General features: G+C 69.7%; 53 protein-coding genes, 1 other RNA gene and 1 pseudogene (2 of these 55 cut by a window edge). 30 read left to right on the top strand and 25 right to left on the bottom strand.

Annotation, left to right across the window (positions count from 1 at the left end):
• On the bottom strand, positions 1-756 hold the 5' portion of the coding sequence (locus tag ACWEH3_RS09760) for an SURF1 family cytochrome oxidase biogenesis protein (RefSeq protein ID WP_450015159.1). 147 nt of this gene lie to the left of the window's left edge; 756 of the gene's 903 nt are visible here — the first part of the coding sequence; its start codon is at positions 754-756; the stop codon falls past the left edge of the window.
• A complete protein-coding gene (locus ACWEH3_RS09755) occupies positions 756-1,277 on the bottom strand; it encodes a low molecular weight protein-tyrosine-phosphatase (protein ID WP_450015158.1) in 522 nt (173 codons plus the stop codon). Before ACWEH3_RS09755 ends, ACWEH3_RS09760 begins: the two co-directional genes overlap by 1 nt.
• Before the next feature lie 44 nt (positions 1,278-1,321).
• On the opposite strand from ACWEH3_RS09755, the gene cobC reads away from it, so the two are divergent.
• The 7 genes from cobC to ACWEH3_RS09720 all read left to right on the top strand — a co-directional run bounded on the left by cobC (position 1,322) and on the right by ACWEH3_RS09720 (position 16,862).
• A complete protein-coding gene (gene cobC / locus ACWEH3_RS09750) occupies positions 1,322-2,362 on the top strand; it encodes an Rv2231c family pyridoxal phosphate-dependent protein CobC (protein WP_450015157.1) in 1,041 nt (346 codons plus the stop codon).
• A gap of 373 nt (positions 2,363-2,735) precedes the next feature.
• Positions 2,736-3,848: a Nif3-like dinuclear metal center hexameric protein gene (locus ACWEH3_RS09745; RefSeq protein ID WP_450015156.1), complete on the top strand. Its 1,113-nt coding sequence runs from the start codon at positions 2,736-2,738 to the stop codon at positions 3,846-3,848.
• A gap of 135 nt (positions 3,849-3,983) precedes the next feature.
• Positions 3,984-4,628, top strand: a complete 645-nt coding sequence (locus ACWEH3_RS09740) for a hypothetical protein (protein WP_450015269.1) — start codon at positions 3,984-3,986, stop codon at positions 4,626-4,628.
• Positions 4,629-4,700: 72 nt separating this feature from the next.
• Positions 4,701-5,438, top strand: a complete 738-nt coding sequence (locus ACWEH3_RS09735) for a zinc ribbon domain-containing protein (protein ID WP_450015155.1) — start codon at positions 4,701-4,703, stop codon at positions 5,436-5,438.
• A gap of 31 nt (positions 5,439-5,469) precedes the next feature.
• Entirely contained in the window at positions 5,470-6,663 is a 1,194-nt protein-coding gene (locus tag ACWEH3_RS09730) for a bifunctional RNase H/acid phosphatase (protein ID WP_450015154.1), read from the top strand.
• A gap of 313 nt (positions 6,664-6,976) precedes the next feature.
• The gene (locus ACWEH3_RS09725; protein WP_450015153.1) at positions 6,977-9,448 is read left to right on the top strand and encodes an FAD-dependent monooxygenase; all 2,472 of its coding nucleotides are present in this window, start codon (positions 6,977-6,979) and stop codon (positions 9,446-9,448) included.
• Positions 9,449-9,698: 250 nt separating this feature from the next.
• Complete coding sequence (locus ACWEH3_RS09720; protein WP_452358296.1) at positions 9,699-16,862, top strand: amino acid adenylation domain-containing protein; 7,164 nt, start codon at positions 9,699-9,701, stop codon at positions 16,860-16,862.
• 7 nt (positions 16,863-16,869) lie between these two features.
• Here ACWEH3_RS09720 and ACWEH3_RS09715 read toward each other — a convergent pair whose 3' ends face one another.
• The gene (locus ACWEH3_RS09715) at positions 16,870-17,685 is read right to left on the bottom strand and encodes a helix-turn-helix domain-containing protein (RefSeq protein ID WP_450015151.1); all 816 of its coding nucleotides are present in this window, start codon (positions 17,683-17,685) and stop codon (positions 16,870-16,872) included.
• Between the two features lie 129 nt (positions 17,686-17,814).
• Here ACWEH3_RS09715 and ACWEH3_RS09710 point away from each other — a divergent pair, with 129 nt between their 5' ends.
• The 3 genes from ACWEH3_RS09710 (at position 17,815) to ACWEH3_RS09700 (ending at position 19,840) form a co-directional block, all read left to right on the top strand.
• Positions 17,815-18,237, top strand: coding sequence for a hypothetical protein (locus ACWEH3_RS09710; protein WP_450015150.1), 423 nt, complete (start codon positions 17,815-17,817; stop codon positions 18,235-18,237).
• Between the two features lie 170 nt (positions 18,238-18,407).
• A complete protein-coding gene (locus ACWEH3_RS09705; RefSeq protein ID WP_450015149.1) occupies positions 18,408-18,989 on the top strand; it encodes an N-acetyltransferase family protein in 582 nt (193 codons plus the stop codon).
• On the top strand, positions 18,986-19,840 hold the full coding sequence (locus ACWEH3_RS09700) for a hypothetical protein (RefSeq protein WP_450015148.1): 855 nt from the start codon (positions 18,986-18,988) through the stop codon (positions 19,838-19,840). Before ACWEH3_RS09705 ends, ACWEH3_RS09700 begins: the two co-directional genes overlap by 4 nt.
• Positions 19,841-19,844: 4 nt before the next feature.
• On the opposite strand, the gene ACWEH3_RS09695 is transcribed toward ACWEH3_RS09700, so the two are convergent.
• The 4 genes from ACWEH3_RS09695 to ACWEH3_RS09680 all read right to left on the bottom strand — a co-directional run bounded on the left by ACWEH3_RS09695 (position 19,845) and on the right by ACWEH3_RS09680 (position 22,228).
• Positions 19,845-20,306 carry a GNAT family N-acetyltransferase gene (locus ACWEH3_RS09695; protein WP_450015147.1) on the bottom strand — a complete coding sequence of 154 codons (462 nt, stop codon included), beginning with the start codon at positions 20,304-20,306 and terminating at the stop codon, positions 19,845-19,847.
• Between the two features lie 48 nt (positions 20,307-20,354).
• Positions 20,355-20,927, bottom strand: coding sequence for an NUDIX hydrolase (locus ACWEH3_RS09690; protein WP_450015146.1), 573 nt, complete (start codon positions 20,925-20,927; stop codon positions 20,355-20,357).
• 32 nt (positions 20,928-20,959) lie between these two features.
• The gene (locus ACWEH3_RS09685) at positions 20,960-21,247 is read right to left on the bottom strand and encodes a hypothetical protein (RefSeq protein ID WP_355072797.1); all 288 of its coding nucleotides are present in this window, start codon (positions 21,245-21,247) and stop codon (positions 20,960-20,962) included.
• 93 nt (positions 21,248-21,340) lie between these two features.
• On the bottom strand, positions 21,341-22,228 hold the full coding sequence (locus ACWEH3_RS09680; RefSeq protein WP_450015145.1) for an alpha/beta hydrolase: 888 nt from the start codon (positions 22,226-22,228) through the stop codon (positions 21,341-21,343).
• 36 nt (positions 22,229-22,264) lie between these two features.
• Between ACWEH3_RS09680 and rnpB the strand changes: the two genes are divergently transcribed.
• Positions 22,265-22,678, top strand: an RNA gene (rnpB, locus tag ACWEH3_RS09675) — RNase P RNA component class A.
• A 97-nt stretch (positions 22,679-22,775) separates the two neighbouring features.
• Here the strand turns inward: rnpB and ACWEH3_RS09670 are convergent.
• Positions 22,776-23,144 (bottom strand): hypothetical protein, encoded by a 369-nt coding sequence (locus tag ACWEH3_RS09670; RefSeq protein ID WP_379252995.1) that lies wholly within the window; start codon positions 23,142-23,144, stop codon positions 22,776-22,778.
• Positions 23,145-23,596: 452 nt separating this feature from the next.
• Between ACWEH3_RS09670 and ACWEH3_RS09665 the strand changes: the two genes are divergently transcribed.
• The 3 genes from ACWEH3_RS09665 to ACWEH3_RS09655 all read left to right on the top strand — a co-directional run bounded on the left by ACWEH3_RS09665 (position 23,597) and on the right by ACWEH3_RS09655 (position 25,749).
• Positions 23,597-23,911 (top strand): hypothetical protein, encoded by a 315-nt coding sequence (locus ACWEH3_RS09665; RefSeq protein ID WP_228827325.1) that lies wholly within the window; start codon positions 23,597-23,599, stop codon positions 23,909-23,911.
• Between the two features lie 16 nt (positions 23,912-23,927).
• Positions 23,928-25,379: an RNB domain-containing ribonuclease gene (locus ACWEH3_RS09660; protein WP_450015144.1), complete on the top strand. Its 1,452-nt coding sequence runs from the start codon at positions 23,928-23,930 to the stop codon at positions 25,377-25,379.
• A gap of 121 nt (positions 25,380-25,500) precedes the next feature.
• A complete protein-coding gene (locus ACWEH3_RS09655; protein WP_452358295.1) occupies positions 25,501-25,749 on the top strand; it encodes a hypothetical protein in 249 nt (82 codons plus the stop codon).
• Here ACWEH3_RS09655 and ACWEH3_RS09650 read toward each other — a convergent pair.
• The 6 genes and pseudogenes from ACWEH3_RS09650 to panB all read right to left on the bottom strand — a co-directional run bounded on the left by ACWEH3_RS09650 (position 25,739) and on the right by panB (position 29,851).
• Complete coding sequence (locus ACWEH3_RS09650; protein ID WP_450015268.1) at positions 25,739-26,602, bottom strand: CHAD domain-containing protein; 864 nt, start codon at positions 26,600-26,602, stop codon at positions 25,739-25,741. The genes ACWEH3_RS09655 and ACWEH3_RS09650 overlap by 11 nt on opposite strands.
• A 45-nt stretch (positions 26,603-26,647) precedes the next feature.
• Positions 26,648-27,595: pseudogene (gene pip / locus ACWEH3_RS09645) on the bottom strand (prolyl aminopeptidase); the annotation flags it as partial.
• A 13-nt stretch (positions 27,596-27,608) separates the two neighbouring features.
• On the bottom strand, positions 27,609-28,058 hold the full coding sequence (locus ACWEH3_RS09640; protein ID WP_450015142.1) for a hypothetical protein: 450 nt from the start codon (positions 28,056-28,058) through the stop codon (positions 27,609-27,611).
• Between the two features lie 263 nt (positions 28,059-28,321).
• Positions 28,322-28,723 carry a PIN domain-containing protein gene (locus tag ACWEH3_RS09635; RefSeq protein WP_450015141.1) on the bottom strand — a complete coding sequence of 134 codons (402 nt, stop codon included), beginning with the start codon at positions 28,721-28,723 and terminating at the stop codon, positions 28,322-28,324.
• Positions 28,720-28,938 (bottom strand): type II toxin-antitoxin system VapB family antitoxin, encoded by a 219-nt coding sequence (locus ACWEH3_RS09630; RefSeq protein WP_450015140.1) that lies wholly within the window; start codon positions 28,936-28,938, stop codon positions 28,720-28,722. The genes ACWEH3_RS09635 and ACWEH3_RS09630 overlap by 4 nt, the downstream gene beginning before the upstream one ends.
• Positions 28,939-28,996: 58 nt before the next feature.
• The gene (panB, locus tag ACWEH3_RS09625) at positions 28,997-29,851 is read right to left on the bottom strand and encodes a 3-methyl-2-oxobutanoate hydroxymethyltransferase (protein WP_450015139.1); all 855 of its coding nucleotides are present in this window, start codon (positions 29,849-29,851) and stop codon (positions 28,997-28,999) included.
• A 187-nt stretch (positions 29,852-30,038) separates the two neighbouring features.
• Here panB and ACWEH3_RS09620 point away from each other — a divergent pair, with 187 nt between their 5' ends.
• The 3 genes from ACWEH3_RS09620 (at position 30,039) to ACWEH3_RS09610 (ending at position 36,148) form a co-directional block, all read left to right on the top strand.
• The gene (locus ACWEH3_RS09620; protein WP_450015267.1) at positions 30,039-31,577 is read left to right on the top strand and encodes an alpha/beta hydrolase; all 1,539 of its coding nucleotides are present in this window, start codon (positions 30,039-30,041) and stop codon (positions 31,575-31,577) included.
• 164 nt (positions 31,578-31,741) lie between these two features.
• Positions 31,742-33,079, top strand: a complete 1,338-nt coding sequence (glnA, locus tag ACWEH3_RS09615; protein WP_379253000.1) for a type I glutamate--ammonia ligase — start codon at positions 31,742-31,744, stop codon at positions 33,077-33,079.
• 57 nt (positions 33,080-33,136) lie between these two features.
• Entirely contained in the window at positions 33,137-36,148 is a 3,012-nt protein-coding gene (locus ACWEH3_RS09610; protein WP_450015138.1) for a bifunctional [glutamine synthetase] adenylyltransferase/[glutamine synthetase]-adenylyl-L-tyrosine phosphorylase, read from the top strand.
• Between the two features lie 3 nt (positions 36,149-36,151).
• On the opposite strand, the gene ACWEH3_RS09605 is transcribed toward ACWEH3_RS09610, so the two are convergent.
• Entirely contained in the window at positions 36,152-36,508 is a 357-nt protein-coding gene (locus ACWEH3_RS09605; RefSeq protein ID WP_450015137.1) for a winged helix-turn-helix transcriptional regulator, read from the bottom strand.
• A 106-nt stretch (positions 36,509-36,614) separates the two neighbouring features.
• On the opposite strand from ACWEH3_RS09605, the gene ACWEH3_RS09600 reads away from it, so the two are divergent.
• Positions 36,615-36,941, top strand: coding sequence for a YciI family protein (locus ACWEH3_RS09600; protein ID WP_040865768.1), 327 nt, complete (start codon positions 36,615-36,617; stop codon positions 36,939-36,941).
• 2 nt (positions 36,942-36,943) lie between these two features.
• The gene (locus ACWEH3_RS09595; protein ID WP_450015266.1) at positions 36,944-37,591 is read left to right on the top strand and encodes a cysteine hydrolase family protein; all 648 of its coding nucleotides are present in this window, start codon (positions 36,944-36,946) and stop codon (positions 37,589-37,591) included.
• Between the two features lie 29 nt (positions 37,592-37,620).
• Here the strand turns inward: ACWEH3_RS09595 and ACWEH3_RS09590 are convergent, their stop codons facing one another.
• Complete coding sequence (locus tag ACWEH3_RS09590) at positions 37,621-37,902, bottom strand: hypothetical protein (RefSeq protein ID WP_450015136.1); 282 nt, start codon at positions 37,900-37,902, stop codon at positions 37,621-37,623.
• Between the two features lie 141 nt (positions 37,903-38,043).
• Between ACWEH3_RS09590 and ACWEH3_RS09585 the strand changes: the two genes are divergently transcribed.
• From ACWEH3_RS09585 to ACWEH3_RS09575, 3 genes are all read left to right on the top strand, one after another.
• A complete protein-coding gene (locus tag ACWEH3_RS09585) occupies positions 38,044-38,736 on the top strand; it encodes a class I SAM-dependent methyltransferase (protein WP_450015135.1) in 693 nt (230 codons plus the stop codon).
• A 138-nt stretch (positions 38,737-38,874) separates the two neighbouring features.
• Positions 38,875-39,819: an endonuclease/exonuclease/phosphatase family protein gene (locus ACWEH3_RS09580; RefSeq protein ID WP_450015134.1), complete on the top strand. Its 945-nt coding sequence runs from the start codon at positions 38,875-38,877 to the stop codon at positions 39,817-39,819.
• A 296-nt stretch (positions 39,820-40,115) separates the two neighbouring features.
• Positions 40,116-41,552 (top strand): metallopeptidase, encoded by a 1,437-nt coding sequence (locus tag ACWEH3_RS09575; protein WP_450015133.1) that lies wholly within the window; start codon positions 40,116-40,118, stop codon positions 41,550-41,552.
• 3 nt (positions 41,553-41,555) lie between these two features.
• On the opposite strand, the gene ACWEH3_RS09570 is transcribed toward ACWEH3_RS09575, so the two are convergent.
• From ACWEH3_RS09570 to ACWEH3_RS09555, 4 genes are read right to left on the bottom strand one after another with little or no spacing between them, the layout of a single operon-like run.
• A complete protein-coding gene (locus ACWEH3_RS09570) occupies positions 41,556-42,008 on the bottom strand; it encodes a 6,7-dimethyl-8-ribityllumazine synthase (RefSeq protein ID WP_450015132.1) in 453 nt (150 codons plus the stop codon).
• Positions 42,009-42,017: 9 nt separating this feature from the next.
• Positions 42,018-42,905 carry an alpha/beta hydrolase gene (locus ACWEH3_RS09565; protein ID WP_450015131.1) on the bottom strand — a complete coding sequence of 296 codons (888 nt, stop codon included), beginning with the start codon at positions 42,903-42,905 and terminating at the stop codon, positions 42,018-42,020.
• Positions 42,902-44,272: a M20/M25/M40 family metallo-hydrolase gene (locus ACWEH3_RS09560; protein ID WP_450015130.1), complete on the bottom strand. Its 1,371-nt coding sequence runs from the start codon at positions 44,270-44,272 to the stop codon at positions 42,902-42,904. The genes ACWEH3_RS09565 and ACWEH3_RS09560 overlap by 4 nt, the downstream gene beginning before the upstream one ends.
• On the bottom strand, positions 44,269-45,936 hold the full coding sequence (locus tag ACWEH3_RS09555; protein WP_450015129.1) for a CocE/NonD family hydrolase: 1,668 nt from the start codon (positions 45,934-45,936) through the stop codon (positions 44,269-44,271). The genes ACWEH3_RS09560 and ACWEH3_RS09555 overlap by 4 nt, the downstream gene beginning before the upstream one ends.
• Positions 45,937-46,047: 111 nt before the next feature.
• On the opposite strand from ACWEH3_RS09555, the gene ACWEH3_RS09550 reads away from it, so the two are divergent.
• Positions 46,048-46,959 (top strand): DMT family transporter, encoded by a 912-nt coding sequence (locus ACWEH3_RS09550; protein ID WP_450015128.1) that lies wholly within the window; start codon positions 46,048-46,050, stop codon positions 46,957-46,959.
• A 316-nt stretch (positions 46,960-47,275) separates the two neighbouring features.
• On the opposite strand, the gene ACWEH3_RS09545 is transcribed toward ACWEH3_RS09550, so the two are convergent.
• Complete coding sequence (locus tag ACWEH3_RS09545; protein ID WP_450015127.1) at positions 47,276-48,385, bottom strand: glycosyltransferase; 1,110 nt, start codon at positions 48,383-48,385, stop codon at positions 47,276-47,278.
• A gap of 8 nt (positions 48,386-48,393) precedes the next feature.
• Positions 48,394-49,134, bottom strand: coding sequence for a DUF2334 domain-containing protein (locus ACWEH3_RS09540; protein ID WP_452358294.1), 741 nt, complete (start codon positions 49,132-49,134; stop codon positions 48,394-48,396).
• A 471-nt stretch (positions 49,135-49,605) separates the two neighbouring features.
• On the opposite strand from ACWEH3_RS09540, the gene ACWEH3_RS09535 reads away from it, so the two are divergent.
• The gene (locus tag ACWEH3_RS09535) at positions 49,606-50,049 is read left to right on the top strand and encodes a TY-Chap domain-containing protein (RefSeq protein ID WP_355072834.1); all 444 of its coding nucleotides are present in this window, start codon (positions 49,606-49,608) and stop codon (positions 50,047-50,049) included.
• A 62-nt stretch (positions 50,050-50,111) separates the two neighbouring features.
• Entirely contained in the window at positions 50,112-50,846 is a 735-nt protein-coding gene (locus ACWEH3_RS09530) for a DUF4191 domain-containing protein (protein ID WP_450021600.1), read from the top strand.
• 74 nt (positions 50,847-50,920) lie between these two features.
• Here ACWEH3_RS09530 and ACWEH3_RS09525 read toward each other — a convergent pair whose 3' ends face one another.
• Positions 50,921-51,376, bottom strand: coding sequence for an RDD family protein (locus ACWEH3_RS09525; protein ID WP_364427805.1), 456 nt, complete (start codon positions 51,374-51,376; stop codon positions 50,921-50,923).
• Positions 51,377-51,628: 252 nt separating this feature from the next.
• Between ACWEH3_RS09525 and glnA (ACWEH3_RS09520) the strand changes: the two genes are divergently transcribed.
• Positions 51,629-53,065, top strand: coding sequence for a type I glutamate--ammonia ligase (gene glnA, locus ACWEH3_RS09520; protein ID WP_355072839.1), 1,437 nt, complete (start codon positions 51,629-51,631; stop codon positions 53,063-53,065).
• 27 nt (positions 53,066-53,092) lie between these two features.
• Here glnA (ACWEH3_RS09520) and ACWEH3_RS09515 read toward each other — a convergent pair whose 3' ends face one another.
• On the bottom strand, positions 53,093-54,280 hold the full coding sequence (locus ACWEH3_RS09515) for a tyrosine-type recombinase/integrase (RefSeq protein WP_450021597.1): 1,188 nt from the start codon (positions 54,278-54,280) through the stop codon (positions 53,093-53,095).
• Between the two features lie 2 nt (positions 54,281-54,282).
• Complete coding sequence (locus tag ACWEH3_RS09510; protein WP_450021595.1) at positions 54,283-55,008, bottom strand: helix-turn-helix domain-containing protein; 726 nt, start codon at positions 55,006-55,008, stop codon at positions 54,283-54,285.
• Positions 55,009-55,142: 134 nt separating this feature from the next.
• On the opposite strand from ACWEH3_RS09510, the gene ACWEH3_RS09505 reads away from it, so the two are divergent.
• The 4 genes from ACWEH3_RS09505 to ACWEH3_RS09490 all read left to right on the top strand — a co-directional run.
• On the top strand, positions 55,143-55,331 hold the full coding sequence (locus ACWEH3_RS09505; protein WP_450021606.1) for a helix-turn-helix domain-containing protein: 189 nt from the start codon (positions 55,143-55,145) through the stop codon (positions 55,329-55,331).
• 100 nt (positions 55,332-55,431) lie between these two features.
• Entirely contained in the window at positions 55,432-55,689 is a 258-nt protein-coding gene (locus tag ACWEH3_RS09500; protein WP_450021593.1) for a hypothetical protein, read from the top strand.
• Complete coding sequence (locus ACWEH3_RS09495; RefSeq protein ID WP_450021591.1) at positions 55,686-55,988, top strand: hypothetical protein; 303 nt, start codon at positions 55,686-55,688, stop codon at positions 55,986-55,988. Before ACWEH3_RS09500 ends, ACWEH3_RS09495 begins: the two co-directional genes overlap by 4 nt.
• Positions 55,981-56,312: the 5' portion of a hypothetical protein gene (locus tag ACWEH3_RS09490; protein ID WP_450021589.1), read on the top strand. It continues 148 nt past the right edge of the window; only the first 332 of its 480 coding nucleotides appear in the window; the start codon lies at positions 55,981-55,983; its stop codon lies off the right edge, out of view. The genes ACWEH3_RS09495 and ACWEH3_RS09490 overlap by 8 nt, the downstream gene beginning before the upstream one ends.

Here is a 56,312-nt window from a genome sequence, read left to right as displayed (position 1 = left end):
TTCTTTCCTTCGTTCCCGGATCTCGGCGTAAATGAAATAGCCGAGGCCGAGGGGAGCCATGATGCCGAAGGCCAGCCATTGCAGGCCATAGGACAAATAGGGGCCCGCATCGAGCTGGGGGAGCGGCGTCGGAGTGAACGCGCCCGGTTGGTTTGCACTCAGTTGCAGGTAGCCGCCGCGCTCGCCGCCGGTCGGTACGGCGGTCAGGGACTGTTGCAGGACCGCCGTCTCCTGGGTGGTGTCGATGGAGTACACCTGGCGATAGCCGTCCTGGACGCTCGGGTCCTTGCCGGGCGTGACCCCTTCGGACATCCGGACCCTGGCCTCGATGCGCTGCGGCCCGGCGGGAGGATCGGGGATCTGCGGCGGGCGCGTGCCGTCGACCGCCGACACCAGCCCGCGGTCTACGAGCAGTACGCGCCCGTCGTCCAACCGGAACGTCGTGAGCACCGCGTACCCCGGAGCGCCGTCGAGATGGCGCAGCCGCACCAGCGCCGTCGAGTCCGGCACATAGCTGCCGGAGGCGGTGACACGCCGCCACTCGGTGTGCTCGCTCCCCGCACCGGAGAGCACGGCGATGACGTCGACGGGCTCGGCCTTCACCGAGTCGGCGATCAACTGGTTGCGGTGCGAGGTGGCGGTGTTCTTGCCGAGTTGCCACGGCGCGAGCACGGTGAAGCACAGGTAGGCGAACGCGGCGACCATCACCGCCAGGATCAGCCAGCTGGGGCGAAGCAGGAAGGTCAGTCTGCGCATCAGGATCGCTCGTCGGAGACGAGGCGCGGGTCGGGCGGTTCGGCGGCGGCCAGTTCGGCGCGCACCCAGTCGAGCAGGCCGGGGACGGCGGCCTCGATCTGCGTGCGCACGAGTTCGAAGTCCGCCGTGTCGCCGTAGTAGGGATCGGCCACGTCCTGACCGTCGGCGTCCGGGTCGAAGGCGCGCAGCAACCGCAGCCGCTCGGCCGGGATGCCCAGGCGGGCGAGGTCGCGCTGGTGCGAGCTGTCCAGCGCGATCACCAGGTCCGCGTCACTGTGCTCGGCGCCGAACGCCGCGGCGACGTGACCGGTCGGGTACCCGTATTTGCGCAGGGTCGCGCTGGTGCGCGGGTCGGCGTCGTCGCCCACGTGCCACGAACCGGTGCCCGCGCTGCTCACCCGCACCCGATTGGCCAGGCCGGCCCGGTACAGGTGCGAGGCGAATATCTTTTCCGCCATCGGAGAGCGGCAGATATTGCCGGTACAGACGAACGAGACGTGCAGCTGGCCCACGCCTGCCATTCTGGCCGGTCCCGCTCCGGGGCCGCCACGTAGGGTGTGGTCTCGTGGCCGAGGACACCGTCGATCGAGCGAAACTGCGCCACCACGGCGACGTGGACGCACGTCCGGGCATGCTCGATTTCGCGGTGAACGTGCAGGGAGCCGCACCGCCGGAATGGCTGCGGCGGCGCTTGGCCGCGCGCCTGTCCGATCTGGGGCGTTATCCGAGCGCCGAGGACGCCGAAGCCGCCCGCAGCGCGATCGGGGCCCGGCACGGCCGCGATCCCGGGGAGGTGCTGCTGCTGGCCGGCGCGGCGGAAGGCTTCGCCATGCTGCCCCGCCTCGCGCCGCGGTCGGCCGCGGTGTTGCATCCGTCGTTCACCGAGCCCGAACTCGCGCTCCGGGAAGCGGGCGTTCCCGTCACCAGGGTGATTCTGGAACCGCCCTACCGGCTCGATTCCGCCGTGGTGCCCGCCGGAGCCGATCTGGTGGTGCTCGGGAACCCCACCAACCCGACCTCGGTACTGCACCCGGCCGCCGCAATCCGCGCCCTGCGCAGGCCCGGGCGCGTCATCGTGGTCGACGAGGCCTTCGCCGACGCGGTGGCCGGTGAGCCGGAATCCCTCGCCGCCGACCCCGCGCCCGACCTGCTCGTCCTGCGCAGCCTCACCAAGACGTGGGCGCTGGCGGGGCTGCGCTGCGGTTACTTCCTCGGCGCGCCCGAGGTGCTGGCGCGCCTCGGCCACGGGCGACCGCACTGGCCGCTGGGCACCCTGCAACTGGAGGCGATCACCGCGACCGCGAGCCCGGCCGCCGTGGCCGAGTCGCAGCGCCGCGCCGAAACGCTCGCCGTGCACCGTGCCGCGATGATCGAGCGCCTGAGCGGCCTCGGCGTGGCGGTCCACACTCCGGCGGAAGGCCCGTTCCTGCTGCTGCGCGTGCCGGACGGTGAATTGCTGCGCAAACACCTGGCCGCGGAGGAGATCGCGGTCCGGCGCGCGGACACCTTCCCAGGCCTGGGCCCGGATCACCTGCGCGTGGCGGTCCGCGGCCCCGCGGAGGTCGATCGGCTGGTCGCGGCGATCCGATCGGCGGATGTCCGGTGAGCACGAGGCTCCGGCCGTGCCACGCCGATCATCGATCCGATCCCGCGCGCAGGCGCACTGGCCGGACGGAGAATTCGCGTGTCGGACGTCTCGCGGCCGGTGGCCGATCTCCACGACTCGGCGAGGACCTGCTGTCGAGTCGGCCGGAATTCCGCCGCATGGTGGTCGCCGCACCGGGCATCCGGGCGAACAAAGGGTCCGGCCCCGCTCACCACGACGGACGCGGTGTCCGTGGCGCTGGACTGTGCCCTTCGTACCGTCCGACCACGCGAATCACCGGCACGAGGCGGGCGAGCGCACGCAGCCACGCAGGCACGTCCGGCGGTGAATCGACTGCCGCACAGTGCAGAACCGAAGCGAAGGAAGGTGGACGATGACCACGCTCGCGGATCTCATCGGGGCACTCGACGCGGCCTACCCGCCCGCGCTGGCCGAGCCGTGGGACTCGGTCGGCCTGGTCTGCGGTGACCCGGCCGAGGAGCTGACCCGGGTGCTGTTCGCGGTGGACGCGACCGCCGCGGTCGTCGACGAGGCGATCGACTGGCGTGCGCAGGCGCTGGTGGTACACCACCCGTTGCTGCTGCGCGGCGTCGACACCGTCGCCGCGAGCACGCCGAAAGGCGCGCTGCTGCACCGGCTGATCCGTTCGGGCTGCGCGCTGTTCACCGCGCACACGAACGCCGACTCCGCCGATCCCGGCGTCTCCGACGCGCTCGCCGCGGCCATCGGCCTGACCGTGACCGGCCCGCTGGACTCCAAACCCGAAGCAGCCGTGGACAACTGGGTGATCCAGGTGCCGCGCACGCACACCGACGCGGTGCTCGCCGCGCTCTTCGCCGCCGGTGCTGGCGCGAGCGGGCATTGTTGCGACCGTGCGGTGCGTGTGCCCGCGACCGGCCAGTTCCGTCCCGAAGCCGCGGAACAAGGCTCCCTGACCGAACTCCAGTACGTCGAGGAGGAGCGGATCGAGGTGGCCGCCCCGCCCGCCGCGCGCTCGGCCGTGCTCGCCGCGCTGCGGGCCGCGCATCCCGGTGACGACCCGGTGTATCACATCGGGGAACGCGCCCAGCTGCCGTCGTCGCTCGGCATCGGCCGGATCGGCACCCTGCCGCAACCGGAATCCTTGCGCGACTTCACCGATCGCGTGGCCCGCGCCCTCCCGCCCACCGCGTGGGGCGTACGCGCCGCGGGCGACCCGGACCGCACCGTCTACACGGTCGCGGTGTGTGGCGGCGCCGGTGACTCCTATCTGAACAGGGCCGGCGGGCTGGGTGTCGATGTGTATCTCACCTCCGACCTGCGCCACCACCCGGTCGACGAGCACCTGCGCAAAGGCGGCCCCGCCTTGGTGGACGCCGCGCACTGGGCGACCGAATTCCCGTGGTGCGCGCAGGCGGAAGCGATCGTGCGAACCGCCCTGCCCGGCCTGGAGACCAGGGTGTCCACGCTGCGCACCGACCCGTGGACGGTGCGCGCGCCCGGCTGATGCCGCACGTCCGCGTCCGAACCCGTTGTCTCGGCGACGAACTGGCAACGGCGTGTCGGGGCGTGTCCGTGCCGGGCCGGGAAAGGTTGGGCGGTTCGGGTGAATCGAGTAGTTCGCGCGGGGTACAACTACCGCATGAACTTCCCGGTTGATTTCGGGCTCGTGCAGATCGGGCTGATCCTGCTGCTGGTCGTCGGTGTAGCGCTGATCGTCTCCGGTCTGATCGCGGCGCGCCGGGTGGGCATGCGGCCGCTGCTCGCGCGGGGGACGGGCGGGCTCGCGCTGCTGCTGGTCGCCGCGGTGCTGCTGTGGATCGCGACGCTGCTGCAGACATATCTGGGATTGACCGGCGAGATCAAGGCTGCGCACGTGGTGGCCAAGCCGGTGGCGGGGCAGGAACACCTGCTCGACGTCGACCTCACCCTGTACGGCGACGACGACCACTCCGAACAGCGCCTCACCCACCGGGTCGAAGGCGACATGTGGGTACTGCAAGCGGGCATCGTCGAGTTGGAGCCGTGGGTGAACGCTCTGGGCTTTCACTCCGGCTACCGGATCAGCCGCCTGTACGGTCAGCGTCTGGACGGCGTCGCGACCAAACAGAACCAGATCTTTCTCAACGACGGCGACCGCGACTTCTTCGCCGACATGCGTGCCGGCCGCTGGTGGACCCAGCCGTTCGTGCGCTCCGCCTACGGCAACGCGGTGATCGCGGTGCCCGGCGAATACGACGTCTACATCTCCCGCGACGCCATCAAAACTCGCACGGTCGGCGGCTGACGCCGGTCCGCCGATCCGGCGGGGTACGGTTGAACACCAGTCCCGTCCACCCCGTCCAGGAGTTTGTCCGCGTTGAATGTCGAACCCCCGATCCAGGCCGAGCTGCTGCGGCTCGCCGCCGTCGACGCCGAGCTGACCCGGATCGCGCACCGCCGCACCGTGCTGCCCGAGCAGCAGGAGGTGGCGCGGCTGGAGGCCGAGCGCAACGCGCACTCCGACGCCGCGGTGGCCGTGGAGATCGTGCTGGACGATCTCGACCGCGACATCCGCAAGCTGGAGGGCGAGGTCGAGGCGGTGCGCAAGCGCGAGGAGCGGGACAAGAGTCTGCTCACCGCGGGAACCGTGAACGCCAAACAGCTTTCGGAGATCCAGCACGAGCTGGGGAGTCTGGAGCGCCGCCGCTCCGTGCTGGAGGACGAGCTGCTCGAGGTGATGGAGCGGCGCGAGGCCTCGGCCGCCGATCACGAGCACGCGGGCGCGCGGTTGAGCAAGACCGACGAGGAACTCGCCGATGCCAGGCGGCAGCGGGACGAGGCGCTCGCGGACCTGGACGTGGCGCAGACGCGCTGCGAGACCGATCGCTCCGGTGTGGTGGCGAAGCTGCCCGGCGAACTGCTGGCGATCTACGACCGTCAACGGGAACAGCACGGCGTCGGCGCGGCCCTGTTGCAGGCGCGCCGTTGCGGCGCGTGCCGCATCGAACTCGATCGCGGCGAGATCGCCCGTATCGCCAAGACCGCTCCCGACGTGGTCGTGCGCTGCCCGGAGTGCGGCGCCATCCTGGTCCGGACCAGGGAATCGGGGCTGTGAGTTCGCCGCGACCGGTTGCCGGGGAGATGCGATGAGCTTCCCCGAGGTGATCGTCGAGGCCGACGGCGGCTCGCGGGGCAACCCCGGTCCGGCCGGGTACGGCGCGGTGGTCTACGACGCCGATCACGTCCGGGTGCTCGCCGAGCGCCGGGAGTTCCTCGGCATCGCCACCAACAACGTCGCCGAATATCGCGGACTGATCGCCGGGCTGGCGGCGGCCGCGGAGCTGGGCGCCGAATCGGTCGTGGTGCGGATGGATTCCAAGCTGGTCGTCGAGCAGATGTCCGGTCGCTGGAAGATCAAGCACGCGGCCCTGATCCCGCTCGCCGACCAGGCCCGCAGGATCGCGGCCGGGTTCGCCCGGGTGAGTTACTGCTGGATCCCGCGCGCGCAGAACTCGCATGCCGACCGGCTCGCGAACGAGGCTATGGACGCCGGAGCCGACGTGGACGAGGGCCGTGCCCCGGCCGCAGGCACCCGGTCGGTGGAGGCCGCCGATCCGGCTCTCGCGCACACCGAGCGCGATCTGCCGAGCTGGATCGACGAAGCCAAGGAAGCGAACGCCGAGCAGTCGAAGCCCGCGCAGCACGGTCCCGGCTGGACCCGTGCCACCGGTAGGCCCACGCGTTTGCTGCTGCTTCGCCACGGCCAAACCGAGTTGTCGGTGCAACGCCGCTATTCCGGTCGCGGCAATCCGCCGCTCACCCCGCTGGGCCGCGAGCAGGCCGCGCGCGCCGCGAAGATGCTGGCCGCCAAAGGCGGCATCGCCGCGGTGGTCAGCTCTCCGCTCGGCCGGGCCAGGGAGACCGCCGAGGCGGCCGCCGCCGCGCTCGGGGTCCCGGTCGAGATCCATGAGGGGTTGATCGAGACCGACTTCGGCGCGTGGGAGGGGTTGACCTTCGCGGAGGCCGCGCAACGCGATCCGGATCTGCACGCCCGTTGGATCGGTGACCCGACCGTCGCCGCGCCCGGTGGGGAGAACTTCGAGGAGGTCCGCGCGCGGGTGGACGCGGCTCTGCGCGACCTGCTCGAGCGGTATCCCGGCGCCAATGTGGTCGTGGTCAGTCATGTGACCCCGATCAAGACGCTGCTGCGGCTGGCCCTCGATGCCGGCCCGTCGCTGCTGTATCGCTTGCATCTGGATCTGGCGTCGCTGTCGATAGCCGAGTTCTATCTCGACGGCGGGTCTTCGGTGCGTCTGGTGAACGATACGTCCTACCTCTGAAGCCGACGACAAGCCCGATTCGAGGGCGAACGCGGTGCGTGGAGGGCGAATTATGCCTCATTGCAACACATTTCCGTTTCACAATCGCGCGATGCGGTGAATCTCACTTCAACTCGGCCTTGCGCGCCCAGTAGCGGTAGGCTTCCGGACGGTCAGGCACAGGCGTCCTAGCTGCCTGCCTGGTCGGGGTCGACGCAGTGACCTCGGTCAGTGCTGCTCAGCGGGACGGTTTCGCGCGGGCAGCGTGGCCCGCGGGCCGCGTCGCGGCGGAACCACCTGTGCCGTCGAGTGGTTCGATGAGAGTGCAGGTTCGATGAGCAGTCCGATCAAGGTTGTCGTTCTCGGGGCGGGGATCGGAGGACTCACCACCGCGGCCGCCCTGCGGCATGCGGGATTCGGCGTCGAACTATACGAAGCGGGCCCGGAACTGCGGGCCGAGGGCTTCGGACTTTCCGTGCAGGCCAACGGAATCAACGCACTGCGCACGTTGGGTCTCGGCATCGACGAGCAGCTGCTCGAACGCGGCGGCCGGGTCGAGACCTTCCGTTTCTGCAACCCCGACGGCAGCCCGATCCGGGTGCTCCCGGTGCATCGGCTCGACGCCCAGCTCGGCGCACCCGCCGTGGCGCTGCACCGCACCGACCTGCACGACGTGCTGCTGAGCGCGATCGGCGACACGCCGACTTTCGTCGGCGCGCAGGCCACCCGCTTCGTCGACGACGGCCAGCACGTGCGCGTCGAGTTCGCCGACGGCCGGGTCGCCGAGGGTGATCTGCTCGTGGGCGCCGACGGTATCCACTCGGTGGTGCGCGCCCAGTTGCACGGCCGCGCCGAGCCGCGGCCCGGCGATTTCGTCTGCTGGCTGGCCTGCATCCCGTTCGAGCACCCCAATGTCGCGCGCGGGTTGTCGGCGCACTTCTGGGGCACCGGAATGCGTTTCGGCATCCACGACATCGGTCACGGCCGGGTGTACTGGTGGGGCACCAAGACGCTGCCCGCCGACGAGGCCGCCAACTGGCAGGGCGGCAAGGAAGACCTACTGCGCTTGTACGCCGACTGGGCGCCGGAGGTGCGCGCCTGCATCGAGCAGACCGACGAAGCGGCGATCCTGGCCGTGCCCGCGCAGGACCGCCCGCCGCTGGCGCAGTGGGGCCGCGGCCGGGTGACGCTGCTCGGCGACGCGGCGCACCCGATGCTGCCCAGCCTCGGCCAGGGCGCCAACGCCGCGATCGAGGACGCGGTGGTGCTGGCCAGTGTGCTGCGCAACTCCCTGGATCCGGTCGCGGGCCTGCGTCGTTACGAGAAGTTGCGCGCCGACCGCACCGCCATGTTCGTGAACGGATCGGCTTCGCTGGCGAAGATCGAGCAGACCACCGACCCGCGCCTGGTGCGGGTGCGCGACACCTACTTCCGCCACGCGCCCACCGAATTCTTCCTGCGTGAACTCGGCAAACCGATGTCGTTCCCGGCGCCGGACGGCCCGACGGCGCGGCTGCCGCGTCCGCTCTCGCCGGTCGAGCGCTGGCACTGGATCGCCGATCAGCTGGCACCGCTGCACATCCTGTCGCGGGTGCGCATTCGTGGCCACGTCGAAGCCGACCGGATTCGCGCCGGCTTGGACGAAGTGCAGCGCCGACATCCGCTCTTGCGGGTCGCCGTCGCCGCCGAACCGGACGGCACCGCACCGCGTTTCGTGCCGGTGCAAGCGCCGATCCCGCTGCGCGTGATCGAATCCGAGGACAGCACGAACTGGCTGACCGAGGCCGACGAGGTGGAGCTGCGCGAGCCCTTCGACTGGCGTACCGGCCCGCTGGCCAGGGCGGTGCTGATCAAGGAGACCGACGGCACCAACGAGCTGATCGTCACGCTGCACTACGCCATCGCCGACGGCGAGAGCGCGTTGTCGGTGGCCAAGCAGGTGCTCCAAGTGGCCGCGGGGGAAGGCGGCGATTTCGCGCCCGCGCCGGTCCGGCCGGGACCGGAGGAGCTGTTCCCGCCGCGCTTCCAGGGGGCGGGCGGTGCGCTGCGCACCGCGGGATCGTTCCTGCGCGACCAGAAGTCGCAGCTGCGCAAGCCCCGCAGGCTGGAGCCGACCAGGCTCGCCCCGCCCGCACAGCGGCGCAGCCGGGTGGTGCACCGCAGTCTCGACGGCGACCAGTTGGAGGCGCTCACCGCGGGCTGCGCCCGCCACGGCGTCGGCCTGCAGGCCGCCCTCTCCGCCGCGCTGCTGATCGCGGCGGCCAGGGAGGCGGGCACCGACAAGGCCGCCTGGTACACCGTCGGCAGCTCGGTCAACTTCCGTGACCATCTCGACGGCGCCGCGGGCGACACCGAGGTCGGCACCTATCAGGGCATGATCGCCACCCCGGCGAAGTACGCGCCGTGGGCTTCGCTGTGGGAGATCGCCGCCGAGATCGAGCGCGAGTACGGTGCGCGGATGGACCGGCGCGATCACTTGTCCGCGTTGAACCTGCTGAAGGTGGCCGCGCCGAAGTCGGTGGCCGCCAGCGCGTCCACGGTGAAACTCATGGACACTCGCGGCCCGGGACATCTCTGTATGACCTACCTGGGCGACTACCCCTTTCCGGACAAGATCGGCTCCTGGCAGCTGGAGGGTGCGCAGTTCGTCTCCGGCATGTCCGTCAGCGGCTTCATCATGGCCACCGCCAACGCGACGCACAACGAGCTGTCCCTCAACATCGGCTACGTCGAGCCCGCGGTATCACGTGACCGCGCCGATCGTCTGGCCGACGAAAGCGTGCGCGCGCTGCTGTCAGCTTGCTGACCGGCCCGCATACACCGCGATAACAACAGCAGAGTCGCGGCATCGGCAGTGCCGATGCCGTGATTCGCGATATCGATAACTGGATAAGTGTGGTAGCAGCTTTGCGTGTCAGCGATCAGGGTGGGCTCGAGTAGATCCGCGCACGGCCGGTGCCGCGACTGTCGCGATAGGAGTGACTGTGACATTCGAACCGAGTGCTACTTCCGAGAGACCCCCCGAAGCCTGGCCGGTCAGCGCGTACCAACGCGATGTGTTGTCGGTCGCCTACCGGTATGCCCCGGCGCCGGTCACCCGAAACGCCTACTGCGCGTTCATGGACGCACCGTTCGACATGGACCGGTTGCGCGCCGTGGTGCGCAGGGCGCTGCTCGCCGACGAGGCGCTGCGCCTGCGGTTCGAGTTCTCCGAAGGCCGCTTCTGGCAGTGGGTCTCCGACGAGCTACCCGAGGTCGAGCTGGTCGATCTCAGTTGGGCGTCGGACCCGGCCGCGGCGCGCCGCGACTGGGTGAACCGGGCCAATGTGACGCCGTCCCCGCCCCGGCAGCCGTTCCGGATCGCCGCGCTGGTCGACGGGCCCGACCACTTCCATCTCTACGTGGCGATGCACCACGCGATGATCGACGGCTGGGGCGTGAACGCGCTCTGGAGCGCCCTGGTCGACAACTACAGCCGCACCGACCTCTCGCTCGAGCAGCTCGCCGAGCCTGATCCGTTCACCGAGCAGACCGACCGCGGCGCGGCGACCTATCGCGAGATCGCCGCCGAGCACGAGGAGTATCTGTCCTCCCCGCAGTGGGTGGCGGACCGCGACGCGCTGGTGCGTCGCTTCGAGGGAGTGGTCCCCGCGCTGTTCTCCGGGCGTGCGAGCACGCCCGACGTCAACCGGGGGCGGCGGCGCGTGGTGGTGGAACCCGCGTTTCTCGACCGCATTCGCGCCACCGGCTTCTCCGTCTTCGCGTTCACCGTTTCGGCGCTGGCCGCCTACCTGACCACCATTCACCGCTCCGAAGAGGTGGTGATCGGCGTCCCGATGCTCAACCGGCACAGCGCGGAGACCTTCCGCACCGCCGGGCACCGGACGAATGTGGTACCCCTGCGCATCCGGGTCGACCCCGCCGAGCCGCTGTCGGCGGTCGCCTCGGAAGTGGCCGCGCAGATCCGGGAACTCAAGCGCTACGAGCGTTTTCCCTACGGCGACCTGGCACGTGCCCTCAGCAGCGACCCGACGGCGCCGCCGCTGTTCGACGTGGCGTACTCCTACATCAAGATGCCGCCGTCGGATCACCTCGACAAAATTCTCGGCACCCTCGACATCGTCAACCCGGGCACTGTGCTCGAGGCGCTGAACATTCTCGGCGTCGAGCACGCGCGCGACGGCTCGCTGAACCTCCAGCTCTATTACGACAAGGACGTCTTCGACGACAACTTCCCGTTCGAGTCGGTCGTGCGCGGCGTCGGCGCGCTGCTGGTGGCGGCGCTGGACCGCCCCGGGGTGCCGATCTCGGCCTTGCCGCTGATGCCGAGGCGGGAACAGGCGGTTATCGCCGCGTTCGAATCCGGTCCGCGCGAGGAATTCCCGTACACGACGATCGATCGGCTGGTCGCCGACGTGGCCGCACGGCATCCGGACCGGATCGCGATCGAACCGGTCGCCGGGTCCGGGGAGCAGCCGCTGCGCTATGCCGAATTGTCCGCGCTCGCCGACGGTTTCGCCGCCAGGCTGCACGCACTGGGCGCGACCGGCAACGAATGCGTCCCGGTGGTACTGCCCCGCTCGACGGAGATGCTCGTCGCGATCTTCGGTGCGCTGCGGGCCGGTTGCGCCTATGTGCCGCTCGACCCCGACTTCCCGGCCGCTCGAATCGAGACCGTGCTCGCCGACTGCGGGGCACGATTCGTCGTGGCGGGGCCGGAGCATCGAGCGGTTTTCGACAGGCTGGGCGTCACGAGGATCACGGTGGCCGACACCGTCCCGGCGCGCGGTATCGAAAATGTCTCGCATCCAGCGGATCTCAGCTACCTCATCTACACCTCCGGTTCCACGGGCGTGCCCAAGGGCGTGATGATCGAGCACCGGTCGGTGGTGAACCGCCTGACCTGGATGCAGCGACGCTACCCCCTACACGATTCGGACGTGATCCTGCAGAAGACGCCGGTGACCTTCGACGTCTCGGTGTGGGAGCTGTTCTGGTGGGCGATCACCGGCGCCAAAGTGGCGCTGCTGGAACCGGGCGGCGAGCGCGATCCGCGCCGGATCGCCGACGCGATCGCCGTACACGGCGTGACGGTACTGCACTTCGTGCCCTCCATGCTGGCCGCGTTCGTCGACGAACTCACGGCCGACCCCGCCACGGTCGCCCGGATCGGCAGCGTGCGACGGGTTTTCTGCAGCGGCGAGGCGCTACCCCCGGCGCTCGTGCGCCGGTTCCACGCGGTCTTCGCCGCGGCCGGGGCGTCGGCGCCGCAGCTGGTGAATCTCTATGGACCGACCGAGGCCACCGTCGACGTCTCCTATTTCGACTGCCCCGCCGACGATCCGCTCGACGTGGTGCCGATCGGCCGCCCTATCGACAACATCGACTTGCTCGTGCTCGATCACATCGGCCGCCGGGTGCCGGTCGGCGTGCCGGGGGAGCTGAACATCGCGGGTGTGGGCGTGGCCCGCGGCTATCGCGGCAGGCCCGAGCTGACCGCGGCGGCGTTCGTCGACGATCGCGCGGTGCCGGGGCGCCGCCGGTACCGCACCGGTGACCTGGCGCGCTGGCTGCCGGACGGCAATCTGGAATACCTGGGTCGCTTCGATGATCAGGTGAAGATCCGCGGCAACCGGATCACTCTCGGCGAGGTGCAGAACGCGATGCTCGGCTGTGCCGGGGTGCGTGCGGCGGCCGTGGTGGACGAGGTCTCGGAAGCGCACGGCGTGCAACTGGTCGGCTATTTCGTCGGCACCGACGTCTCCGGTGAGGAGATCGCCGCGCAGCTGGCGGCCCGGCTGCCCCGCTACATGGTGCCGTCGCGACTGATCCGGGTGGACCGGATTCCACTGACTCGCAACGGGAAACTGGACCGGCGCGCCCTGGCCGAGCAGCTCGTCCTCGGCCACGGCGGCGAGCCGGTCGCGGGCGCGGAGCCGCGCACCGATGTCGAGACCAGGCTCGCGCAGGTCTGGCGCACCGTCCTGGGCGTCGAGTCGGTCGGCGTACACGACAACTTCTTCACCCACGGCGGCGACTCCATCCTCGCGCTGGCCGTGCGCACCGCGGCCGAACGCGCCGGGCTGTACTTCGACGTGGACGCCTTCTACCAGGCGCCCACCATCGCCGAGCTGGCCCGCGTCGTGCGCGACGACCGCCACGGCGAGCGTGGCCGCGTCGCCGCGCCCCTGGAGACGGTGCCGCTGATCGACCGCGCCGCATTGCACCAGGCCGAGGACGCGTTCCCGGCAACGGCCCTGCAACTGGGCATGCTGTATCACAGCATCGAGCGCGCCGACTCGGTCACCTACAAGGACGTGTTCCGCTATCGGCTCGAAGTACCCTGGGACGCCGCGCAATTCGGGGATGCCGTGGATCGGCTGGTGCGGCGTCAACCCGCGCTGCGCTCGTCGTTCGAGCTGAGCAGGTATTCGGTTCCGTTGCAGATCGTGCATGTCGCGCCGCCCTACGAACTGGAGATCATCGATCTCGGCGAGATGGACGAGGCGGACGGCGAGGACCTGATCGAGATCTATCTCCAGGAGCGCGCCCACGCCCAGTACGACATCTCACGCGCTCCGCTGTTCGCGATCCGGGTGTTCGTCCGTCCCGGCTCGCAGAAGCCGGTCGGCACGGTGGACCTGGTGCTGAGCTTCCACCACGCCATCCTGGACGGCTGGAGTGTCGCCACGTCGGTGCTGGAACTGCTGCTGGACTACCTGCACCACATCGGCATGACCCGCAACCGGGTCGAGGCCACCCCGCATCCGGCCACCGTGCTCGCCGAGTACGCGCGGGCCGAGCAGAGCGCCGCGCGCGACAGCGCGGCCCGCGCGTACTGGCTGACCGCCCTGGAAGGCGCCGAACCCACCGCGCTCACCGCGCTGGGGGTGCACCAGCCGGTGGTGGCGGGCGTGCCGCAAGCGCGGGCGCTGGTGCCGCGCAGGCTGGCCGAACGGGTCTACGCGTTCGCCACGCGCCACCAGGTGCCGGAGAAGTCGGTGTATCTGGCCGCGCACTGCCTGGCGTTGCGGGCCCTCACCGGCCGCACGGACGTCACCACCGGCGTGGTCAGCCACGGTCGCCCGGACCGGGCCGGCGCCGAACGAGTGGCGGGCCTGTTCCTCAACACGCTGCCGATCCGGTTGGACGGCACCGCGACCACATGGCGCGCGGCGGTAGAGCAGATCGCGCGACGCGAACGCGAGGCCTATCCGTTCCGCCGCTACCCGCTGCGGTCGATCCTCGCCGACGGCGGGCCGGTCTTCGAGACGGCGTTCAACTTCGTCAACTACCACGTCTTCCAGCCCATGCTCGTGCTGGACGGCGTGCGCCTGCTCGATTTCGACGCCCGCGAGGAGACCAACTTCCAACTGCTGGTCACCGCGGCCACCGACCCGCGCGACGGCCGGATGTGGTTGCGGGTGGACGGCGACCACACGCTGACCGCCGAGCAGTGCGAGACCGTGGCGCTCACCCAGTTGCGCATGCTGGCCGGAATCGTCGCCGACCCGGACGCGGCGATCGACCGTGGCGTCGGCCCCGCGACCGCCCGCGACGTGGGCACGCTGGTGGCCGAGGCGGCCGCGCTCGACCCCACCCGCATCGCCCTGGCCGGTGACGAGGAATCGGTCACCTACGACGAGCTGAGCGAGCGCTCCGACCGGCTGGCCCGGCGCCTGGTCGGGCTCGGGGTGGCGCCGGGCGACCGGGTCGGCATCCTGATGGGGCGCCGCCCGCAACTGGTGCTGCTCGTGCTCGCGCTGACCAGGATCGGGGCCGCGTGTGTGCCGCTGGATGTCAGCTACCCGCGAGCCAGGCTCAATCTGATGATCGACCGAGCCCGCCCGCACCGGGTGATCGCCGACGCCGCCTATCGCGACATCGTCGACGACGCCGCCTTGGTGCTGGACACCGCCGCGCTCTTCGACGACTCCGCGCCCGACGCGGAAGTGGCGCTGCCCGACCACGTCTCGCCCGACGCGGTGGCCTACGTGCTGTTCACCTCCGGGTCGACCGGTGAGCCCAAGGGTGTCGCCATGCCGCACCGCGGCCTGACCTCCCTGGTGGACTGGCAGAATCGCGCGTCCACCGGCACCGGCCTGCTGAGCACACTGCAGTTGGCGCCGTTGAGTTTCGACGTCTCGTTCCAGGAGATCTTCACCACCCTCGCGGCCGGGTCCACCCTGCGGGTGAGTTCGGCGGATCTGCGATCGAACGTCGAGCAACTGCTGACCACGGTGGTGGAAGAGGGCATCGAACGGCTCTTCCTGCCGTACGTGGCCTTGCAGGCGTTCGCCGAGGCGGCCGTGGCGCACCGGATGTTCCCGACCGAACTGAAGGTGCTGATCTCCTCCGGCGAGCAGTTGCGCATCACCGACGAGATCCGCGCCCTGTGCAAGGTGGTTCCCGGCCTGGTGCTGGAGAACCAGTACGGTCCCACCGAGTCCCACGTCGCGACCAAGTTCACGCTCACGGGTCCGGCCGACGAGTTCCCCGCGCTGCCGCCCATCGGGCGCGCCGTCGACGGCGACACCGTCGAACTACTCGACAGCGCCCTGCGACCGGTGCCGGACGGCGTGATCGGCGAGATCTATCTCGGCGGCCGCAGCATCGCCCGCGGCTACGAGGGCAGGCCCGCGCTCACCGCGCAGCGGTTCGTCGCCACGCACGCGGGCGGAATCCGCTACCGCACCGGTGATCTCGGCGTCCGGCTGTTCTCCGGCGACATCGTCTGCCTGGGACGCAGCGACAGCCAGGTGAAGATCCGCGGGTTCCGGGTGGAGCCGGCCGAAGTCGAGCTGTGCATCCTGAGCTTGGTCGAGAAGTTCCCCGGCATCACCGAGGCCGCCGTGGTGGCGCGCGGTTTCGGCGGCATCGACGGCTCGCTGATCGCGTTCCTGGTCGGCGCGCCCGAGCAGACCGACCTCGCCGCGTTGCGGCACGACCTGCGCTCGATGCTGCCAGCGCACATGGTGCCGTCGCGGTTCGCCTGGCTCGATGAGCTGCCCCGCACGCCCAGCGGCAAGCGCGACGACGCGACGCTGCGCGCCTACGGCGAGGACGCCACGGAAACCGTGTCGGCACGGCGGGAGCCCGCCGACGAGTACGAGCGGTCGGCGGTCGAACTGCTCGCCGAGTACGCGGGACTGCGCGCCATCGGTGTGGACGACGACTTCTTCGCGGCGGGCGGCACCTCGATCGGGGCGATGCGGGTGGTGATGGCGCTGTCGCGCCGGTGGGGCGTCGAGGTGCCGCTGGACGCGTTCATCGGCGCGCCCACCGCCGCCGGGATCGCCACCCTGGTGCGGTCGGGTGCCGTGCAACGCACATTCGACCCGCTGGTGCCGATCAGCGTCGGCGGCAGCAAGCCACCGCTGTTCCTGGTGCACCCGATCGGCGGAAACGTGCTGTGCTACCTGGCCCTCGCGCGTTATCTGGATCCGGATCGACCGATCTACGGGTTGCAGGCGGCAGGCGCGGATTCCGGCAGCGCCCCGGAGAAGACCATTCCCGCGATGACGGAGTCGTACCTGCAGGCGGTGCGGCGGGTGCATCCGAAGGGGCCGTATCACTTGGCGGGTTGGTCGTTCGGCGGCTACGTCGCCTTGGAGATGGCCCGCCAGCTGCCCGAGCACGAGGTCTCCAGTGTGACGCTGCTGGACACCATGGCGCTGCGCGCCCGCACTCGGACCCCGATTCCGGAGGAGAAGCTCATCCGGTGGTTCTTCCTCGAGCTGCTGTGGTACGCGCGGGGAAGCCGCTCCGCCCTGGTCGATTTCGAGCCCGGCGTGCACAATTCCGAGGATCTGTTCGCGGCGATGCTGGCGGAGTCGGTGCGGTCGGGCATCCTGCCCGCCGACAGTTCGCCGCAGGCGATCCGGCGGCTCTACGAGGTGTTCTTCGCCAACTACTCGGCCATGCTGGACTACAAGCTCGAGCCGTACCAGCGCGACATCACGCTGCTGCGCGCCACCGAGGGCCTGCCGCCGGGCGTCGACCTGGCGCACAAGACCGTCGGCAGCATGTTCGACAGCGCCGACAACGGCTGGAAGCAGTACGCGGCGCGACGGTTCACGGTGATCGACGTGCCGGGCGATCACCTGAACATGATGACCGAGCCGAACATCGGCGAGCTGGGGCTGCGGTTGGACGAGGTGCTGTCGGCCGCCGATCCCGACCTGGACCGCGAGTGGGACGAGTCCATGCTGGACGCCTGAGGTCCGCTCACGACTCCGCCGCGGCCGCCGCCCCGCGCAGCGCGGCCGCGGTGAAGTCGTCCAGGGGATAGAACAATTCGATGGCCAGCTCCGAGAGCGTCACGTCGGCCGGAGCGCCGAAGGTCGCCATCGTGCTGAACATCGACAGTTCGCCCGCCGGGGTGCTGATCCGGATCGGCACCTCGAACGGGCTGGACGGTATGCCGGTCTGCGCCTCCGCGTCCGTCCCCGGCGGATCGGGGTAGCCGGAGACCTCGTCGTAGAGTGCGGTCAGTTCCGCGTCACCGCTCGCGCTGACCTGCCTGGCCAGCCGCTCCAGGAACAGCTCGCGCACCTGGGCCCGGTTGGCCAACCGGGCCGAAAGCCCGTCCGGGTGCAGCACCAGCCGGTAGACGTTGGGTCGGGGCGCGCGGACGTGCTCGGGGACGCCGTCCATCAGCACGCTCATCGCCGCGTTGCCCACCACCACGTTCCACAGCCGATCGATGACCACCGCCGGATACGGTTCGTGGGCGGTCAGCATGGTGTCCAGCGCGGAACGGACCGACGCGAGATGGGCGTCGTCGAGGCTGCTCTCCCGGTAGGCGGGCGCGAAACCGGCCGCGACGAGCAGAGTGTTGCGTTCGCGCAGCGGCACCTCCAGCGTGTCGCACAGCCGCAGCACCATCGCCCGGCTCGGCGCGGCTCGGCCGGTCTCCACGTAGGACAGGTGCCGCGCCGAGGTGTCCGCGGCCAGCGCCAGGTCGAGCTGGCTCAGCCTGCGCCGTTGCCGCCATTCCCGCAGCAGGATGCCCGCTCTCGATTGTGTCCGCACCGAAGTCACCCGGTCAGCTAAGCATCCCGCCGCACGGTGCGGCCATGACCTCGGAGGTTATTGAGACGCCCACCTCCGGGCAGCAGGGTTGGTGCCGGGAGCCGACCGGCCCCGCCGGATCGACCATGGGAGTTCGACATGAGACCCACCACCCTGGCCCGCCGCGACGGCGGCGCCGCGTTCCTGTGCTCCGCATTGCGCGTGGACGGCTGGAGCACCGGGATCTTCGGCGGGGTGTTGCTCGCCGGAGCCGGACTGCTGCGCGACCCGCTGGGGGTACCGACGGGCTGGAGCATCGCGTTCGGCGTCGTCATGCTCGGCGGCGCGCTCGCGCTGCTGTCGATCGCCCGGCGCCCGGCGGTCGCCGCGCGCTACGCGGGGGCGGTGGTCACGGTCAACGCGCTCTCCGCGGCGGGGATGATCGGGCTGGCCGGTTCGGGATTCTTCGCGTTGACCGGGCTGGGTATCGCATTCCTGCTCGCCGGCGCGGCGGCGGTGGCGACCTTCGCCGGACTGGAGTTCGCCGGGCTGCGCAGGCTCGGTGAGCGCCGTGCTCGATGACGACCCTTCCCGCCGCGCCGACGAAGCGACCCCGCGTGGCGGCTCCGGACGCCCTTGCCGGTTCGAGGGGTACGAGGACCAGGTTCCCGTTGCGGATGTCGCGCTGACAGCGTCTCGCCGTGGCCGAAATCCGTTGTGCACGAGTTCGTCGACCGGGTAGAGACATGCGGATGGACGTCTCGATACCCGGGATCAGATTGCTCGTGCCCGATGACTGGGCGGTGTTCCGGCGCGTCCGGCTCGCGGCGCTGACCGACGCGCCGCAGTTCTTCGGTACCACCCTGGCCGAGGCGCAGGCCCGCACCGAAAGCGACTGGCGGCGCGCCCTGTCGGACCGGGCGCAATTCGTGGCGGAGTCGGCCGGGACCGAAGTGGGCACCGTCGCGGGCATGCTCGACCCGGAACGCGGTGGCGTCCACTTGATCTCGATGTGGGTGGCCCCGCGGGCACGGGGGACCGGCGTGTCCGACCGGCTGGTCGGCGCGGTGCTCGACTGGGCGGTCGCGGGCGGACACGACGTCGTCCGTTTGGAGTTCGCCGAGCACAATGCCTTCGCGGAGCGGCTGTATCTGCGCAACGGCTTCGTGCGGACCGGGGTGAGCGGGCCCATGGCCCCTGGCGGCCCGCGACGGGAATTCAAGATGGCGTGGCGGCCGTCCCGTTTGTCCGCCCCTTCGCAGGGTATCCGGGCCGCGACGGCATCCGAGACGCCCGTCCCGCACCGCGACGCCGAGCACAGGAGACAGCCATGAACAAGCGCAAGCCCACGGACAAGGGACCCGACGACGTGCAGGACACCGCCGACATCTCCGGTGACCGGCCGGCCGGAAGCGGGCAACCGGCCGAGGGTGCGGCGCACGGGGGCCGGGAGCCGGGCGCTACTCGGCGCGCGGCGGGCACGCCCGGCGACGCCAACGAAGGCGGCGCGGGAGCACCGGACACACGGAGTGCGGCGCAGGTCTCGGAAGACGCGTCCGTGCAGGCGGGCGGCGCCGCCGACGCGGCGGCGACGGTGACCTCGGGGAAGGTTCCGACCGGCACGGCCCCGCAGGCGGGCAGCACGCCCGAATCGGGAGAGCCGCTGTCTTCGGGGGAGATTCCGACCGGCACGGCCCCGCAGGCGAGCAGCACGCCCGATGCGGGGGAGTCCGTGAGTACCGGCGCGGCCCCGCAGGCGGACAACGCGCCCGGTGCGGCGGAGACGGTGTCTTCGGCGGAGATCGCGACCGGTGCGGCCCCGCAGACCGGCGGTACCGCCGACGCGGCGGCGATGTCTTCAGCGGCGGCTGCGCAGGCGGGTAGCGCTCCTGGTGCGGCGGAAAAGGCGGAACCGGAGCCGGAATCCACCGGGAGGCACGCGGCCGGAGCGGGAAGTCGGGAGCAAATGCCGGTCGAGGAGTCGGTTCGACGCGCGGCCGAGCGCGCCGAACAAGTCCAGGCGGACGCCGCCACCGCCGCCGAACGTGGCGCGGCGGGAATTCCCGGCCCGGTGGCGCACCCGGGCCGCACTCTGTTGGAGACGCTCCGCGACAAGCCCGTCCTCGCCGCGATTCCCGCCTCGGTCCTGGCTTTCATTTTCTGGCGCGCGTTCCGCCGAGGCTGACTCCTTACACGCGCCGCCGGTAGAACTGCCGAGATCCGCCTTCCGGCCCGGGATCCGCGTCCTCCGCGGGATGGAAGCCCAGGTTCTCGTAGAACGCGCGCGCACCACTGGCGACCGCGCCGGGATGGTCGGGCCCGAAGGTCACCACTTCGAGCGTGCCGGGAGTCGGCACGTAACGGCGGATCGCGTCCGTGGTGAGCGCCCGGCCGATCCCATGCCCGCGTGCCTGTTCCGCGACGACCAGCCAGTGCACCCGGTAGGTCGGCGGGTTCGAGCCGAACAGGATGCCGCCGAGCACCTCCGCCCCCGCGGACCGGGCGACGAGCGCCGTACCGCGCCGCACGTGCCGCAGCACCGCGGCGCGAAACCCGGCATCGTCGGCGGACGCGCCGAACCAGTGCTCGACCTGCCCCGCCAGTTCGAGAAAACCGGCGAGGTCGTCCTCTCGCGCAAGCCTGACAATCATCCGCGCCATCGTGACACCATCGGCCGCCCCCGTCGACTCGAAGGGACCTCAGTCGGCGGCGGGTCGCAGAGCGATGTCGAGCTTGGTGCGGAAACGTCGGAAGTGGGGGTCGGTGTCGTGGCGGGCGAATCCGTCCAGCTCCCACCATCGTTCACCGTCGAACTCGCGCGGATCCAGGGCATGGCCGTCGGCGCGGTCACCGCGGATGACATACCAGAGGCTGACGTCCTCGTGACCGGAGTCCGAACCGACCGTGGTGGTGACGGTGAGGAACAGCGGGTCGGGCCCGATGACGTCGAAGAGGGCCTCGACGCCGATCTCCTCGGCCGCTTCACGCCGCGCGGTATCGAGCGGATGCTCGCCCGGATCGACGTGCCCTCCGGTCGGCAACCACAACCCGGCGCGGCGATGCTTGCCCAGCAGCACCGCTCGTGCCGCCGGATCGACCAGCACGACATAGCAGACCAGGTGCCGCGGCGGGGTCGCCGGTCTGGCCCGCCGGAAGATGTCGTCGGTCGACGCGAGCCAGGCCAGCGTCGTGTCGATGTGCTGTCGCTCGAGCTCGTCGAGGGGCGCGATCCGACGCACGATCTCGGCGACCGCGGCGGTGGAGGGCTGCACGGCACGGACTGTAGCGCCGGGCACCGACAGGTTCAGCCGTCCAGCACAACCGGTTTCAGCCGGGCCGTGTACGCCGCGGCGCGGTCGAGCGCGTCGGCGGCCGCCGCGAGTTCGATCAGCGCTTCTTCGAAGACTTCGCGTGCCCCGGCGACGCAGTAGCCGGGTGTGGTGAGCGCGCCGATCCCGTCGGTATCGATCAGCAGCCCGGAATCCGGCAACGCGCCGTAGTCGTCGGCCAGCGCCGCGAGGTCGCGCCGCAACTCGCGTACCCGGTGCAGCAATCGGCCGCGCCGTTGCTCCAGGATCAGGGGATCGATCATCGGTGCCTCGTTTCGATCGACACGTGCTCTTTCGCAATCTACCGAGCGCGGCACCGATGTGCGGCCCGGCCGCCGGGCCGGGCCGCGAAAGCCCTATGGTCGCAGCACCGACACCAAAAATTCGGTTTGGTCGTACACGGTCTTCTCGAAGACCTCGTCGAAATATATGTCGAAATGTTTGGCGGGATAACGTTTCACCACCGCGTGCTTGGTGCGTTCGGCGGCGCGCAGCGCCGATTTCACCGGCGCGACGGAATCGTCATCGCACAGCGCGTACAGCACCGGCATCTTCAGGGCCTTCGCGCGCCGCGCGGGTGCGTCGAAGAGTGCCGAGAACGCTACTCGCGCGGCCACTTTCGGCTCGTAGGTCTCGCTCTCGTCGGTCAGCCTGCGAAAGCCGTCCGGTACGTCGGGCGCGCTCATCAGCGCCGCGGCGCCGCGGCGTCCGGCCAGCCGAATGCCGACCGGCTTGCGCCGGAGCGTTCCGAGCAGCAGGTCGGTGGCCGCGATGGCGGTGACCTTGACCAGGCTGATCGGTCCCTTGGCCAACGCCGAGGACAGGCCGCTGGTGAACGGCACCTGCGCGACCACGGCCGCGATATAGGCGTCGTCCGGTGCGACCGAAAGCACGTGGCCGCCGCCGAAGGACGTGCCCCACAACGCGATCCGGGTCGCGTCGATGCCGCGCAGCGTGCGCGCGAACGCGATGGCGGCATGCCAGTCCGCGCGCTGGCGCGCGATGTTCAGCAACTGGCGCGGCGTGCCCTGACTGGCGCCGAAATGCCGATAGTCGAATACCAGGACCGCCATTCCCGCGGCCGCGAAACGCCGCGCGTACCGATCCAGTCCCATTTCCCGATTGGCCCCCAGGCCGTGTCCCATCACCACTAGCGGGCGGGGTTTGGGTGCGCCGTCCGGGCGATATAGCCACGCCGCGCACTGTTCGCTTCCGGATGGGAAGCCGACCTCGACACGTTCCATGGCCGTCAACCGTACCCAGTATCCTGTACTGGCGGACGAGTTGGTCGGGCGGCCGCGGCGCTGGGAACGGGCACGGCTGTGCCGCCGCCCGGCGCCGAGGAAAGTCCGGACTCCACAGAGCAAGGCGGTTGTTAACGGCAACCCGGGGTGACCCGCGGGAAAGTGCCACAGAAAAAAGACCGCCCACGGCCCAGCGGTCGTGCGGTGAGGGTGAAACGGTGCGGTAAGAGCGCACCAGCGCCCCGGGTGACCGGGGCGGCTCGGTAAACCCCGCCCGGAGCAAGGTCGAAGGCCGCACCGGTTACGGTGCGGCTGCGCAGGCGCTCGAGGGCTGCTCGCCCGAGCCTGCGGGTGGACCGCTCGAGGTACCCGGCAACGGAGTGCCCAGATGGATGGCCGCCTCCCGGCTCAGGCCGGGGACAGGATCCGGCTTACAGACCAACTCGTCCGCCCGCCGGCGCGTGCTCCGCACTCCGGCTCGACTCCGCGCGAGGTCGCGTTCCGCGAGCTCGGCGGGTGTGCGAAGCACGCCGGGATAGCGCGGGGGTCAGCACATGAGTTTGGCCATTTGGTAGATCGCCTTGGCTTCCTCGGCGCTGGGCTGGGTGGCGCCGCCCGCGCGCTTGGTGATGTTCTTGACGACGTCGTCCTCGGATTTGCCCGCTTTGATGTCCCCGCAGGTTTCGGTCAGGATGCTCGCGATCTTCGCGTCGTCCTTGCCCTCGGCCAGCTTGGGGAACGCGCCGCGGAAGCTGACGAGGAACGCGCCCGCCTTCACACTGTCGACCTGGGCGGCGGCCTGTGCCGTGGTGGTGGCGGACGAGGTGGCATTGCTGGTCTTGTCGTCCCCGCATCCGGTGAGGAGCAGGGCGAAGAGGGTGGCGCTGGCCGCGATGGCGGCGGTAGTTCTTGTCACGGAGCGGCATGCTAGCCGCCTATAACCACCGCCGCCTCCCGTCGGGTTAACGGGAGGCGACGAGCAGTGGGAAAAAGAATCGGGCGGTCAGATCGGGTTGATCACGAAAACCTGCGCCCAGTACGCGGCCTGCTCCGGGCCCAGCAGCGGCAAGAGGTAGTCGAACAAAATCGATGACATAGGTGTGGAGCTCCCAAATTGTCGACGTGCGGAACATTTCCAAACGTGCGGGCGAACCCACGCCCGTCACGGCGGGCCACGTTAGCAGCGCCGCCCGGGTCGTGTCGCGGGGCGAGAATTTCCGCTGTCCGATTCGCGCGGAACTGGCCCTGATCGTGATCGACGTCATAAAGTAGTCGCCGTTGGTAAGGGCCGGTGCGGGGCAGCACCGGGCCATTCATACTTCGATCGCGGGAAAGCAGGTCTCAACACATATGCGAGTAGTTCGCTCCATGGTCGCCGGCGCATTGGTCGCAGGCGCCGCTTCGGTTTTCGCGGTGCTGGGTGCGGGGTCGGCCGGCGCGGTCGCGGTCACCCCGCTGCCGGGCGGGGTTCAGGTCGACCTGAGTCCCGCCGACACGGTATGGGTGCACCAGAATCATGTCGGTCTGGCTATCGCCGGGTTGCCGCATCCGTCCGCCGCCTCCTTCGGCGAGGCGCTGGACGCGGCGGCTCAGGTGTCGTCCTCGGTGCCGAACGGCCGGGTCACGTTCACCGTCTACGGGCCGTTCGACCAGTTGAACGGCTCCATGCTGGCGCTGCAGTAGGACCCGGCGCCCCAGCGTGGAACTCCACCAGCGGATCGTGTCGGCGCCGGTCGATTTCGGCGCCATCCGGTCCGAGTTCGGCCTGGCCTCGGCGTACCCTGCCGAGGCCAGTGCCGAGGCCCGCGACGCGGTCGACGCGTTCGCGGGTAACCGGGTCGATCGCACGGACATCCCGTTCGTGACGATCGACCCACCCGGGGCCATGGATCTGGACCAGGCCCTGCATATCGAACGCGGTCCCGGCGGCTTCCTCGTGCATTACGCCATCGCCGACGTGGGCGCCGTGATCTTCCCCGACGGCGCGCTCGCCAAAGAGTCCGGCGCCAGGGGCCAGACCTTCTATCTTCCCGACGGCACCGTGCCGCTGCACCCACCCGCGTTGTCGGAAGGGTCCGCCAGCCTGCTTCCGGACCGGACGCGCCCGGTCGCGCTCTGGACGATCGAACTCGACGAGCAGGCCGAACCGGTGCGGTACTCGGTTGTCCGCGCCCTGGTGCGCTCCCGTGCCCGGCTCGACTACTCCCGCGTGCAGGCCGACGCGGAGTCGGGTCGGCTGCATCCCTCGATCGCGGCCCTGCCGGAATTCGGCACGCGGCGCATCGAGGCCGGGCTGGCGCGCGGCGCGATCGGGCTGCGGTTGCCCGCGCAGAGCGTGGTCCAGGACGAGCACGCCGACGGGCACTGGCGACTGGTGGTGGAACCGCGCACCGCCGCCGACGACTGGAACGAGCAGGTCTCGCTGCTGACCGGCATGTGCGCGGCGCGGATCATGCTGGACGGGCACGAGCCCGCGCTGGACCGGGTCGCGCTGCTGCGCACCATGCCGCCACCGTCGGAATCCGCGATCGAGTCGATGCGCCGGACCGCGCAGGCGCTGGGCGTGGCCTGGCCCGACGGCGAAGCTGTCGGCCGGATGCTGGCCCGGCTGGACACCGGCACTCCCGCGGCACTGGTCCTGATGTCCGAGGCGACGAGCTTGCTGCGCGGCGCCTCCTACACTGTCGTCGACGGCGCGGCAGGAGCGCCGCAGGCGCCGGAGGCGTTGCGGCACAGCGCGATCGGCGCGCCCTACGCGCACGTCACCGCTCCGCTCCGGCGGTTGTCGGACCGCTTCGCGACCGAGATCTGCCTGGCTCGGTGCGCGGGGACCGAGGTGCCGCTCTGGGTGCGGGAGGGGCTGGTGAGCGCCGCCGAGACCATGCGGCGCAGCGACAGCGTCGCGGGCAAGATCGAACGCGCCTGCATCGACCTGACCGAATCGACCCTGCTCGCGCAACGTACCGGCGCGACGTTCGACGCCGTCGTGGTGCGCGAAGCCAACGGCAACCGGCCCGCCGTGGTCTTCGTCGCCGACCCGCCGGTGCTGGGCCCGTGCGAGGGGAGACCGCCGGAAGGCGAGACCGTGCGGGTGCGGCTGCTGTCGGCCGACCCGAGGGAGCGGAAAGTGTCTTTCACCTACCCTGCGTGAACGGCAGCGGCGGACGCGCCACACGCGATCTCGTCTCGCGAGCGTGCCGATGAGCAGGGGTCTGCACTGCGGCCGACCGTGGGTTGCGGCCGTGTTGTCGACTGTGGGCCGACGAGCTGGGTTGATCGACCGCGGGTGGGTGGCCGCGTTGCCGACCGCGGACGAGAGGCGGCCCGAGTTGCCGACTCCGGACGCGCGGCCGCGTCGTATGCCGACCGCGGACGACCGCTACCGGTCACGGCACCGCCCGCGGACGACCGCGGACGACCGCTACCGGTCACGGCACCGCCCGCGGCGCTGCTGGTCGGCGAACGCGGTGACCGGCTCGTCCCCGACCGGCTCCGCGCCGGGACGCCGGATCACCCAGTGATGACGGTCGCTCCGAACAGCGCCGCGGCGGTGGCCGGATATCGGCTCAGTTCACGGCCCGCCGCGGCGTCCTCCGTGGCCGCGAGGGCCTCGTACAGGCCGGCGTGTTCGCCCGCCGCCGCGGCCTCGGCCGCCCGGTGCAGGATCGCGTCGTGCGACTCCACCGCGTCCCGATGGTCGCCGAGCACGGTTTGCAGCTTCTTCGCCCGGACGCCGCGATCGGCGGCGTCGTCGCCGAGGACCTGCTGCGCCGCCTCGCACGAATACCGCAGCCGCTTGGCGCTCTTGCGGATGTCGTGCAGCAGTTCCACCCGTTCGAGCGGATCGACGGTGGGCTCGGCGCGGATCAGGGATTCCACCCGGTCGAGGTCGCGCCGCAACACCTCCCGGAAGACGTCCGGTGCCGCCGCATCGGCGCGTGAGTGGCGCAGCGGCGGGTCGGTGCGCCATCGGGACAGTTCTTCGCGCAGCTCGCGGTAGCGGACGCCGTCCAACGCGGTCAGCACCTCGTCGTGTGCCGCGCGATAGCGCTCCCGCTCGGCGTCCACCAGCCGCGCGGTGACCGCGTCGAGCTCCGCCGGGTCGGCTCGCTCGGCATGATCGGCCAGCAGCGTGGCGAACCGATCGGCGCGCACCTCCGCGTCCCGCGCTTCACCGAGCAACCCGGCCAGCCACTTGAGTTCCGCGCCCATCGCGGCGGTGGGCTTCTTGGCGAGCAGTTTGCGGTAGGACCGCAACACGCTGCGCAGCCTGCGGGTGGCCACCCGCATCTGATGGACCGAGTCCTCCGCGTCCGCGCGGACCTCGGGTTCGGCGGTAGCGAGCCGGTCGATGTCCTCGCGCAACGCGTCCACCAGAGCGGACCCCGCCGTGCTCACCGTGCTGGTCCGCGCTTTCGCGAATCGGTCGGTGGCCTCGACCAGGTGATGTGTGATGCCGGGCTCGTTCGCCGCGTGCCCCGCGTCGTCGACGATGTGCAGGACCGACCCGGGCCAGGCTCGGTGCAACTCCCACGCGCTGACCGCAGGGCAGACGATGTCGTGGCGGCCCTGCACGAGCACGGCCGGGATGTGCGCGATGGCGCCGATGTCACGCAGCAGCTGGCCCTCTTCAAGGAACCCGCCGTGCCGGAAGTAGTGATTCTCGATCCTGGCGAACGCCAGCGCGAATCGCGGCTCGGACGTCTCGGCCACCCGATCCGGATGCGGCAGCAGCGAACTCGTCGCGCCCTCCCAGCTGGACCAGGCGATCGCGGCCTTGCGGGCGAGGTCTTCGTCGGCCGAGTGCAGCAGGCGGTGGTAGACCTCGACCAGGTCCTGATCGCGTTCGTCCTCGGGTACCGGCGCGAGGAACTTCTCCCACTCGTCCGGATAGACGTAGCCCGCCGCGCCGTTGTAGTACCAGTCGATTTCCTTGCGGCGCAACAGGAAGATGCCGCGCAACACCAGTTCGGTCACCCGGTCGGGGTGCCGCTGCGCGTAGGCCAGCGCGAGCGTGGAGCCCCATGAACCGCCGAACACCTGCCAGCGATCGATGCCGAGATGTTCGCGCAGCGCCTCGATGTCGGAGATCAGGTGGCCGGTGGTGTTGTGTTCCAGACTCGCGCCGTCGGCCAGGTGCGGGGTGGAGCGGCCGCAACCACGCTGGTCGAACAGCACGATCCGGTAGGCGGCCGGATCGAAGAAGCGCCGATGGAACGGCGCGGTGCCGCCGCCGGGCCCACCGTGCAGGAAGACGACCGGCTTACCGGCCGGATCGCCGCTGACTTCCCAGTAGACCGACTGGCCGTCGCCGACCGCGAGCATGCCGGAGTCATGCGGCTCGATCTCGGGATAGAGGGTGCGCATCCGGCCGCCCGGCTCAGAACGCCAGGCCCGAGGCCAGATCCGGGATGCCCAGCGCCTCCACGGCCTGCTGATGGACATCCGGGCAGCTCTTGACGGTGACGCGGTCGACGATCGGCTTGTCGGCCAGTACCGCGCCGTTGATGCCGCCGTTGCGCAGCGCCCACTCGTGCACCAGGGCGTTCAGCCCGATCTTGCCCAGCGTCCCGCCCTGGATCCGCCAATTGGAGAGCTCCGGCCGGATCATGTCGCACAGCTGGGTCGCGGCCCCGTCGGAGATCTCCGGGCTCGTCGGCGTGACGCGGCCGGAGGTCGTGCCGGGAGCGGCGGTGGCCGACACCGTGGTGGAACTCGAGCTGCCGGTGGGCGCCGGGCCCGAGTCGCTGCCGCAAGCGGTCAGCGTGGCGGCGGTGAGAGCGCCCGCCACCAGCAGGGTGCTGCGTGAAATCCAACGGCTGTACGGCATGGGTACCTCTGGTCGTGTCGGTATTGTCGGCATCGAGTCTGCCATTGATTCCGCCGACCGGCCCGAACCGACCGTTTTCGGTGGGAAGAGTTCAGCCGAAGTGCGCGCGCAGCTCGTCGAGCAGGTTTCGGTACTCATGCGACGCCCGAGCCGCTCGATGGACGGGGAATCACTGCCCGGAGGTAGGGCGTCGGCCGGACTCGGTTCGCCACCGAGGCAGGGTGATTCGAGTGGCGTCGCTCTACCCGCCCACCTCCCGGGTTCTATCGGTCGAGGCGAATCAACGGAAGTTCCGGTCGTACCTTCGCGATCGAGTCGAAGTCCGCGTCCGCGTGAATGAGCGTCAGGCGGTGCTCGAGCGCGGTGAGCGCGATGACGATGTCCATCGGCGACGGCCCGCGATGATGGCCGATGCGGACCAGATCACGCTGCACCGCCAACACGCGGCGCCAGGGATCGTCGAGCGCGGGGTACCAGCTGAACGTGCGTCCGAGAACAGCGAAAAACGGTTCGAAGTCCGTGCCCGATCGAACGGAAACCATGAGCTCGGCTTCGACCGGCGGACAGATCGCGACGAGTCCTTGCGCCACCCGGCGGGGCCATGGATCGTCGACTTGGCCGCGGAGCAGCCGCCACACGGCCGAGGTATCGGCGAGGTAGGTCACCGCTGGGAATGCTCCTCGCCCGCCAGCACGTCGAAGTCCAGAACGTCCTCGGCATTGGCCTGCAGCCAGGCCAAACTGCGGGCGCGATCGTCCGCGGTCAGGCCCGCCGCGATGGCCAGAGCCCGATTGATCGTGTCACGCTTGGTGCGTGTGCCCAGCTGCTGCTGAGCGAGTGCCAGTGCGCCGTCGTCGAGATCGACTATGGTCCGCGTCACGCTCCGCACCTCCCTTGATATACGGATATACGTCAGTATATCAAGGGAGGTGGCGACTTCAGAAGCTGTGCTCCGCCGCGGGGAAGGTGCCCCGGCGCACTTCGTCGGCGTAGGCGGCGGCGGCGGTGCGCAATTCGTCGCCGACGTTGCCGAAGCGCTTGACGAACTTCGCGGTCTTGCCGCTGGTGTAGCCGGCCATGTCCTGCCAGACCAGCACCTGCGCGTCGGTGTCGGCGCCCGCGCCGATGCCGACGGTCGGAATGGTCAGCTTGCGGGTGACCTGCCCCGCCAGTTCGGCCGGGACCATCTCCATCACCACGGAGAACGCGCCCGCTTCCTGGACCGCGATGGCGTCGGCGATCAGTTGCTCGGCGCCGTCGCCGCGGCCCTGCACGCGGAATCCGCCGAGGGTGTTCACGCTCTGCGGGGTGAAGCCGATGTGCGCCATGACCGGGATGCCCGCCGCGGTGATCAGCGCGATCTGCTCGGCGACCCGCTCGCCGCCCTCCAGCTTCACCGCGTGCGCCCCGCCCTCCTTCATGAACCGGGTCGCCGTCGCCAGCGCCTGCTGCGGGGAGGACTCGTAGGTGCCGAACGGCAGGTCGGCCACCACCAGCGCGTGCGGCGCGCCGCGCACCACCCCGCGCACCAGCGGGATGAGCTCGTCGACGGTGATCGGCACGGTGGTGTCGTAGCCGTACACCACGTTGGCCGCGGAATCGCCGACCAGCAGCACGGGAATGCCCGCTTCTTCGAACAGCCGCGCCGAGGAATAGTCGTAGGCGGTCAGCATCGCCCAGCGTTCACCGTCGGCTTTCATCTGCTGCAGGTGGTGCACCCGGGTCTTGCGCATCTTCTTGGGCTCGGCGGGCGCCGCACCGTAAGCAGGGGTTTCCGAGTCGGATACGGACATCATCGTCCCTTTCGTCTGTGTCGCCTCGGGGCCCGTCCGGGTCCCCGGGAGTGTCTGACGATTTCAGTGTGCCACCCGCCACCGAGGCGGATTAAGGCCGATGACCGGTGCGATTGGTCACAGCGCGGCACGGGTTTGCCCGGGGCTGCCGCCGCGTTCGCCCGATGGCAGTATCGACAGCATGTCGATGGTGCGGAATGGGCGCGGTGCACTCCCGGTGGCGGTGCTGGCGTCGCTGGCTGTGCTGGTTGCGGGGTGCGCCGTCACCCGCACCGAAACGGGGCAGTCGGCACCCACGCCGCCCACCGGGCTGGAGAAGTTCTACGGTCAGGCGGTGCAGTGGCGCGACTGCGCCGGATTCGGCGGGCCGGACGACCGGCTGCCGCCGAGCACCGAGTGCGCCCGGATCACCGTGCCGGTGGACTACGCGGCGCCCGACGGACCGACCGCCCAGATCGCGATCTCCCGGACGCGTGCGACCGGGCGGCGGGTCGGTTCGCTGGTGATGAATCCGGGCGGGCCGGGAGAGTCCGGTCTCGGCCTGTCGTCGCTCGGCAACAAGACGGAATTGGCCGAGCGCTTCGACCGGATCGGCTTCGACCCGCGCGGCGTCGGTTCTTCCACCCCCTCGATCGTCTGCCAGACACCCCAGGAGCAGGACTCCGAGCGCGCCGAGCCGGAGGATGACTACACCCCGGCGGGCATCGCCGACGCCGAGGCCGACAACCGCCGGTACGCGGGCCGCTGCGCCGATCGGACCGGGAAGGAGTTCCTCGCCCACGTCGGCACCCGCGAGGTCGTGCAGGACCTCGACATCATGCGCGCCGCGCTCGGCGACGCGAAGCTGACCTACGTCGGCTACTCCTACGGCACCAAGATCGGTTCGGCGTACGCGGAGCGGTTCCCCGACCACGTGCGCGCCATGGTGCTGGACGGCGCCATCGACTCCTCGCAGGATCCGGTGCAGGAGTCGCTGCGCCAGGCGGCGGGCTTTCAGAAGGTGTTCGATGCCTACGCCGCCGACTGCGCGCGGCAGCCCGACTGCCCGCTGGGCGCCGACCCGGCGCAGGCGGTGCCGCGGTTCCGCGCGTTGGTGAACCCGCTGTGGGACAAGCCCGCGCCGACCACCGATCCGCGGGGTCTGACCTACGGCGACGCGCTCACCGGCGTGCGCCAGGCGCTCTACACCGACGAATTGTGGAAGGTGCTCACGCTCGGGCTGTCCGAGCTGCGCGACGGGCGCGGCGATACGCTGCTGGCCCTGGCCGACCTGTACGACGGCCGTCGCGACGACGGTACTTACGCCAACACCAGCGACGCGTTCAACGCGATCCGCTGCGTGGACGATCCGCGCATCACCGACCGCGGGGTGGCCGGACGCCAGGACGCGGAATACCGGAAAGCGGCCCCGTTCCTGGACGACGGGCGCGCCACCGGCGCGGCGCCGCTGGAGCTGTGCACCGCCTGGCCGGTGCCGAACACGAGTGAACCGCATCGCATCTCGGTGACCGGCCTGCCGAAGACGGTGGTGGTGTCGACCACCGAGGACCCGGCGACGCCGTACCAGGCCGGAGTCGACCTCGCGGACCAGTTGGGCGCCGCGCTGATCACCTATCAGGGCAACCGGCACACGGTGGCGCTGGCGGGCGGCGTCCCCTGCGTCGACGACGCGGTGATCGCCTATCTGGTCGACCTGACCGAGCCCGCCGCCGGCCTCACCTGCTGAGCCGGGCGCGCGCGGTTGCTGATCGGTCACGCGATGCGGCCCGGTCCGGAAGAATCTCACAAACCGGACGATCCGACTGTGCGGAGTCTTCCGAAAAATCCAGGTCAGCAATCTTAAGCGTGTATGTAACACAGATTTAACGCCGGATGCTTACGCTCGCGGACATGGATCGCCAGAAGGAATTCGTGCTGCGGACGCTCGAAGAGCGGGACATCCGCTTCGTACGTCTCTGGTTCACCGACGTCTTGGGTTACCTGAAGTCCGTCGCGATCGCGCCCGCCGAGCTGGAGGGCGCGTTCGAAGAGGGTATCGGTTTCGACGGCTCGGCCATCGAGGGCTTCGCCCGTGTCTCGGAGGCCGACATGGTCGCCCGGCCGGATCCGTCGACCTTCCAGGTGCTGCCGTGGGCCACGAGCAAGGGCCATCAGCACTCCGCGCGCATGTTCTGCGACATCACCATGCCGGACGGCTCGCCGTCCTGGGCCGACCCGCGCCATGTGCTGCGCCGTCAGCTGAACAAGGCGGGCGACGTCGGATTCAGCTGCTACGTGCACCCCGAGATCGAGTTCTTCCTGCTGGAGAACGGCACGCGTGACGGCGTTCCGGTCCCCGCCGACACCGGCGGCTTCTTCGACCAGGCCGTGCACGATTCGGCACCGAACTTCCGCCGCCACGCCATCGACGCGCTGGAGTCCATGGGCATCTCCGTGGAGTTCAGCCACCACGAGGGCGCTCCTGGCCAGCAGGAGATCGACCTGCGCTACGCCGACGCGCTGTCCATGGCCGACAACGTGATGACCTTCCGCTACCTGATCAAGGAAGTGGCCATCGACGAGGGCGTGCGCGCGACCTTCATGCCCAAGCCGTTCGCCCAGTACCCGGGCTCGGCGATGCACACGCACATGAGCCTGTTCGAGGGCGAGACCAACGCCTTCCACGACCCCGACGACCCGATCAACCTGTCGGAGACGGCGCGCGCGTTCATCGCGGGCATCCTCGAGCACGCCCCGGAGATCAGCGCGGTCACCAACCAGTGGGTCAACTCCTACAAGCGCCTCATCCACGGCGGCGAGGCGCCGACGGCGGCCTCGTGGGGCCGGTCCAACCGCTCCGCCCTGGTCCGTGTGCCGATGTACACGCCGAACAAGGCCTCCTCGCGACGCGTCGAGATCCGCAGCCCCGATTCCGCGTGCAACCCCTACCTGGCCTTCGCCGTGCTGCTCGCGGCCGGTCTGCGTGGCATCGAGAAGGGCTACACGCTGCCGCCGGAGGCCGAGGACGACGTGTGGTCGCTGACGGTCGCCGAGCGGCGCGCGATGGGCTTCCGCGAGCTGCCCGGCACGCTGGACGAGGCGCTGCAGGCGATGGAGCGCTCCGAGTTGGTCGCCGAGACCCTGGGCGAGCACGTGTTCGACTTCTTCCTGCGCAACAAGCGCCGGGAGTGGGCGGACTACCGCAGCCAGGTCACGCCGTTCGAGCTCAAGGAATACCTGGGGTTGTAATCCGAGCGATGCCCGGGGGCGGCGTGCCCCCGATCGCGGCCGGGTAATTTGAGAGCCATGGTCCGGCCCCCCTCTGCGCGCTCCGCTGTCCCCGGTGTCGGTCGGCTCGGATTGCTCGAGCCATCCGCCGCCGCGTCGCTGCACGAATTGGGCTGGGACAACGTCGAGAGCATCCCCGTGCTGTGGTCGCTGTCCCGCGCGCCGGACGCCGACCTCGCGTTGAGCACGCTCATGCGACTGCGCGAGAGCATCGGGGACGGTTGGCACGCGATCGATTCGGCGATCCGTACGGATACGTCGCTGCGGGGCAGGCTGTTCGCGCTGCTCGGCTCCTCCAGCGCGTTCGGCGATCATCTCGTCGCGGCACCGGAGTCGTGGGAAGGCTTGCGCCGCAAGGAGTTACCTGGACGCGACGAGCTGATCGCCGATCTGCTCGCCGTGGTCGACGCGGCACCGGAGGAAGGGCCGAACGCGACCCCGATGCTGTTCCGCGCCGCGATCTCGGGGCCCGAAGTGGCGGCGTCGCTGCGCAAGCGGTACCGCGATCACTTGATGCTGCTGGCCGCGCTGGATCTGGCGGCCACGGTGGAGAACGAGCCGGTGCTGCCCTACCAGGTGGTCGGCAGGCAGCTCACCGACCTGGCCGACGCCGCCCTGACCGCGGCGCTGGCGGTGGCGGTGGCGCGGGTCTGCAAGGACGAGCCGGTGCCGGTGCGGCTGGGCGTGATCGCGATGGGCAAGTGCGGCGCGCGCGAATTGAACTATGTCAGCGACGTCGACGTGGTGTTCGTCGCCGAGCCCGCCGACGCCACCGCCACGCGTCTGGCCGCGGAGATGATGAGCGTGGCGAGCCAGGCGTTCTTCGAGGTCGACGCGGCGCTGCGACCGGAGGGCAAGGCCGGTGCGCTGGTGCGGACGCTGGATTCGCACATCGCCTACTACAAGCGCTGGGCACGCACCTGGGAGTTCCAGGCGCTGTTGAAGAATCGTCCGGCGACCGGTGACATCGCGCTCGGCGAGCAGTACCGAGCCGCGCTCATGCCGATGGTGTGGTCGGCGTCGGAGCGTCCCGATTTCGTCGCCGACGTGCAGGCGATGCGCCGCCGCGTGGAGGATCTGGTGCCCGCCGATCTGCGCGAACGCGAACTCAAGTTGGGGCGCGGCAGCCTCAGGGACGTCGAATTCGCCGTACAGCTCCTGCAATTGGTGCACGGGCGGGTGGACGAGAAGCTGCACGTGCAGGGCACCGTCGAGGCGTTGACCGCGCTGGCCGCGGGCGGCTACGTCGGTCGCGACGACGCGGCCAATCTCACGGCGTCCTACGAGTTCCTGCGGTTGCTGGAACACCGGCTCCAGCTACAGCGGTTGCGTCGCACGCATACCCTGCCCGCCGATGACGACGAGGAGGGCATGCGCTGGCTGGCCCGCGCGGCGCACATCCGGCCCGACGGCAGGCAGGACGCGGTGGGTGTGCTGGGCAGCGAGATCCGCCGGAACGCGGTGCGCGTGCGGCGCTTGCACGCCAAACTGTTCTACCGGCCGCTGCTGGACTCGGTGGTGCGGCTGGAACCCGACGCGCTGCGCCTGAGCCCCGAAGCCGCCATCCGGCAGCTGGCCGCTCTCGGCTACGCGGCGCCGGAACACGCTCTCGGCCACCTGAAGGCCCTCACCGGCGGCGTGTCCCGCAAAGGGCGCATCCAGGCTCTGCTGCTGCCGACGCTGCTGGAATGGCTCGGTGAGACACCGAATCCCGACGCGGGCCTGCTGGCCTATCGCCGCGTGTCCGAGGGGCTCGCCGACCAGATCTGGTTCCTGCGCGAACTGCGCGACGAGGGGGCGATCGCCCAGCGGCTGATGATCGTGCTCGGCTCCTCGGAGTACCTGCCCGATCTGCTGATCAACGCGCCGGAGACGATCCGGATGTACGCCGACGGTCCGAGCGGCCCGCTGCTGCTCGGCCCGCAGCCCGACGAGGTGGCCCGCGGCATCCTCACCGCCGCCGCGCGCTACGAGGACCCGAAACGCGCCGTGGCCGCGGCCCGTTCGCTGCGCAGGCACGAACTCGCGCGGGTGGCGTCGGCCGATCTGCTGGGCATGCTCGAGGTGCCGCAGGTGTGCCGGGCGTTGTCGTCGGTGTGGGTGGCGGTGCTCGAGGCGTCGTTGCGTGCGGTGATCCGGGCGAGCGAGGCGGAGCGGGGTGCGCCCGCGCCCGCCGACATCGCGGTGATCGGCATGGGCCGACTCGGTGGCATGGAGCTCGGCTACGGCTCGGACGCGGACGTGCTGTTCGTCTGCGACCCGCGGCCGGGCGAGGACGAGACCAAGGCGGTGAAGTGGGCGATCGGGGTGGCCGACCGGGTGCAGCAGCTGCTCGGCGCGCCGAGCACCGACCCGCCGCTGCACGTGGACGCCGGGCTGCGTCCGGAGGGGCGCAGCGGCGCGCTGGTGCGCACGTTGGCCGCCTACGCCGCGTATTACCAGCAGTGGGCGCAACCCTGGGAGGTGCAGGCGTTGCTGCGCGCGCACCAAGTGGCTGGTGACCAGAAACTCGGGGTGCGTTTCCTGCACGTCATCGACAAGGTGCGGTACCCGGAGGGCGGTGTGTCCGCCGAGGCGGTGCGCGAGATCCGGCGGATCAAGGCCAGAGTGGACGCCGAGCGGCTGCCCCGCGGCGCCGATCCGGCCACGCACACGAAGCTGGGGCGCGGGGGCCTGGCCGACATCGAGTGGACGGTTCAGCTGGTGCAGCTGCGGCACGCCCACGAGGTGCCCGGCTTGCACAACACCTCCACACTCGAGGCACTGGACGTGATCGAGCGGACCGAACTGCTGGACGCGCAGGACGTGGCGCTGCTGCGCGACGCGTGGCTGACCGCCACCAACGCCCGCAACGCCCTGGTCCTGGTGCGCGGCAAGCCGAGCGATCAGCTACCGGGTCCGGGGCGGCTGCTTTCCGCCGTCGCCCGCGTCGCGGGGTGGCCCAACGACGACGGCAGCGAATTCCTCGACCACTACATGCGCGTCACCCGGCGCGCCAAAGCGGTCGTCGAACGAGTCTTCGGCGCCTGAGGCCTAGTCCGCCCGCGGCCGGGCTCGAGGACCGACGGTGAGACCCGCGCGGGCCGCGCGCTGTTCGCCCCAGTCGTAGAGCGCGGTGAGGACCGGGACGAGTGTGCGGCCCTCGTCGGTGAGGGTGTATTCGACCTGCGGAGGCACCGTGTCGAAGGTGGTGCGCCGGACCAAGCCGTCGGACTCCAGTTCGCGCAACTGCTGGACCAGCATCTTCTCGCTGGTGGTCGGCATCCGCCTGCGCAACTCGCCGTAGCGGTGCACGCCCTCCTTCAAGTGGGCCAGGATCACCGGCTTCCACTTGCCGCCGATCAGGTCGACGGTCACCTCCACGGCGCAGTTGTAGCGCTTGTCGGGCACCTGTCCTCCGGGTACTCACTGAAAAGTGCGTTCTTGTAACACTGTAATCATCGCGATTCCATGGATGCCGTTCGTATCGACCACCGCAGACATGGAGCGAAACATCGTGAAGGTCATCGTTTTCGACCGCTTCAAGCCAGGCGTAACCCTGGAGACGATCAACCCGTACCTGCCCGAGGAGGTCGCCAACGTGTGGCGGCTGTGGAAGGCGGGCATCGTCCGGGAGAACTACGCCCGCGCCGACGAGCCCGGCGTCGTGATCGTGTTCGAGGTCGACAGCGTCGAGGAGGCGCGGAAGTACGTCGCGGACTTCCCGCTCACCAAGGCCGGATACCTGGAATGGACGTTCGTGCCGGTGCAGGCGCCCTTGCCGCTGGAGGCGCTGATGGACCCGGCCGTGGACGTCGCCGAGCCCTACGACCGGACCGCGTGAGCATGCGCCACGCCTTCGGCCTGAGCATCCCGCAGACCGTGCCGGATGCCTGCGATCCCGCGCGGATGGCGCTGCTCATCTACGACATGCAGGTCGGCATCGTGCGGCAGATTCCCGGCGGCGAGGAGATCGTGCGCGCGTGCGTGCGGCTGCGCGACGCCGCCCGGGCGGGGGGTTTCCGGGTGTTCTATACCCGGCACATGTCCCTGCCGGTGGCGGCGTCGGGCGTCGCCCAGTTGCGCACCGCGATGTCCTGGCAGCGGGTGGACGACCCGGGGGACGTGCGTTCGAGCTTCCCGCAGGGTTCGCCGCAATTCCACTTGGTGCCCGAGTTGACGCCGGGTCCGGACGAGGTGGTGTTCGACAAGATCACCATGTCGGCATTCGCGGCCACCCCGTTGGACTTCGCGCTGCGCGACTGCGGCATCGACACCTACGCCGTGGCGGGCATCGCCATGGAGGTGGGCATCGAGCCGACGGTTCGGCACAGCCTTGACCTGGGTTATCTGCCGATCATCGTCACCGACGCGTGCGGCGCGGGTCATCCGGCGGCGGCCGAAAGATCGCGTGCCACTCTCGAATTCACCGGCGGATCGCTCACCACGGACACCGCCGCGCTGACCGAGGCCATGAGTCGGCACGCCCACTGACGCCGCGGTCCGCGCCCTGCGGTGGGGTCTTATGGGGTCTTCGCGGCACCGGTCAAGGTCTGGAAGCGATCGACGAACCGGCGCAAGGCGAGCCGGTCTTCGTCGCCGAGCCCGTTCGCGGTCGTGACGGTGACCTCGGTGCCGGAGCGGATTCGCAGGACATCCCAGGCCGCCGGCAGGACGGGCGCGTGCACGCTGCGCCCGTTGCTGCTGACCGTGATGGACGAACGGTACGAGCCCGGAATGAATGCCAGGTCTTCGGCGATCTCGGCCGTGAGCGGTCCCTGTGCGCGAAATTGCTCGACGTACATTCTTCCCCCTCGTCACGTCGCCATCAGTTTTCGGCCAAGGGTAGACCGTCAGCCGCGGTGCCATCCCGCCCGTCGAGCGGATCGAGCGCGTCGTGTGCGAGGGTCCCCGACATCGGGCAGGTGCACTGATATTCGTTTGCTATGACGACGCCAGATGAGTTCGATTTCGATGTCACCTATCGGGGCACCGGCGGCCCGTTCGGGCCGGGTGTCAAACCGCCGTGGAGTATCGGCGAACCCCAACCCGAGCTCGCCGCCCTGATCGAGCAGGGCAAGTTCCACGGCGACGTGCTCGATGTCGGCTGCGGGGAGGCGGCGATCTCGCTGTACCTGGCCGAGCGGGGTTACCAGATCGTGGGATTGGATCTGTCGCCGACCGCGGTCGAGTTGGCGCGGGCCGAGGCGGCCCGGCGCGGCTTGACGAACGCTTCGTTCGAGGTCGCCGACATCACTTCTTTCACCGGCTACGACGGCCGCTTCGGCACCATCGTCGACAGCACGCTGTTCCATTCGATCCCGGTCGAGTCGCGGGATGGTTACCAGCAGGCGATCGTCCGCGCTGCCGCGCCGGGCGCGTCGTACTTCGCGCTCGTGTTCGACCGCGCAGGCCTGCCCGAAGTGCCCCAGCCGGGGCCATCGCCGGTCACCGCCGATGAGCTTCGGGAGGTGGTGTCGAAGTATTGGATCATCGATGAGATCAGGCCGGCGCGAATTCACGCCAACTTGCCCGCGGAGTTGCCCGAGGGCGCGCCTGTCCGGTTCGAAGGGATACGCGACGAGCCCGGCGGCCGCAAGTCGGTTCCGGCCTGGCTGCTGTCGGCCCACCTGGGCTGATTCTCCGACAGCGAAGTCGCGAGGTGCGTCGCCCGGGCGAGGGACATCGCCAGGCATCGAAGTGGCCGGGTTTCCTGTGTGCTGGTCTCGAGCTGCACCGGATCAACGGCTTCACCGGCATTGCCTAGGCTCGACCGCATGCGTAGATGGATGGACCGGGCATTGCTCGGTGTGGGGTGGTGCGCAGTAGCCGCAGGCGCCGTCGGGATAGCGCTGCACTTCGGGGCGTGGCAGCGGCGGGTGCTGGTGTTGCTCGCGTCGGGAGCGTCGTACTTCATGGTCGGCGCGATCGTCGGCCTGGTGCTCTTGCTGATCGCGCGCGGGTGGCGCAGCGCCGCTGTCGCCGGGGTGCTGGCGGCGGCGACGCTGTGGACGCTGGTGCCCGCGTTCGTGCCGCAGGGCCGGGCAGCCAACGGTCCGAAGCTGACCGTCATGCAGTCGAATCTGCTGTTCGGCGGCGCCGACCCGGCCGCCGTGGTGCGCGCGGTGCGCGACGACCGGGTCGACGTGCTGACCGTGGACGAACTGACCGACGCCGCGCTGGAGCGGTTGGCGGGCGCGGGCCTGCTCGGTGAACTGCCTTACCACTACACCGAGCCCACCCGCGACGGCGGTGGCGGCACCGGCATCTACAGCCGATATCCGCTGCGGGACACCAAGAAATACGACGGATACATCCTCAACAACATCTCCGCGACGATGGATCACCCCGAACGGGGACCGATCACCGTCTTCGCGTTCCATCCGGTCCCGCCGCCGTTCGATTTTCCCGCGTGGCAGACGGAGATGCGCAAGACCAGGGAAATCCTCGACGCGCAACGGGGCCCGGCCATCGTGGGCGCGGATTTCAACGCGACCCGTGACCACACCGCCTTCCGCGATCTGCTGCGCGGAAGCTTCTCCTCGGCGGCCGACCAGGCAGGCGCCGGCCTGCTGCCGACCTTCCCCGCCGACCGCGCGTGGGGACCGGTGATCGGCATCGACCACATCCTGCTCGCCGACGCCACCGCCGAAGAGGTGCGCACCCTCTCGCTCCCCGGCTCCGACCATCGAGCGCTGCTCTCCCACATCCACCTTCAGTGACCCCACACTGTCATGCGCGCACGGACCACGCGCGGCGGCCGCCATATCGAACTTCGCCGCCGGCAGGTCGCGATGCACCTCCGCCGACTTCTGGTGATCTTCGATTGTCGCGCTGAGGCCGCTCCCATCATCGACCGCCCCCGATTCCCTGCTGCGCGCTGACCGGGCGTGAAAGTGCTGTGCGCCTTGCGGTTCCGGAGACGTTCGGGGCGCTGTGATGCGCGCAGCGCGCTCGCGGCGATTACGATGTGAGCGCTCGGCGAGCCCGAGACGCGGTACTCGGGGAGGCGAGTTCGATGAGGAAGTACAGGCGATTCGGTGTGGCCGTGCTCGCGGTGGTGGCGCTGGTGTCGGCCGGATGCGCGCAGGGCGCGAACGACCATGCCGCACGGCAGGTCTCGCCGCCCGCCGACACCTGGGAACTGGCCGGGTCGATGACGGCTTCGGGCCCGAACGGTCCCCGCAAGGGTGTGCCGGACGCGCCGCTCACGGCGGAGAACGGCGATGGCGGCGCCATCGACAAGCTCGCCCTCGATACCATCGCCGACGTGCAGGACTTCTGGACCAAGGAGTACCCCGCGCACTTCCCCGGCACGTTGAAGCCGGTGACCAGGTTCATCTCCTGGGACGCCAAGGCGCCCAGAACGCAGTCGGTCAAGTTCTGCAAGTCCGATACCTACCAGGTGGTGAACGCGGCCTACTGCGGCGGTGACCACACCATCGGCTGGGACCGGGGTGTCCTGCTGCCGAAACTGGTGCAGAAGTACGGCGAGATGGCGGTGGTGATGGTGCTCGCCCATGAGTACGGGCACGCCATCCAAGGGCAGGCCAGACTCGCGGGCCTGCTGACCCCGCCGCTCGTGCAGGAACAGCAGGCGGACTGCCTCGGCGGTGTCTTCCTGCGCCATGTGGCCGAGGGGAATTCGGCGCACTTCACGCTCAACACCACCGACGGCCTCAACGCCGTGCTCGGTGCCACGGTGGCGGTGCGCGACCGGGACCCGAACGATCCGGACAACGTCCACGGCTCGGCCTTCGAGCGGGTGACGGCCGTGCAGATCGGTTACACCGACGGCGCCGACGGGTGCAAGAAGATCACCAGGAAGGAGATCGCCCAGCGCCGCGGCAATCTCCCCACCACCTTCGAGCCCGGTGAGGAGCAGGCGCAACTTCCGGTGGACGCCGCCGCGCTGGCCAGCCTGAGCCAGGCGCTGACCAAGATCTTCCCGGTGACGCGGACGCCGCAGTTCGACTACTCCGGGGTCGGCCGCGGTTGCTCGGACGGCACCGTCACCCGGCCGGTGTCGTACTGCCCGAGCGCGAACCGGATCGGCACGGACGTGCCCGCCTTGGCCCACCGCGGCGGAACGATGACCGACGGCGACCCGCTGTCGGCGGTCGTGGACGGCGACTACAACGCGTTCGTCGTCTTCGTCTCGCGCTATGTGCTCGCGGTGCAACAGGATCGCAAGCTGTCGCTGACCGGCGCGGAGACGGCGGGCCTGCGCACCGCGTGCCTCAGCGGCGTGGTGACCACCAAGTTGAGCGAGCCGGGCAGCGACCCGCACCTGTCCGCGGGCGATCTGGACGAAGCGGTCTCCGGCCTGCTCGCCGACGGCGCGGCGGCCGCCGACGTGAACGGAAAGGTAGTGCCGAGCGGCTACCAGCGGCTCGAAGCGTTCCGCACCGGCGTCCTGGACGGTGAGAGCGCGTGCCTGGCCAAGTTCCGGTAGTCGTTACACCGGCAGCGATCGCAGTGAGCTGAGCGTGCTCGCCAGCGCGCGGGCCGCCTCGGCGCCCTTGGTGACGAAATGCTCGGTGAAGTACGTGACGTGCTCGCTGTGCTCGTGGAAGTGGTGCGGGGTGAGCACGACCGAGAACACCGGCACGTCCGTGTCCAGCTGGACCCGCATCAGCCCGTCGATCACCGCCGAGGCCACGAAATCGTGCCGGTAGATGCCGCCGTCCACCACCAGCGCGGACGCGACGATCGCGGCGTACCGGCCGGAATGCGCCAGGCGCTTGGCGTGCAGCGGGATCTCGAAGGCACCCGGCACCTCGTAGACATCGATGCCGGCTGGATCGAAACCGAGGTCGGTGTATTCGGTGCGGAAGCCCTCGTACGCCTTACCGACGATCGAGCTGTGCCAGCTGGCACGGATGAACGCGATGGATCCGGTAGTACTCATGGCGAGATTCTACTTTCCGGTAAGGTGCGCTTCCAGCCAGCCGACGACGTCGTCGAGCACCTTCTGCTGCTCGGGCTCGTTGAACACCTCGTGGTAGAGGCCCTCGTAACGGATCACCGTGAGGTCCTCCGACCCGGCGCCCCGCTCGATGAGATCGGAGCTGGACGGCGCGGCGATCGCGTCGGCGGTGCCGTGCAGCACCAGCAGCGGCACGGTGACCTTCGCCAACCGCTGCTTGACCGTATTCGTCGCGCTCAGCATCTCGGCGCCGGTGCGTGCGGGCAGCATGCCGCGATAGACCAGCGGATCGTTGTCGTAGGCCGTGACAACCGCCGGGTCCCGGCTGATCTGCGACGAATCCAGTTTCAGCACACCCAGATTCGGGGTGAACCTGCTCAACACCGGTGCGAGCATGCGCTGCACCGGATTGCCCACCGGGATGTCCAGCGGCGGGGCGGACAACACGATGCCCGCCACGTCGATCGGCTCGCGGGTGGCCAGGTACAGGGTGATCAGGCTGCCCATCGAGTGCGCGACCAGGAAGCGCGGCACGCCGGGCTGCTCTCGGGTCGCGATGTCCAGCATGGCGGCGACGTTGTCCGCGGCGCCCGCCATGGAGCCGATGTTGGCCTTGCCGCCCGCGGATTTCCCGTGCCCGATGTGATCGAGCGCGTAGACCGCGAAACCGGCGGCGACCAGACGCTGTCCCACATGGGCATAGCGGCCGGAATGCTCGGCCACGCCGTGCACCAGGACGATCACGCCCCGCGCCGCGCCCTCCGGCAGCCACGCCCGCCAGGCGACTCCGCTGCCGACACCGTCGAACTCGCCGGACTCGGTGCGAATCGCGGGCGGCTCCGTTGGCGCGGTGTCGCCCGCCGTCGGCTCGGTCGTCATCCCTGCGCTCCTGACGTCGATGGCGCGCCGACCGTCGCGAAATGCTCGATCAGCCGCCGGTTGAACTCGATGAGTCGAGCGTAGTTGACTCGCGAGATGCGCTCGTCGGTTCCGTGGATCGAGGCCAGGTCGCGCTCGTCCAGCACGATCGGGGCGAAATTGCACCGGGTGCCCGCCAGGTCGTCGTAGTGCCTGGAGTCGGTGGCGCCGGGCACGATGCCGGTGGTCACCGCGATGCCGGGGACGATGGCGCGGGCGAGATCGGCGATCAGATCGAATGCGGGGCCGGGCCGCGTGATCCGCGACGGCTCCGACGACATGCCTACCAGATCGAATCGAATCCCCTTGTCGCGCACAACTTTCCGGCAGTGCGCCAGCACCGAGGCGACGGTGTCGCCGGGCAGGATGCGGAAGTTCACCATGGCCTCGGCCCGCTGGGGCAACACGTTCGCCCGCACACCGCCGCGGATCACCGTCGGCGCCGTGGTGGTGCGCACCATCGCTTCGGTCTGCGGCTGGGCCGCCATCACCCGGGTGACCACCGGTGCGGCGAGCTTCGCCAGGCCCAGCAGCATTCGCCGCGGCGCGGGCATGACCTCGCGCACCCTGGTCAGCATGTCCGCGATCACCGGGGTCAGGCGCAGCGGCATCGGATGGTCCTGGATGCGGCCCACCGCCCGCGCGATCCGCCCGACCGCCGTCTGCCTGCCCGGCATGGACGAGTGCCCGCCGACCTCGGTGACCGACAACCGGACCGTCGCGTAGCCCTTCTCCCCGAGCATGATCGTCGCCACCGGCTGCCGCACGCCATCGACGACGCCCGCGGTGATCACCCCGCCCTCGTCCAGCAGCAGCTCGGCGCGCACGCCCGCCTGTCGCAGATGCTCGGCCATGCGCTCGGCGCCGTCGCCGCCGAAGACCTCCTCGTCGTGCCCGAAAGCCAGGTACACGGTGTGCCGGGGGCGCAGGCCCGCGGCGAGCGCCGATTCGGCCGCCTCCAGGATGGCGAGCACGCGGCTCTTGTCGTCGATCGCCCCGCGGCCCCAGATGAACTCGTCGTCCACCACTCCCGCGAACGGCGGGTGGGTCCAACGCTGGGCGTCGTCCACCGGGACCACGTCCTGATGCGCGAGCATGATCGCGGCCACCCGGTCCGGGTCGGCGCCCGGCCAGCGGTAGAGCCTGCTGTGCGCGAACTTCCGCAGTTCGAGTTCGGCGTGCACCCGGGGGAACGACGTCCGCAGGTGCGCGTCGAGGCGGTCGAACGCCGCGCTGTCGGTGTCGCGCGGGTCGTCGGTGGACACCGTCGCGCACCGCAGCGCGGTGGCGAGGCGTTCGGCGGTCAGGTCGTCGACCGGCTCCGTCATCGGTCACCGGTGCGGTCGGGCAGATTCATGGACACCGTTGCATTGTTCAACATGCTCGGGTCGAGGGCGACGGTCTTCTCGTTTCGCCACTTCACGATGCCTTCGGTGAGCTCGCCCGGCAGATCGGGACGGCGCGTCGCGGTCAACAAGGGCAACTCGATGCTCGCGGAGGTCACCGTGACCGCGGCGAAAGCGGGGGAGTGCGACCACACGTCGTCGACCACGTCGGTGATCCGCACGCCGATCCGGTGGCCCGCGGCGATCGGCCAGTCCTGCGCGAGCAGCCTGACCTCGGCGGTGTCGCGGACCGGGGCGATCCCTCGGGTGATGACGGTCGCGCGCAGGTCGGGCGCGATGTCATAGAGCTCGACCGCGACCGTCGCGTTCGGGGGGCCGCCGAGCCGGAGGGTGGCGGTGGGAATGCCGGACAGATGCTGCTCGCCGGTCAGCGGCGCGGAAACCGACCAGATCTCGCGATCGGGTCCCGGAATCAACCCGCGATCGGTGTAATCGCCGGCCCGCAGCTCGACCGGAACCCGCCGGGCGTCGGCGGGCGGCCAGGCGGTCTCCGCGCGCCAGCGGCCGTCGAACTGGCCGACGGTGATCCGCGGGCCGGGTACCCGCACGTCGCGGGCGGCGACGTGCTTGTCGAAGAACGCGAGCAACTCGGTGTCGAAGTGGGGCGTGCCGCATTTGTCGTGGCAGGTGCGGTGTCCCCACTGGCCGAACCAGGCGCGATGCTCGCCGGGCCCGAGGCCGTTCCACAGATCGAACACACGGTAGGCGCGGGTGTTGTAGTCGACGAAGCCTTGACCGAGGAACAGCGGAATCGTGGCGCCGCGCAGCCGCGCGACGAGGTCGCGATCGCGCCAGAACGCGGTGTCGGGGTTGTGGTCGCCGATCTGGGTCAGGTACTGCCGGTAGCACTGCCAGGGCAACTGCGTCGCGTTCGCCTGATATTCGCCAGAGTCTTCCGGACGCGGTGGAGTGGAGGCGATCAGCAGGTGCTCGAGTCCCGCGAAGTCGGCGGGACGCACGCCGCTCTCGGTGATCGGCTTGCCGGAGAACTTCCACGAGACGCCCTGCATGTACAGGTAGGAGTACGGGTCGACGACCGGCTCGAACGCGCCCACCGCCGCGAGGCCCTTCGGGGCGGCGGCCAGGCCCATCAGGCCGGTCCAGGCTTCGTACGACGTGCCGAACAGCCCGACCCTGCCGGTGGACCACGGCTGGCTCGCCGCCCACTCCACGGCCGTGGCGACGTCGGCTCGTTCCCCCGGCCCGCCGAAGTCCGGGCAACCGTTGGAGCCGCCGAACCCGCGCAGGTCGACGATGACGTAGGTGTAGCCCGCGTTCAGGAACAGGTCGGCGGTGAGGTTGTCGGTGGACGGGCCGCCGGTCAGGCGCGGCTCGCTCAGATAGGCCAGGTGCGCCCGATACGGACTGACGGTCAGGATGACGGGTGTGCGGGTGTCGTCGGAGACACCGGCCGGGCGGAGGATGTCCGCGTGCAGCCGGGTGCCGTCCGTGCCGTCGATGAACGCTTGCTTCCACTGATAGGGCACCGGCAGCGGTTCGGCGACCGCTCGCATCGGGGTGAGCGCGGCCAACAGCAACAACAGGCCGCAGAGGGCACGAGACAGGACGACTCGTTCGATCACCATAGGACTATCGACTGTGCCCGGACGGCCGTCCAGCCCCCGGAACCGGGGTGGTCGTCCAGTAGCCGGTCGACCGCCATCCGGTGTTCATCCGGACCGGTCAGCATCGAGGCCATGCCGGAGCGCGGTTTCGGGTCCGTCGACTCGGTAGGGACGGTCGGTTCGGCGTTGTCGGCCGCGTTCCTGTTCGCGGTGTCGGCGTTCCTGCAACAAGGGGCTGCCAGGCAGGCGGCCACCGCGTCCGGGCAGGGCCGATTCCTGGTGATCGCCGCGATCGCTCGTCGTCTGCTCACCGACCGCCGCTGGCTGGCCGGACAGGGCGCGAACATGGCCGGATTCGTCGTGCACGCCGTGGCGCTGCGCTTCGGCGCCATCGCGGTGGTGCAGGCGCTGCTGGTCGTGCAGTTGTTGTTCGCGCTGCCGTTCGCGGCGGTGCGGCGTGGTCGCGCGCTGCTCGCCAGAGACTGGGCGGGGACGTCGGCGGTGTGCGCGGGGCTGATGGTGCTGGTCGGGCCGGGGATTCCCGAGCATTCGGCGGTGCGCACGGAGCTGCTCCCGGGGGCGTGCGCGGGGGTGGTCGGCACGGTCGTCGTGTTGTTCGGTCTGTCCCGGAAGTTCCGCTCCACCCAGGTGCGGTCCGCGCTGGTGGCGGTGGCGGCGGGCTGCTGTTTCGCCACCACGGCGGTCCTCGTCGTGGTGGCGACGAGGACGCTGCCGGATCCGAGCTGGGCACTGCTGGGTATCCCGGTGTCCACCGTCCTCGGCGGCATCCTGACCCAGGAGGCGTACGCACGCGGGTCACTGCCCACGGCGCTGACCGCGATGACGATCACCGACCCGGTGCTGAGTTACGTGGCCGGTCTCACGCTCTTCACCGCGACGATCCACCCGCGCCCGGCGCTGCTGGCCTGCGCGGCCACCGCGGTGATCGTCGGTGTCGCGCTGCTGGCGAATTCGCCGACGCTGCACGACGAGCGAGAGAAGGCGGAAGCGACCCGCCCGGCGATACGGGCGAAGGCCGGGTGAACTCCGGCGCAATGCTGATCGGAGGAAGGGGATCCGGCGGGCACGAGCAGGGCGAACCACCGGGCCGACGCGGGTATCCGGCGCGACACCGGTCGCTGGGCAACCTGCGCGGTTGGAACCGGCGAATCATTCGCCGTGCGCGGCATTCGCACGCCGAGGCGCGGTGACCCGCACTCGGGGGTCAGCGCACGTGCCTTCGCCCGGCTCGTCGACGCCGGGAGTTGCTGCGCGGAATCGGCGGCACGCAGGCCGACGCCCCGGGTGGGTGTCTTCAGCGGTTGGACCATCGCGATCAGGCCAACGCCGGGGTGCTCCCTCAGGCCGAGCGGGCCGGAGTCTCGTAGTCGGCGTAGAGCGCGAGCATGCTCTCCACCGTCGCCGACCACGGAAAGCGTTCCGCCGCGGCACGGGCCGCGCGACGACGCTGGGCCGCGGGCAGGGCGAGCAGTTCACGCACGCCGTCGGCGAGGCCGCGCGGCGTCCCGTCGCAGACGAGGCCGGAGCCGGGATCGCCGACGAGTTCGCGCGCCGCGCCCGCCGCGGGAACGACGACCGGAGTCCCGCAGGCTAGCGCCTCCAGCACGGCGAGGCCGAAAGTCTCGGCGGGGGAGGGAAACACGGCGATGTCGGCCTCGGCGACCAGGGCGGCCATCGCGGTCCGGTCGGTGAGATGGCCGTGGAAGACGACCGGAAGCCCTGCCGCCAGCTGCTCCAGGCGAGAACGCAGCGGGCCGTCCCCGATAACCGACAGCACGCAGCGCACACCGGATTCGACCAGGACGCGGACCGCCTGGATGGCGCGTTCGGCTCGTTTCTCCCGGGACAACCTGCTCACCAGGACCAGCCGCACCGGATCGTCGGAGCACTCGTCGCGCCGGTTCTCGGTCGATGGGCGAAAGGTCGTGAGGTCGACGCCGAGCGGGATCCTGCGTACGTTGCGCGCGCCGACCCGGTCGAACTCGGCGGTGGCGAAACGCGAAGTGACCACGACCTTCTCGGCGCGCACCCAAAGCCGTCGGTTGGCCAGGTCGGCCGCGGCGGTGAGCGGGAAGCCGCGCGGCACCCGCGAGCGCAGGATGGCGTCGATGCGTTCGTGCGAGAACAACACCAGCGGAACGCCCGCCCCGCGCGCCCACGGCGCCAGCCAGCGGACGCTCAGTTTGTCGCTGCACTCGAGCACGTCCGGGGCCAGCCGGTCGAGCACGGCACGGGTGCGCCGGGCGGTGAGCACGTGATAGCCGGCATCGCCTAACTTGGGGCTGCGCACGGTGATCCGATGCCCGGACGCGGTGTGCTCGTCGGCGTCGCGCGGACCGGGCACGACGAGGACCCGGTCGTGACCCGCCGCCGAATAGCCGCGCCCCATCTCGTCGAGGCACGTGCGCAAACCGCCGGAGGCGGGAGTGTAGAAGTTGGCGATCTGCACGATCCGCACTAGTCGACCGCCGATCCGACCAGCTCGCGATAGGTGGTGGCGTGCGCGCCGGTGCGCAGCACCGCGTCGATGGCGCGCAGCGTGGTGTCGCGCAGGCCCGGTCTGCTCAGATCGTCGGGATGCAGCGCCAGCCGGACCAGCCCGCCGCGTTCGGCGGTGCGGCGTGCCGCCGTCTCCAGCATCGCCGCGCCGAACCGCTCGGACCAGCCGCCGCCCGGCCGATGCGAGAGCGCGAACCCGCGGAACCGGCGTCCGGTGCGCAGTTGCTCGGCGCCGAAGTGGGAGGTGGTGTAGGTGAACCCCGCCGCGCGCAACGCCTGTTTCGCACCGGGCGAGGCGAGCCAGCCCGGCGGCGTGAAACCGGTAGTCGGCAGACCGGCTTCGATCATCACTTCGGTGGCGGCGCGCAGTTTGACGGTGGCCGTGCCGACGTCGACGGCGGCGAACTCGGCCGCGCCGCGCGCCACCGCGTGCGCTACCGCGCGGCGCGGCCAATCACCCTCGGGCCCCGCCCGGTGCGACCACCCGTGCACCAAGACGTCGTCACCGGCCTGCCTGCGCTCCCGCAGGAAGGCCGCGTAATCGGGTTCGTCGGCCAACCGCCGGCCCCGCCACGGCCCCGGTATCACCAACAACGACACGGGAATTCCGAACCGATCGGCATCGGCGCACCAGCGCGCCGTCTCCGCCGCACTCGCCGGTGCGACGTCATGGACGCTCACCACCAACCGCGCACACACGTCGGGGAAGCTAACACCGCCCGGTGGCCGTCAGCTGAACAGCGTGGTGCACTCGGCTGAAAGATGCGTTGGGTTCCCCACCCGATACCGCTCCTACCCGTCCCACGCCGGACTCCATGCGGCCGAGACGAAATCCATAGCGCGATTCCAAGCGCGAACCCGAGCGCTACGGTCTCCCATCGAAAGCATTCCGCCGGACGCATTCCTGCGCTGGCGGAAAACGCCGGGACCGAAACGAAAAACCTCAATTGGCGCTCGGTTTCCGCCGCCTGATCCGTGCGCGCCGCACCGGCGCGACTCGGTGTCGCCGGTGGAGACGCCGCAGGTCCGGGTGGTGCTCGGCCGAGAGCCGATATGAGATATGGCAAACGGCTATAGCCCGAATAAACTACGCAACGTCGCAACGAGTTTCGTCTGGTGTCCCGGCCGGGTCGGCGTATGATCAGGCCAGTGCGAATACCCGGGGGAAGAATGAGCGAGCCGGCGACAGCGGACTGGGAACGGTTCGTGCAATCGCTGGCGCACTGCCTCTCGGAGCTGCCCTCGCGAGCAACCCTGATCATCGCCGCCCCCGGAAATCGCTATGTCCAATTTGTCCAATACGACATAAAATTGTCCGCCGAACTGGCCGGGAACAATTACCTGAGCAACCCGATCCCGGAGACCGCCGCACAGGAGTTGCGCGCACTGGGCTGGCACGAGCCCGCGGATCGGCACGACGCGGACAATTGGACCAGGATCCTCTTCTGGCCCATCGCGCCGAGCAGCTTGCTCGAGTTCGCGCGCTCGGTCGCCGTCGGCCTGCGCGACGCCCTGGGTGTGGCGGCGCCGGTCGAGTTGCGCGCGATGGGCTGGACCGAGGCCTCGGGTGACCTGGATCTCACCGTGCTCGGATCGATCGCGCGCCGCGGGTAGCGCCCGGTCGGCCTGCTGTCCCACGGCGAAGCCGCTACTACCTGGGCACTATCCTGAGAGTCATGGCAGCAGGTAAGCCCACCAAGGAAGCGAAGGCCGCGGCGAAGGCGGCCCGCAAGCAGCAGTCGAGAGAGCGCCGCAAGCAGTTGTGGCAGGCGTTCCAGATGCAGCGCAAGGAAGACAAGCTGCTGCTGCCGCTGATGATCGGCGCCCTGGTCGGCATCACCGCCGTCTTCGCCGTCATCGGCCTGATCTTCGGGCTGACCTGGTTCCTGATCCCGCTGGGTGTGGTGCTCGGCGCGCTGGTGGCGTTCATCATCTTCGGCAGGCGGGTGCAGAAGAGCGTCTACCGCAAGGCCGAGGGGCAGGCGGGTGCCGCGGCCTGGGTGCTGGACAACCTCCAGGGCAAATGGCGGGTGAGCAACGGCATCGCCGCCACCACGCAGCTGGACGCGGTGCACCGGGTGATCGGCCTGCCCGGCGTGGTGCTGGTCGCCGAGGGCTCCCCGCAACGGGTCAAGTCGCTGCTCGCCCAGGAGAAGAAGCGCACGGCTCGGCTGATCGGCGACACCCCGATCTACGACGTCGTCATCGGCAACGACGAAGGCCAGATTCCGCTCAAGGAGCTGCAGCGTTACCTCACCAAGCTGCCGCGCAACATCGACGCCAAGCGGATGGACCTCATCGAAGGCAGGCTGGCCGCCCTCAGTGCGCGCAGCGGGCCCGCCCTGCCGAAGGGGCCGATGCCAGCGGGCGCCAAGATGCGCGGCGTGCAGCGCACCATCCGCCGCCGCTGACCTGCTCGCTCGAAAGGCCCGCCGCCCCGCCCGGGGTGCGGGCCTTTCCGCTCGTTACCGCGCGGGTCGGAAGATCAGCGTGAACGCACCAGCGCCGTTCCGGTCGCGCGATCGTGCATGCCGCGCCCGTCGGCGTCGGTGAACAGCGCGGGCACCACGAACACCAGCAGCACCTGCCTGGCCAGCGCCCGGACGAAGCCGACCGGCGCGGCCGCGTCGATGCGCACCGTGCGCAGCCGCAGGAAATACTGCCCCGGCGTGAACCCGAAGAGCGTGACGGCGCCGACGCCGATGACGAACCAGATCAACAGCGTCAAGCTCGACGCCGAACCGCTGCGCGTGATCAGCGCCGCGATGCCGAGGGCGATCAGCCAGTCCACGAACAGGGCGGCGATGCGGCGGCCCATACCGGCCAGCGAGCCCGCTCCGGCCTTCGGCAGGCCGAGTTGCGCGCCGGGGAACTCGGTGGTTGCCGGGCCACCGGAGTCGGCAGGAGGTCCGGAGAGCCAGGAGCCGGTGATGCGTGCCATGCACCCCAGAATAGGCGCGCCCGGACCGGCGCCCGGTACCGCATAAACGGAGTTCAGCCTCACCGCGCACCGCGGCGCGGGCAGGACTACCATGCATTTCGAGTCATGGTGGTCAGCACCACGCTGCCGGACGCACGTGTAACACCGGCGAAACAAATCCTTGACTGCAGGGAAACACGGCATCCATAGCGTCTGGTCGCGACGAACCCATGCAAGCGACACTGGCTGGGAACCGATCCGTAAGGAGAACAAGTGACGTTCAGCACGGCCGACGAGGTCATCAAATTCATCGCTGATGAGGACATCGAGTACGTCGACATCCGGTTCAGCGACCTGCCCGGTGTGCAGCAGCACTTCTCGATTCCGGGAAAGGCCTTCACCACCGACCTCGCCGAGGAAGGGCTAGCGTTCGACGGTTCCTCCGTCCGTGGGTTCCAGTCCATCGACGAGTCGGACATGCTGCTGCTGCCCGACTTCTCCACCGCGCGTGTCGACCCGTTCCGTGCCGCCAAGACGCTGAACCTCAACTTCTTCGTGCACGACCCGTTCACCCGGGAGGCCTACAGCCGCGACCCGCGTAACGTCGCGCGCAAGGCGGAGGAGTACCTGCGCTCCACCGGCATCGCCGATACCGCGTACTTCGGCCCCGAGGCGGAGTTCTACATCTTCGACTCGATCCGCTACGACTCGGCCATGAACGGCGCCTTCTACGAGATCGAGTCGGTCTCGGGCTCCTGGAACACCGGCGCGGAGTTCAACCCGGACGGCACCCGCAACCGCGGCTACAAGGTCCGCAACAAGGGCGGCTACTTCCCGGTCGCGCCCTACGACCACTACGTCGACCTGCGCGACAAGATCTCGACCAACCTGCAGAACTCCGGCTTCGAGCTGGAGCGCGGCCACCACGAGGTCGGCACCGCCGGTCAGGCCGAGATCAACTACAAGTTCAACACCCTGCTCGCCGCGGCCGACGACCTGCAGCTGTTCAAGTACATCGTCAAGAACACCGCGTGGCAGGAAGGCAAGACCGTCACCTTCATGCCGAAGCCGCTCTTCGGTGACAACGGCTCGGGCATGCACGTGCACCAGTCGCTGTGGAAGGACGGCAAGCCGCTGTTCCACGACGAGGCCGGCTACGGCGGCCTGTCCGATCTGGCCCGCCACTACATCGGCGGCATCCTGCACCACGCGCCGTCGCTGCTGGCGTTCACCAACCCGACGGTGAACTCCTACCACCGCCTGGTCCCCGGCTACGAGGCCCCGATCAACCTGGTGTACTCGCAGCGCAACCGCTCCGCCGCGGTCCGCATCCCGGTCACCGGCAACAACCCGAAGGCCAAGCGCCTCGAGTTCCGCGCGCCGGACTCCTCGGGCAACCCGTACCTGGCCTTCGCCGCCATGATGATGGCCGGCCTGGACGGCATCAAGAAGAAGATCGAGCCGCTGGCCCCGGTCGACAAGGACCTCTACGAGCTCCCGCCGGAGGAGGCCAAGAACATCCCGCAGGCCCCCACCAGCCTCTCGTCGGTCATCGACCGCCTCGAGCAGGACCACGACTACCTCACCGAAGGCAACGTCTTCACCGAGGACCTGATCGAGACCTGGATCACCCTCAAGCGCGAAGGCGAGATCGCCCCGGTGAACCTGCGGCCGCACCCGTACGAGTTCGAGCTGTACTTCGACGTGTAAGCAGTTCGCCGCGTCTGACCTGCGGATTTACGCCTGATTCGGGCGTTGGGTACGCAGTGAGTACGCAGTAGGTTTCACCGAGTCCACCCGTTCGGCGATCACTCCGGAGATCGCCTGGCGGGTGGACTCGTCTGTATCCGGCCACAGATGGCCGTAGGTATCGAGCGTCGTCTTCGCGTTCGCGTGCCTCATCCGGGCCTGCACCACCTTGATGTTGGCCCCACTGGCGATGAGCATCGACGCGAGATAGTGGCGCAGATCCTGGAAGGTGAACTCCTCCGGCAGCCCGGGGATCGTCGGGCGGATCGCGCGGAGGGCGCGTTCGATCTGCCACGGCGGCACCGGCTTCCCGAACTGGTCATTGATCATGCGGGGGCCGGGAAACTTCTTCAGGGCCGCCGAAAGCATGAGCGCGAAGTCGTTCGGGATCGGTATAGGCGCCTCGGACCCATCCGTCTTGAGTGGCTCGCCCGTCCACTGCTGGTGTGGATGCACGATCCCGCGCATGAAGTCGATGTCCTTCTGGGGGTCCAGCCCGGTTGCCTCGCTGACCCGCAGGCCCGCGAATGCGCCGAGGAGGATCGAGATCTGCATGTGCTCGGGCATCGCGTCATAGATAGCCCACATCTGCTTCGTGTCGATGCAGTAGACCTTCTGCTTACCTGCGGGCGGCGCCGTCCGCTTGGAGCAAGGATTGCGGGCCAGCAGGCCGTCCAGGACGGCGTCGCCGAGGATCTGTGACAGGCGGCTGTGGAGGGCGTAAATGTAGCTCGCTTCGTACCCCTGTTTCTTCAGCTTCGCCGTCCATGCCTTTATCGCCGACGGGCGCACCGAGGCGAGCTGGAGTTTCCCGAACTCGGCTTTGATCTGGGCGATGTGCACCTTGGCCTGTCGGACGGTGCCGTCCCTGTGTACGGCGTAGCCCTTGATCCACTCGTCGCACCACTCCTCCACGGTGCGCTTCGCCTCGCGCGGCGCGACGTGCGTTCCCTGCACCAGGGTGGCCATCTGGCTGTCCAGCCATTGCTGTGCATCGACCTTGCGGGCGAACCGCTTGGTGTGCTCGTGGCCGGCGTCGTCGACATAGCGGGCACGCCAGCGCATCCCCTTGCCGTGCAGCTTCGTGGGGACGCGCTTGACGGTGCCGTCCTCCTCGCGGACTTCCATGGTCCAGAGGTCTTCGACCCCGGCGCGGCGATTGCGCTTCTGCGTCATCGCTACTCGCCCTCCGGGCCATAGTCGTCCTCGTCGTCCTGGCCTTGATCGGACTCCGACTTGCCTAGGGGGATCAGGTGCTCAAGGCCCCTCCCGAGACCCGTGATGTCCCGCTCGTAACGGGGTATGCCGACTATCGGGCGGTCGAAGTTGTAGTCAAAGTTCGGCGGCCGGCCGTCCATGCCCGCCTCGTACCATTTCCGCATACCGCCGTCGACCACTTGCGCAGGGTCTACGTCCAGCAGTTTCAGCGCGCGCGCGAGTTCGGTCGCGACCGCCATCGGTTTGTACTCCCGCGTGTCTGAGGGGTCTGGTTCGGCAGGCTCGTATCCGAGTTTCTTGACTTGCTTAACAACCTCGCTGAGGAGATCGCAGGATCGCGCGAACTCGTATCCGCCAGCCTCGATTCGACTGAGTGCACGCTCAATCCCTGCGCTGTATTGGGACAAGCCCAGTGCCCATCCTGTGTCCTTGACGGGCTCCAGCATTCGCTCCGTTGTGACACCGAGTTGCTCTGCGATCATTCGGGCCTCGCCGAGGCGGACTGGCCGTTCGCCCTTCTCAATTCGACTGATCGTCGTCTGATGAACGGTTGCCCATCCGCTCTGTCGTAAGGCGCGCACAAGATCCGCTTGGCTGAGCCCGCGCCGCTCGCGCAGCCGGACCATGTTCTCGGCAAAGCGCTGGTCGGCTTGTTCCGGGCCAACGTCACCAACGGAATCAGTCACAGAAAAGACTAAACACGATTCGTGCTTGCGCGTCAACACAAACGGGTGCACACTCGTTTGTGTTCAGCCAGCAACACGAAAGGGAAATCATGGCTAACCGTGCCAACGCGGAGCCGCACGCCCAGCGTGAGTACATGACCACGCGGGATCTCTCGCAAGAGCTCGGCATTCCGGAGGGAACGTTGCGGTTCTGGCGACACTCCGGCGTCGGCCCCGCATCGTTCTCGATCCGAAAGCGGGTGGTCTACCGGCGTACGGAAGTCGACCGCTGGATCAAGGAGCAGGAAACAGCCACCAAGCGCGGTGGTTGCGATGTCGCGTGACGGTCTGAACGTCGCTGCACACAAGGAAGGCCCGGAGGCGGCGGCCACCGCGTCCGGGCCGGATCAGAACCCAACCTGTCAGGAAGGAATTCCAACCGAAATGGTAACAAACATCCAGGTCGCGAAGCGGCTGGTGTTGTGGGCCGAACCCACCGAGTTGCCCACCTCCGGCCCGGCGAACATCGTCGTCGGTGGGGGAGAGGACACCCGCAGCGGCGGGGAGTTCGCGCTCCTCGCCGTCGAGCTGCCGGGCGTCACGGTCAACACGCACCTCGACGCGGAGCAGCTCACCCAGGTGATCGCCGCTCTCGTCGACATCCACGGTGCGCTCACCCTCGAAACGGGTGATTCCAAGTGACCGCCCTCGCCACCGTCCAGTCCCTGCTCGGCGTCACGGTCGCCGAGCCCTGCGGCAAGGTCACGATCCACTCCGACGGCTGGGTGGAGGTCGGCGCTCTGATCGTCGCCGACAACGGCTCGATCAAGGCTGTACCCGCTTGGGGGATCTCGGAGTACGAGCGCACCGTCCTGACGGCCATGGCCGAGCAGGTCGCCGTCCTCGGCCGCGACAGCCTGACGTGCTGGCGATACCACGAGCGCCTCGGCTGGGTCGTCAGCGTGCTCGTGCGGAGCGCCGGGGGGGTCCGCGATGAGTAGCCCATTCCCCACCACGCCGCCCCCGGGCATGGAACTGTACGGCTTCGGCGTAAGCCGCATCTTCGCGGTGCGGATACGGGCCATCTTCCTGGCCTCCGGGAAAACGATCGCTGAACTCGCAGCGGAGACCGGCATCGAACCCGACGTCCTCAAGACCTGCTTGTTCGATTACGCGGTCTGGGATCACGCCCATCTCGGCCTCGTCGAGGCCGCGTTGGGCTTGGATGTCCCTGCCCTGAAGCGCATGTACAGCCTGCGCCCGATGCCCTCGGAGATGGGCAGGGAGTGCCTGAAGGCGTGGGTTGCGGAGCACTACGGGCGCGA

It is taken from the genome of Nocardia sp. NPDC004718, from assembly GCF_053601535.1.
This window is presented reverse-complemented; position numbering and strand designations above follow the sequence as displayed.

What these genes read in the sequence shown, in the direction of transcription:
- ACWEH3_RS09755 (WP_450015158.1), bottom strand. Translation starts at nt 1,277, where the DNA reads ATGGCAGGCGTGGGCCAGCTGCACGTCTCGTTCGTCTGTACCGGCAAT.
- ACWEH3_RS09745 (WP_450015156.1), top strand. Translation starts at nt 2,736, where the DNA reads ATGACCACGCTCGCGGATCTCATCGGGGCACTCGACGCGGCCTACCCG.
- ACWEH3_RS09740 (WP_450015269.1), top strand. Translation starts at nt 3,984, where the DNA reads ATGAACTTCCCGGTTGATTTCGGGCTCGTGCAGATCGGGCTGATCCTG.
- ACWEH3_RS09730 (WP_450015154.1), top strand. Translation starts at nt 5,470, where the DNA reads ATGAGCTTCCCCGAGGTGATCGTCGAGGCCGACGGCGGCTCGCGGGGC.
- ACWEH3_RS09725 (WP_450015153.1), top strand. Translation starts at nt 6,977, where the DNA reads ATGAGCAGTCCGATCAAGGTTGTCGTTCTCGGGGCGGGGATCGGAGGA.
- ACWEH3_RS09710 (WP_450015150.1), top strand. Translation starts at nt 17,815, where the DNA reads ATGAGACCCACCACCCTGGCCCGCCGCGACGGCGGCGCCGCGTTCCTG.
- ACWEH3_RS09705 (WP_450015149.1), top strand. Translation starts at nt 18,408, where the DNA reads ATGGACGTCTCGATACCCGGGATCAGATTGCTCGTGCCCGATGACTGG.
- ACWEH3_RS09700 (WP_450015148.1), top strand. Translation starts at nt 18,986, where the DNA reads ATGAACAAGCGCAAGCCCACGGACAAGGGACCCGACGACGTGCAGGAC.
- ACWEH3_RS09695 (WP_450015147.1), bottom strand. Translation starts at nt 20,306, where the DNA reads ATGATTGTCAGGCTTGCGCGAGAGGACGACCTCGCCGGTTTTCTCGAA.
- ACWEH3_RS09685 (WP_355072797.1), bottom strand. Translation starts at nt 21,247, where the DNA reads ATGATCGATCCCCTGATCCTGGAGCAACGGCGCGGCCGATTGCTGCAC.
- ACWEH3_RS09680 (WP_450015145.1), bottom strand. Translation starts at nt 22,228, where the DNA reads ATGGAACGTGTCGAGGTCGGCTTCCCATCCGGAAGCGAACAGTGCGCG.
- ACWEH3_RS09665 (WP_228827325.1), top strand. Translation starts at nt 23,597, where the DNA reads ATGGTCGCCGGCGCATTGGTCGCAGGCGCCGCTTCGGTTTTCGCGGTG.
- ACWEH3_RS09640 (WP_450015142.1), bottom strand. Translation starts at nt 28,058, where the DNA reads ATGCCGTACAGCCGTTGGATTTCACGCAGCACCCTGCTGGTGGCGGGC.
- panB (WP_450015139.1), bottom strand. Translation starts at nt 29,851, where the DNA reads ATGTCCGTATCCGACTCGGAAACCCCTGCTTACGGTGCGGCGCCCGCC.
- ACWEH3_RS09620 (WP_450015267.1), top strand. Translation starts at nt 30,039, where the DNA reads ATGGTGCGGAATGGGCGCGGTGCACTCCCGGTGGCGGTGCTGGCGTCG.
- glnA (WP_379253000.1), top strand. Translation starts at nt 31,742, where the DNA reads ATGGATCGCCAGAAGGAATTCGTGCTGCGGACGCTCGAAGAGCGGGAC.
- ACWEH3_RS09610 (WP_450015138.1), top strand. Translation starts at nt 33,137, where the DNA reads ATGGTCCGGCCCCCCTCTGCGCGCTCCGCTGTCCCCGGTGTCGGTCGG.
- ACWEH3_RS09595 (WP_450015266.1), top strand. Translation starts at nt 36,944, where the DNA reads ATGCGCCACGCCTTCGGCCTGAGCATCCCGCAGACCGTGCCGGATGCC.
- ACWEH3_RS09590 (WP_450015136.1), bottom strand. Translation starts at nt 37,902, where the DNA reads ATGTACGTCGAGCAATTTCGCGCACAGGGACCGCTCACGGCCGAGATC.
- ACWEH3_RS09585 (WP_450015135.1), top strand. Translation starts at nt 38,044, where the DNA reads ATGACGACGCCAGATGAGTTCGATTTCGATGTCACCTATCGGGGCACC.
- ACWEH3_RS09580 (WP_450015134.1), top strand. Translation starts at nt 38,875, where the DNA reads ATGCGTAGATGGATGGACCGGGCATTGCTCGGTGTGGGGTGGTGCGCA.
- ACWEH3_RS09575 (WP_450015133.1), top strand. Translation starts at nt 40,116, where the DNA reads ATGAGGAAGTACAGGCGATTCGGTGTGGCCGTGCTCGCGGTGGTGGCG.
- ACWEH3_RS09570 (WP_450015132.1), bottom strand. Translation starts at nt 42,008, where the DNA reads ATGAGTACTACCGGATCCATCGCGTTCATCCGTGCCAGCTGGCACAGC.
- ACWEH3_RS09565 (WP_450015131.1), bottom strand. Translation starts at nt 42,905, where the DNA reads ATGACGACCGAGCCGACGGCGGGCGACACCGCGCCAACGGAGCCGCCC.
- ACWEH3_RS09560 (WP_450015130.1), bottom strand. Translation starts at nt 44,272, where the DNA reads ATGACGGAGCCGGTCGACGACCTGACCGCCGAACGCCTCGCCACCGCG.
- ACWEH3_RS09555 (WP_450015129.1), bottom strand. Translation starts at nt 45,936, where the DNA reads ATGGTGATCGAACGAGTCGTCCTGTCTCGTGCCCTCTGCGGCCTGTTG.
- ACWEH3_RS09550 (WP_450015128.1), top strand. Translation starts at nt 46,048, where the DNA reads ATGCCGGAGCGCGGTTTCGGGTCCGTCGACTCGGTAGGGACGGTCGGT.
- ACWEH3_RS09535 (WP_355072834.1), top strand. Translation starts at nt 49,606, where the DNA reads ATGAGCGAGCCGGCGACAGCGGACTGGGAACGGTTCGTGCAATCGCTG.
- ACWEH3_RS09530 (WP_450021600.1), top strand. Translation starts at nt 50,112, where the DNA reads ATGGCAGCAGGTAAGCCCACCAAGGAAGCGAAGGCCGCGGCGAAGGCG.
- ACWEH3_RS09525 (WP_364427805.1), bottom strand. Translation starts at nt 51,376, where the DNA reads ATGGCACGCATCACCGGCTCCTGGCTCTCCGGACCTCCTGCCGACTCC.
- ACWEH3_RS09515 (WP_450021597.1), bottom strand. Translation starts at nt 54,280, where the DNA reads ATGACGCAGAAGCGCAATCGCCGCGCCGGGGTCGAAGACCTCTGGACC.
- ACWEH3_RS09505 (WP_450021606.1), top strand. Translation starts at nt 55,143, where the DNA reads ATGACCACGCGGGATCTCTCGCAAGAGCTCGGCATTCCGGAGGGAACG.
- ACWEH3_RS09500 (WP_450021593.1), top strand. Translation starts at nt 55,432, where the DNA reads ATGGTAACAAACATCCAGGTCGCGAAGCGGCTGGTGTTGTGGGCCGAA.